31 protein-coding genes and 2 tRNA genes are annotated in these 41,103 nt (G+C 65.1%); 23 read left to right on the forward strand and 10 right to left on the reverse strand.

Annotated features, from left to right (window positions below; all coding sequences use genetic code 11):
* Positions 1 to 246 precede the first annotated feature (246 nt).
* Both AAK988_RS10475 and AAK988_RS10480 read right to left on the reverse strand, forming a co-directional pair.
* Positions 247 to 334, reverse strand: a tRNA-Ser gene (locus AAK988_RS10475).
* 133 nt (positions 335 to 467) lie between these two features.
* On the reverse strand, positions 468 to 1,946 hold the full coding sequence (locus AAK988_RS10480) for a LuxR C-terminal-related transcriptional regulator (RefSeq protein ID WP_369872650.1): 1,479 nt from the start codon (positions 1,944 to 1,946) through the stop codon (positions 468 to 470).
* A gap of 205 nt (positions 1,947 to 2,151) precedes the next feature.
* Between AAK988_RS10480 and AAK988_RS10485 the strand changes: the two genes are divergently transcribed.
* The 5 genes from AAK988_RS10485 (at position 2,152) to AAK988_RS10505 (ending at position 7,625) form a co-directional block, all read left to right on the forward strand.
* Complete coding sequence (locus AAK988_RS10485; RefSeq protein ID WP_369872651.1) at positions 2,152 to 3,882, forward strand: FAD-dependent oxidoreductase; 1,731 nt, start codon at positions 2,152 to 2,154, stop codon at positions 3,880 to 3,882.
* A gap of 105 nt (positions 3,883 to 3,987) precedes the next feature.
* Entirely contained in the window at positions 3,988 to 4,536 is a 549-nt protein-coding gene (tadA, locus tag AAK988_RS10490) for a tRNA adenosine(34) deaminase TadA (protein ID WP_217952539.1), read from the forward strand.
* Entirely contained in the window at positions 4,533 to 5,600 is a 1,068-nt protein-coding gene (locus tag AAK988_RS10495; protein ID WP_369872652.1) for a 4-(cytidine 5'-diphospho)-2-C-methyl-D-erythritol kinase, read from the forward strand. The genes tadA and AAK988_RS10495 overlap by 4 nt, the downstream gene beginning before the upstream one ends.
* Before the next feature lie 5 nt (positions 5,601 to 5,605).
* Positions 5,606 to 5,968 carry a guanylate cyclase gene (locus AAK988_RS10500; RefSeq protein WP_369872653.1) on the forward strand — a complete coding sequence of 121 codons (363 nt, stop codon included), beginning with the start codon at positions 5,606 to 5,608 and terminating at the stop codon, positions 5,966 to 5,968.
* Positions 5,969 to 6,143: 175 nt separating this feature from the next.
* A complete protein-coding gene (locus tag AAK988_RS10505) occupies positions 6,144 to 7,625 on the forward strand; it encodes a hypothetical protein (RefSeq protein ID WP_369872654.1) in 1,482 nt (493 codons plus the stop codon).
* Between the two features lie 185 nt (positions 7,626 to 7,810).
* Here the strand turns inward: AAK988_RS10505 and AAK988_RS10510 are convergent.
* Positions 7,811 to 7,901: transfer RNA gene (locus tag AAK988_RS10510), tRNA-Ser, on the reverse strand.
* Positions 7,902 to 8,115: 214 nt separating this feature from the next.
* Between AAK988_RS10510 and purB the strand changes: the two genes are divergently transcribed.
* A complete protein-coding gene (purB, locus tag AAK988_RS10515) occupies positions 8,116 to 9,465 on the forward strand; it encodes an adenylosuccinate lyase (protein ID WP_160325093.1) in 1,350 nt (449 codons plus the stop codon).
* 220 nt (positions 9,466 to 9,685) lie between these two features.
* Here the strand turns inward: purB and AAK988_RS10520 are convergent, their stop codons facing one another.
* From AAK988_RS10520 to AAK988_RS10530, 3 genes are all read right to left on the reverse strand, one after another.
* Complete coding sequence (locus AAK988_RS10520; protein ID WP_369872655.1) at positions 9,686 to 10,453, reverse strand: TlpA family protein disulfide reductase; 768 nt, start codon at positions 10,451 to 10,453, stop codon at positions 9,686 to 9,688.
* A gap of 25 nt (positions 10,454 to 10,478) precedes the next feature.
* A complete protein-coding gene (locus tag AAK988_RS10525; RefSeq protein WP_369872656.1) occupies positions 10,479 to 11,150 on the reverse strand; it encodes a cytochrome c biogenesis CcdA family protein in 672 nt (223 codons plus the stop codon).
* 161 nt (positions 11,151 to 11,311) lie between these two features.
* Positions 11,312 to 13,117 carry an amidohydrolase gene (locus AAK988_RS10530; RefSeq protein WP_369872657.1) on the reverse strand — a complete coding sequence of 602 codons (1,806 nt, stop codon included), beginning with the start codon at positions 13,115 to 13,117 and terminating at the stop codon, positions 11,312 to 11,314.
* A gap of 243 nt (positions 13,118 to 13,360) precedes the next feature.
* Between AAK988_RS10530 and AAK988_RS10535 the strand changes: the two genes are divergently transcribed.
* Positions 13,361 to 14,272, forward strand: coding sequence for a helix-turn-helix transcriptional regulator (locus AAK988_RS10535; RefSeq protein ID WP_369872658.1), 912 nt, complete (start codon positions 13,361 to 13,363; stop codon positions 14,270 to 14,272).
* 76 nt (positions 14,273 to 14,348) lie between these two features.
* On the opposite strand, the gene AAK988_RS10540 is transcribed toward AAK988_RS10535, so the two are convergent.
* Positions 14,349 to 15,317, reverse strand: a complete 969-nt coding sequence (locus tag AAK988_RS10540) for a helix-turn-helix transcriptional regulator (protein ID WP_369872660.1) — start codon at positions 15,315 to 15,317, stop codon at positions 14,349 to 14,351.
* Positions 15,318 to 15,648: 331 nt separating this feature from the next.
* Here AAK988_RS10540 and ptcA point away from each other — a divergent pair, with 331 nt between their 5' ends.
* The 3 genes from ptcA to AAK988_RS10555 all read left to right on the forward strand — a co-directional run bounded on the left by ptcA (position 15,649) and on the right by AAK988_RS10555 (position 19,639).
* A complete protein-coding gene (ptcA, locus tag AAK988_RS10545) occupies positions 15,649 to 16,719 on the forward strand; it encodes a putrescine carbamoyltransferase (protein ID WP_369872661.1) in 1,071 nt (356 codons plus the stop codon).
* Between the two features lie 63 nt (positions 16,720 to 16,782).
* Positions 16,783 to 18,300, forward strand: a complete 1,518-nt coding sequence (locus AAK988_RS10550; RefSeq protein WP_369872662.1) for an APC family permease — start codon at positions 16,783 to 16,785, stop codon at positions 18,298 to 18,300.
* A gap of 133 nt (positions 18,301 to 18,433) precedes the next feature.
* The gene (locus tag AAK988_RS10555; protein WP_369872663.1) at positions 18,434 to 19,639 is read left to right on the forward strand and encodes an agmatine deiminase family protein; all 1,206 of its coding nucleotides are present in this window, start codon (positions 18,434 to 18,436) and stop codon (positions 19,637 to 19,639) included.
* 225 nt (positions 19,640 to 19,864) lie between these two features.
* Here AAK988_RS10555 and AAK988_RS10560 read toward each other — a convergent pair whose 3' ends face one another.
* Positions 19,865 to 19,993 carry a hypothetical protein gene (locus tag AAK988_RS10560; RefSeq protein WP_269090245.1) on the reverse strand — a complete coding sequence of 43 codons (129 nt, stop codon included), beginning with the start codon at positions 19,991 to 19,993 and terminating at the stop codon, positions 19,865 to 19,867.
* Between the two features lie 111 nt (positions 19,994 to 20,104).
* Between AAK988_RS10560 and AAK988_RS10565 the strand changes: the two genes are divergently transcribed.
* A complete protein-coding gene (locus tag AAK988_RS10565) occupies positions 20,105 to 21,358 on the forward strand; it encodes a glycoside hydrolase family 3 N-terminal domain-containing protein (protein WP_369872664.1) in 1,254 nt (417 codons plus the stop codon).
* A gap of 119 nt (positions 21,359 to 21,477) precedes the next feature.
* On the opposite strand, the gene AAK988_RS10570 is transcribed toward AAK988_RS10565, so the two are convergent.
* Entirely contained in the window at positions 21,478 to 22,878 is a 1,401-nt protein-coding gene (locus tag AAK988_RS10570) for a Tat pathway signal protein (RefSeq protein ID WP_369872665.1), read from the reverse strand.
* A gap of 353 nt (positions 22,879 to 23,231) precedes the next feature.
* Between AAK988_RS10570 and AAK988_RS10575 the strand changes: the two genes are divergently transcribed.
* From AAK988_RS10575 to AAK988_RS10595, 5 genes are all read left to right on the forward strand, one after another.
* Positions 23,232 to 23,936 (forward strand): response regulator, encoded by a 705-nt coding sequence (locus tag AAK988_RS10575; RefSeq protein WP_016310340.1) that lies wholly within the window; start codon positions 23,232 to 23,234, stop codon positions 23,934 to 23,936.
* Positions 23,937 to 24,020: 84 nt separating this feature from the next.
* Positions 24,021 to 25,577: a sensor histidine kinase gene (locus AAK988_RS10580; RefSeq protein WP_151430371.1), complete on the forward strand. Its 1,557-nt coding sequence runs from the start codon at positions 24,021 to 24,023 to the stop codon at positions 25,575 to 25,577.
* Between the two features lie 787 nt (positions 25,578 to 26,364).
* Positions 26,365 to 27,246 (forward strand): phosphoribosylaminoimidazolesuccinocarboxamide synthase, encoded by an 882-nt coding sequence (locus tag AAK988_RS10585; protein ID WP_016310343.1) that lies wholly within the window; start codon positions 26,365 to 26,367, stop codon positions 27,244 to 27,246.
* Between the two features lie 63 nt (positions 27,247 to 27,309).
* A complete protein-coding gene (locus AAK988_RS10590; protein ID WP_151430373.1) occupies positions 27,310 to 28,056 on the forward strand; it encodes a hypothetical protein in 747 nt (248 codons plus the stop codon).
* Between the two features lie 111 nt (positions 28,057 to 28,167).
* Positions 28,168 to 31,986 (forward strand): phosphoribosylformylglycinamidine synthase, encoded by a 3,819-nt coding sequence (locus tag AAK988_RS10595; protein WP_369880734.1) that lies wholly within the window; start codon positions 28,168 to 28,170, stop codon positions 31,984 to 31,986.
* 450 nt (positions 31,987 to 32,436) lie between these two features.
* Here the strand turns inward: AAK988_RS10595 and murB are convergent, their stop codons facing one another.
* On the reverse strand, positions 32,437 to 33,360 hold the full coding sequence (murB, locus tag AAK988_RS10600) for a UDP-N-acetylmuramate dehydrogenase (RefSeq protein WP_369880735.1): 924 nt from the start codon (positions 33,358 to 33,360) through the stop codon (positions 32,437 to 32,439).
* A 123-nt stretch (positions 33,361 to 33,483) separates the two neighbouring features.
* Between murB and AAK988_RS10605 the strand changes: the two genes are divergently transcribed.
* The 7 genes from AAK988_RS10605 to AAK988_RS10635 all read left to right on the forward strand — a co-directional run bounded on the left by AAK988_RS10605 (position 33,484) and on the right by AAK988_RS10635 (position 40,967).
* Positions 33,484 to 33,615: a hypothetical protein gene (locus AAK988_RS10605; protein WP_022926665.1), complete on the forward strand. Its 132-nt coding sequence runs from the start codon at positions 33,484 to 33,486 to the stop codon at positions 33,613 to 33,615.
* Between the two features lie 4 nt (positions 33,616 to 33,619).
* On the forward strand, positions 33,620 to 35,143 hold the full coding sequence (locus AAK988_RS10610) for a TrkH family potassium uptake protein (protein WP_369880736.1): 1,524 nt from the start codon (positions 33,620 to 33,622) through the stop codon (positions 35,141 to 35,143).
* Positions 35,144 to 35,160: 17 nt separating this feature from the next.
* Positions 35,161 to 36,030 carry a hypothetical protein gene (locus AAK988_RS10615; protein ID WP_135970977.1) on the forward strand — a complete coding sequence of 290 codons (870 nt, stop codon included), beginning with the start codon at positions 35,161 to 35,163 and terminating at the stop codon, positions 36,028 to 36,030.
* Positions 36,030 to 37,085, forward strand: coding sequence for a ribosome small subunit-dependent GTPase A (gene rsgA / locus AAK988_RS10620; protein ID WP_369872666.1), 1,056 nt, complete (start codon positions 36,030 to 36,032; stop codon positions 37,083 to 37,085). The genes AAK988_RS10615 and rsgA overlap by 1 nt, the downstream gene beginning before the upstream one ends.
* A 97-nt stretch (positions 37,086 to 37,182) precedes the next feature.
* The gene (locus AAK988_RS10625) at positions 37,183 to 38,616 is read left to right on the forward strand and encodes a glycosyltransferase family 2 protein (RefSeq protein ID WP_016310350.1); all 1,434 of its coding nucleotides are present in this window, start codon (positions 37,183 to 37,185) and stop codon (positions 38,614 to 38,616) included.
* A gap of 3 nt (positions 38,617 to 38,619) precedes the next feature.
* Positions 38,620 to 39,444, forward strand: coding sequence for a sulfite exporter TauE/SafE family protein (locus AAK988_RS10630; protein WP_022926667.1), 825 nt, complete (start codon positions 38,620 to 38,622; stop codon positions 39,442 to 39,444).
* A 53-nt stretch (positions 39,445 to 39,497) separates the two neighbouring features.
* Complete coding sequence (locus tag AAK988_RS10635) at positions 39,498 to 40,967, forward strand: GAF domain-containing sensor histidine kinase (protein ID WP_369880738.1); 1,470 nt, start codon at positions 39,498 to 39,500, stop codon at positions 40,965 to 40,967.
* Positions 40,968 to 41,103 lie beyond the last annotated feature (136 nt).

The following is a 41,103-nucleotide window of genomic DNA, read 5'->3' on the forward strand; positions in this document are numbered from 1 at the left end:
CAACTTGCGGCGTCGATTTATCGAGCACGACCTCGCGGTTACTCATCGTGGGGAGCACACTTTTTGAGCCTTAACTCTCATTCTACGGCCGCTATTCGGCGAGGTCAATCGCCGGCGTATCATCGGGAAGCGAGCTTGTGCCAACTCGTGCGAAAACGGTGTACTCGGAGGAGGAAAAAGCAAACGGCTATGCTACAAGGTTCACATTTGGAAACTCTGCAATTTACCTCTGTGAACTGGCAAAACTGGCGGAGGCGGTAGGATTTGAACCCACGGTACCTTTCGGCACGACAGTTTTCAAGACTGCTTCCTTAAGCCACTCGGACACGCCTCCGCGTTCGGTGAAGCGCAATGCGATCTGCGCATTGCTGCAATGAAGCGAAAAAAGGATACCACATGCACCGCGGCGGCGTGCGCCAAATCTCGTAACGGGACCGCGAGGACGGTGCCGCTCGGCGGCTGCGAGTCTAGCGCTCCACCAGGTCGATGAGCTCTTGCTGGGAGTGCACGTCGAGCTTCACGTAGAGGTGCTTGATGTGGGAACGCACCGTATTGGGGGAGATGACGAGCTGTTCCTGGATGAAGCGCGTGTTGCGTCCCTTTGCCAGCATGAGGAAAATCTCCCGTTCCCGCTCCGTCAGGCCGGCCGCCTCGGAGAGCTGGTCACAGCGATCGGCGAGACTTGCGCCCGCCTCGCTGGAAGGCAGGGGCTGGATCGGCTCGACGTCTCGAATGGTCTCGGTGAAGCTAAACGACCTGAATCCCAGCCAGAGGAAGACGACAAGGATGAAGGTGCCGCCGGTGGCGATGGCTCCGGTGGCGTCCTGCCCCCAAACGGCCATGGAGGCGTGGGCCGCTGCCGCACCGACTTCGGTGCCAAGCGATGTCATGATGTCGGCGAAGGCGAAGGTGGGCACGAGCGCGAAGATGTTACGCGAGCCGATGGAAGACAGCGTAAGCCAGCGCAGGATGCTGAAGCAGACGCCCCCTGCGGCAAGAAGCGAGCTGGCCCACGGGCGCGCATCGGCGATGCCGAGGGGAATCAGTAGAAATCCTCCGATGACGAGGATGACCGAGAGCGAGAAAAGGTCGTCGGCCCGTCGCCCCCGTCGCGAGAAGACAAGCCAGAGAAGCGCACCGCCGGCGGCGACGATGGAGAGATCGACGGGCGCAGTTCCCGCGTACTCGCTGAGCACCGAGCCGTAGCTTCCCGCCATGGTGAACAGGAGAATGCAGATCATCAGGGGATGGAAGAGGGGGATGAACGCATCGGGGGCCTCCGGCTTCAGCTGGCTGGCCGGAGGGCCGCTTGTCACCATGGAAAGCGCCGGGCGAACCAGCCGCCACAAGATCGCCATGGTGCCGACTTTGAGCACAAGCGCGGCAATAAGACCTACGAGCGCGCTGGGCGTTGGGAGAAAAAATGACAGAAGTGCTCCTGCGAGCAGGCCGGTTGCGGCGACGATGCTTCGGAGCCGTGAGGTGGCGAGCGAGGCGAGGGCGAAAAGGGCCATGGCGGCGGGCCAGATGCACCCCATCGAATACAGGAACAGGCCGAGGGTCGCGAACGGCGCGCCCTGCGCTTGGGCGGCCAGCGGCACGATGAGCGTGGCACTGAACAGGCAGCCTGCCGAGACAAGCGCCATCTGCCCCAGATCGAGCAGGCGCGGCCGATAGAAGGCGGCCAGCGCGACGAGCGCAAACGCCACAACGGAGAAGGCCATGTTCAGGTCGCGCGCCAGGGGAAAGTAGGGAATGACGGAGGCGAAGATGCTGCCGTTCGTGAGCCAGCCGTGGAGAGACTGCGCGGCAAGGGCGCATCCCGCGAGGACGGCGTCGCGCCCACCTCCAGCGCCGGGCCTGGATCCATCAGGCGCGCTGTCTTTTCCCGACCAAGGGGCGGCCAGGGCGCTTTTCGGTCGATGTTCGGTATTTTCGCTGGTCATAGTGGCACTCCTGCCCATAGACAACCCCTCTCACCTTAGGTGGGTGAGGACGGCGCGCCCTCTCGAAAGCACCTGCCGCAGGTGAAGACGGCCCTCTGCTCGCTGCGTAGTATACCAGGCAGCGAACGCCTTCTCCGGAAGCGCTCGCGCGGCAGGAGGGGTGCCGCATCTCGGCACCGCATCGACGATTGAGGAGGGCCTCATAATGAGTCAGAACATGGAGAACGGCGTGAACGTTTCGCGGCGCGGATTCCTGGCGGGAGCCATGGGCTTGGGCGCGATGGCGATGGCGGGAATGTCCGGCTGTGCGCCCCAGCCGGCAAGCGCCCACGCGGCGGCCGAGGATGCGCCCGCCGACGCCCGCTCGTGGCTGGGCGAAGCTCCGGAGATCAGTGAGATCGCGGCCACGCAGGAGTGCGACGTGCTCATCGTGGGCGCCGGCTGCACTGGTCTGGCCGCCGCCGCGACGGCGACCCAGCTCGGCGTCGACTTCATCTTGTGCGAGAAAACCGACCACATCGCCGACAATCACTGGGACATCGGCGCCATCAACACCAGCTACACGCCCGAGGGGCATGAGGTGGACAAGGGGCGCCTGCTCAACGAGCTCAACCGCTACGCATCGTTCAAGAACGACGCTTCCGTCTCGAAGGTGTGGATCGACGAGTCGGCCGAGATGATCGATTGGCTGGCCGACCTCATGGCGCCGTGGGATGTCTCCTGCGAGGTGGACGAGGAAAACGGCGGCGATGGGCGTGCGGGCGGCACCATGTACTACATGCCCTATCAAAAGCACGGGTTCGTCTACAACAACCCAGAGTTCGAGGGCTGGCCCTTCATCTCGCAGAACCCCTGCTTCCAGCAGGTCATCGAGGAGGCGGGCAACGAGATTCGCTTCAACTTCGATTTGGTGAAGCTGGTGCGCGACGGGGAGGGGGCCGGCCGGGTGTCGGCGGCCATCTTCGAGACGCCCGACGGGTACGTTCAGGTGAACGCGCGCAAGGGCATTGTCCTGGCCACAGGCGGCTATGCCGGCAATCCTGCGATGGTGCGCGCCCTGAACCCCCTCGTGCCGAAGTGCGTGACGGCGGTGGACTTCAACCAGAACAACACCGGCGCGGGCATCAAGGCGGCCATGTGGGTGGGGGCCGCGAAGGATGTGGATCCCGCGGCGATGATCTTCGACCGCGGTGGAGTCGAGCCGGGAGTGGACGCGGGCTATGTGGACGACAGCGAGGACGCCATCTTCCCCGGCCAGCTGCAGCAGCTGGGCATCGGCTCGATGCCCTTCCTCAAGGTGGACCGCCGCGGCCTGCGCATCACGAACGAGTCGGCGAACTACGATGCCATCTGTCATGCGGCGGCTCAGCGCCCCGGTGGCGTGTGGTGCGAGGTGTTCGACGTGAACGCCCCCGAAGACGTTCAGATCTTCAAGACTCAGGGCTGCTCGAACAACGTGTGGCGCAACACCCTGAACGGCCACAGCATCGATGAAGCCTACGCCAAGGAAATCGAGATGGGGGTCATTCTGAAGGCCGACACCCTCGACGAGCTGGCCGACAAGCTCGGGTTTGCGGGCGAGGACAAGGAGAGGTTCCTGGCCTCCATCGATCGTTACAACTACCTGTACGACCAGGGGGTAGACGAGGACTTCGGCAAGGAGGCGTACCGTCTCTCGGCCATCCGCGAGGCCCCGTTCTACGGCGCCTGGTTCGGTGGAAGCCTGCTGACGACGCTCGATGGCCTGCGCATCAACAGCAACATGCAGGTGCTCGACGAGCAGTGCAACGTCATCGAGGGGCTCTACGCCGCCGGCACCTGCTCGGGCAGCTTCTACAGCGGCAACTACCCCGTCTACCTCGTCGGGAACTGCATGGGCCGCAACATCACCTTCGGGCGCCATGCGGTGCGCCATCTGGCGGGCGACATCGCCTAACCTCGCATCATCATCGCCTCCTCGGGTCTTCAGCCTGACGGAGATTTGGAAGAGCGCGGCCGACCCTCCCCGGCCGTGCTCTTCTCGTTCGCTATAATTCCCGCTATGAACGAACATCGCACACCTGAGGAGCAGCGCGCGCTCGACGAGCAGTACATGGCCCTGGCCTTGGAAGAGGCGCGGGCGGCCGCGGCCGCGGGCGAGGTGCCCATCGGCGCGGTAGTGGTGCACGAGCCCATGGACCGCGGCACGCGGCGTCCCTTGGCTGAGCCCCGCGTCATCGCTCGGGCCCACAACCGGCGCGAGACCGATCGCGACCCGGCGGGGCACGCGGAGTTTCTCGCCATGAAGGAGGCCTCCCGCGTACTCGATGCGTGGCGGCTTTCCGACTGCACGGTGTATGTGACCCTTGAGCCCTGCATCATGTGCGCGGGCCTCATGCACCAGGCGCGCGTGGCCCGCTGCGTGTATGGCGCGGCCGACCAAAAGGCCGGTGCTGTGGGCACGCTCTACGACATCCACGCCGATGAGCGCCTGAACCACCAGTTCGAGGCCGTGCGCGGCGTGCGCGAGGAAGAGTGCGCGGAACTGCTGCGCGATTTCTTCCGCGCCCGGCGCGGGAAGCGCGCGGCGACACGAAAGGAAACCGAATGACCGAGAACACCCAGCGTAATCGCGAGGCGGAAGTGAATCTCCTGGCGGCGGCTCGCGAGGCCCAGTGGTCGGCGGCCGCCTTTATGGGGCCGAATGCGGTGAAGGTGGTCTCGCCCGCGAAGGTGAACCTGCTACTGTCCATCGGCGCGCGCCGCCCGGACGGCTACCACGATGCGGACACCGTCATGCACGCCTTGGCCCTGCACGACACGGTGTACTTGCGCGTGCAGCCGGCTTCGGAAGACGAGGTGGCCCAGCTCGCCGAGCAGGCCGCCGCGGGGCGCGTCGACATTGCGCTCGGCGGTCCGGCTGGCAACTTGGCCGTGGCTATCGACCTGGCCGATCGCACGGGGGCAGGCATGTCGGTGCCCGCGGCGGACAACCTCGCGTTCAAGGCCGCCGATGCTCTGGCCCGGGCGCTCGGCCGCGAGGGGGCCGAGATCGTGCAGTTGCGCATCGAGAAGCACATTCCCGCCGAGGGCGGTTTGGGCGGCGGCTCGTCGAACGCGGCGGCCGTGCTCGTGGGACTGGCCTCGCAGTGGGGCGTGAGCCCCGACGATGCGCGCGTGGTCGCCACGGCCCAAGCGCTCGGCGCCGATGTGGCCTTCTTCCTGCAGGGCGGCTGCGCCCAGCTCGACGGCGCGGGTGAGGTTCTACAGCGCATCCTCGAGCCTTCCCGCAAGGCCGTCGTGCTCGTGAAACCGGCGGGCGGTGTCTCCACGGCTGCGGCCTATCGCGCCTTCGACGAGACACCCGTACCGGTCTCGGCCGCCCTGCTGCAGGCGGCTGCCGCCGCGGCAAGTGCCGATGGGGTGCCCCTGGCGAACAACCTGGCTTTCGCAGCCGAGTCGCTGCTTCCCGAGCTGGCCGGGGTGCGCGCGTGGCTCGCCGACCAGGTGGGTAGCGAAAACGTGCTGCTCTGCGGCAGCGGGTCGGCCACCTTTGCCGTGGCAGAGTCCTTCGCCGAGGCGAGCCGCATCGCCACGGCGGCCCTCAGCTGCGGCTGGTGGGCGCGCCCGACGAGCTTCAGCGGCTTGCGGGCCGCCGTGGTTCCCGGAAGGTAGCGGCCATGGGACTTCTCGCTCGCCTTTCCCGCGTGGTGCCCCTGGTGCTGGTGCTGGCCCTGGTGGCCGGCGTCATCTACCTGGTCGTCACCTACCGCCATTCTCCAGCCCGGGCCAAAGAGGTGCTCATTCGCCTGTTCACCTGGCTGTGCGGTGCCCTCAGCGTATGCTTCGCCCTGGCTTCGGTGTACGCCTTTTTCGACAACGCGCCGGCGGTGCTCGACCTCACGCTCAGCTTTCTCGCCGTCTCTCTGGTCGGGCTCGGCATCACCCGCCTCGCCAACCACCGCTTCCTGAAGCGCAACCCCGCCTACCGCAAGAAGCGCCTCGCCGCCACCACCCGCCGCCGCTGGCCCTGGGAGCGCTGAGCTCGCTTCGCAATTCTGCTGCAGGCTTCATCTACCTTGCCAATTCCCCAGGTCATTGCCACTTGCCGTCGATTGCGCGTTTGCGGTTCCGCACCAGAAGAACTATTATGATCCGACAGAGAGAAACGCTGGGGAGAGCCCTGCGCAGGCGGGGCCGGAAAAGAGAGGGAATGCGATGACGGCATCGAAGATGATGCGCGCCGCCATGGCGGCGTTTGCGGCCGTGCTGCTGTGTGCCTGCGTGGCTGCGATGACGGTCGAGGTGCAGCCGGCTTTCGCCGACGCGCCCGCGAAGGGCTGGCAGACGGTGAACGGCAAGAAGCTCTACTACAAGAACGGCACGCCGCTCATCGGCAAGCAGAAGATCGGCAAGAACTACTACTTCTTCAGCAAAAAGGGCGTCATGAAAACGGGCACGGTGAAGGACGGCGCCACTACCTACTACTTGAACTCCAAGGGCCGCATGGAGGCCTACAAGGTAAAGAGCACCTTCTACAAGCCGACGGGCAAGAAGATGAAGGATTACGAGGCCAAGGAATACCGCACGCTTCTGACGGCGCGGGACAAGGTGGCCGAGATTACCAAGAAAAGCGACAGCAAGGCCACCAAGCTGCTGAAATGCTTCAAGTGGGTGCAGAAGGGCTATTACCATCAGTACCGCAAGTTCCGCAACTACGAGGGCTGGGCAGCCGATTTCGCCAACGATCACTTCAAGAAGAAGTGGAAGGGCAACCGCAGCGGCTGCTGTATGTCCGACGGCGCGGCCTTCGCATATTTGGCGCTGGCCATCGGCTACGACAAGGTGTACGTGGGCGTCGACAAGGCTTCCGGTATCGGCGGTCACGGCTGCGCGAAGATCGGCAACAAGTACTATGACCCGCTGTTCGCCGAGGCGAAAAGCTTCTCGAAGTACTACGGCGGGAAGAACGCGGGCATCTTCAACCGCTCGGTGCAGCTGCTCGTGCCGTCGGCCTCCAACGGGTACGCCACCTCGAAGTACATCGGCGAGAAGCCCAAGAGCTCCGAGGCCGAGGTGAACGCCGCTGCCAGCAATGGTTTGGTGAAGGTGAGCGGCTCCTACGTCTACTACCAGAAGGGCAAGAAGCTGAAGGGCACCTGGAAGACCGTGAAGGGTGCCAAGTACTACTTCCAGAAGAACGCCAAGGCGGCCACGGGTCCGGCGACCGTGAAGGGCAAGCGCTACGTATTCTCGGCCAAGGGCAAGCTGCTCACGGGCAAGAAGACCCGCACGGTGAAGGTGTCCGGCGACATGTATCGGGTGACGAAGACGGGTCGTGCGAAGGCCGGCTGGACCTCCAACAAGCAGGGGCTGTACCTGGAGAACGGCCGCCGCGCCACGGGCCTGTCCTGCTACAAGGGCAAGCTGTACTGGTTTAGCGGCAAGGGCGTCTACGACGCCGAGAAGACCAGGGCTATTCAGGCGGCCGCCAAGAAGGAGGGGAACGCCGCCGAGCTGCTGAAGCTTATCGGCACGCCGACGAAGAAGAGCTCGGTGACGGGATGCAACCCGGTGTTTCTGCCCGACGGCACCGATGTGTGGGGCAAGGATGTGACCTACACCTTCAAGAACGCCAAGCTGGCACTGCTGAAGGGCGAGGACGGCGTAACCTATTTCCGCTCGGCCTACCTGGATTAGTTTCTCCCCGGGCCCCGCTCCTCGTTGCCGAGGGACGGGGCCCTTTTCGTCTTCCGGCCGAAGGGCTCTAAGGGGCGCACGAGGGAGGCGTCCGGCGGCAAGGATATCCCCGACCACTTATCGACCACTCGGGAAGAGCTCGTGAAAAGAAAACGCTCCCTGATCAGGGAGCGTTGGCATTCAAGTGGCGGAGGAGTAGGGATTCGAACCCTAGATGCCCTTGTGGGGCATACTCACTTAGCAGGCGAGCACCTTCGGCCTCTCGGTCACTCCTCCGCGTAAGTTCGTATCTTACCCGAGCGGCGCGTTTTCTGCAACGGCATATTCGCCACTTTCGCAAAGACTGCCCTTTGCGGCGGCCCTACGGCTGCGGAAAGGGGCGATTGGGCGGGAAAGCCCCGCTGGCGGCCGCAGTTTTTGGTACCCTACGCACAGAGCATTGAAGCGGGCCGCGCGGGCGGTCGCGCAGGCGCGAGGAAAGGAAACGCACGTGATTGGTCGCTACACCCGTCCGGAAATGGGCCGCATCTGGGAACTCGAGAACAAGTTCGCCATCTGGAAGGAAATCGAGGTTTTGGCCTGCGAGGCCCAGGCCGAGCTGGGCCAGGCGGGCATCACGCGGGAAGAGGCTCAGTGGATCCGCGATCACGCCGACTTCACCGTGGAGGAGATCGACGAGATCGAGAAGGTAACGAACCACGACGTCATCGCCTTCACCACGTGCATGGCCAACTACATCGACGCCGACATCCCCGAGGGCGGTGACAAGCCGAGCCGTTGGGTGCACTACGGCATGACCTCCTCCGACCTGGGCGACACGGCCTTGTCCTACCAGGTCACCCAGGCCTGCGACATCATCATCGAGGACATCAAGCGCTTGGGCGAGACCTGCAAGCGCCGCGCCTTCGAGTTCCAGAACACCCTCTGTGTGGGCCGCACCCACGGCATCCACGCCGAGCCCATGACCTTCGGCATGAAGTTCGGCAGCTGGGCCTGGGCCTTGAAGCGCGCCCTCACCCGCATGGAGGAGGCCCGCGCCGTGGCCGCCACCGGTGCCATCTCCGGTGCGGTGGGCACCTACTCCTCCATCGATCCTTATGTGGAGCAGTACGTGTGCGAGAAGCTGGGCCTTACCCCCGACCCGCTGTCCACCCAGGTGCTGGCCCGCGACCGCCACGCCCAGGTGATGGCCGCCCTGGCCGTGACCGCCTCTACGCTGGAATCCATCGCCATGCAGGTGCGCCTGCTGCAGCAGTCCGACGTCATCGAGGCCGAGGAGCCGTTCACCAAGGGCCAGAAGGGTTCTTCCGCCATGCCCCACAAGCGCAACCCCATCACGGCCGAGCGCGTGTGCGGCCTCGCCCGCGTGGTGAAGGCGAACGCCCAGGTGGCCTTCGATAACGTGGCCCTGTGGTTCGAGCGCGACATCTCCCATTCCGGTGCCGAGCGCGTGGTTTTGGCCGACAGCTTCACGGCGCTGGACTACATGTTCGCGAAGATGCAGTGGATGCTCGACGGCCTGCAGACCTACCCGGCCAAGATGGAGCACAACCTGTGGCGCACGAAGGGCCTCATCTTCTCCAGCAAGGTGCTGCTGGCCCTGGTGGATGCCGGCATCACCCGCGAGGATGCCTACGTCATCGTGCAGCGCAACGCCATGAAGGTGTGGGAGGACATTCAGAACGCTGTGGACGGCCCCACCTATCGCGAGCGCCTGGAGGCCGACGACGAGGCCGCCGCGCTGCTCACGGCCGAGAAGCTCGACGAGATCTTCGACCCCTGGGATTTCCTCACCCGCAAGGACGTCGTGTTCGATCGCCTGCAGGAGTTGGAGTTCTAGGAGCTCGCGCCGAGCGCCCCCTCTGCCCCCAACGCAAAACGCCGACCCCTCGCGGGTCGGCGTTTTTTGCAGAATGGGGGGATCAGCCTCCCTATGGGGCAAATTTGCTCAATAGCTGAGCAAAATCGGCTCAGTTCCGCCGAATTCACTCTGCCCACGTTCTCTTTCCCGCGGCCAGCATGAGCGAAAGAGGGTGGGACAACAGGGTGGCTCGAGCCCGCTACTGGGCGGTTGCGGTGGCGTCGGTCAGCATGCGAAGGCCCTCGGCCAGCACGGCGTCGTCCATAGCGCCCATATAGCCGCCGATGATGTTGCCCTCGGCATTGATGAGATAGGTCTGGGGGATGGAGCTCACGCCGAAAGCTGCGGCGGCGCTGTTGGCCTTGTCGAAGTAGCAGGGGAAATCGTAGCCGTTGTCGGTCAGGAAGGCGCGGGCGGCTTCCTCGGATTCACCGTCCATGCCGGTCATGTTCACGATGACGAAGGCCACCTCGTCTCCCGACTGCTTCCACGCCTCCTGAATGGCGGGCATCTCGCTCTTGCAGGGGCCGCACCAGCTGGCCCAGAAGTTCAGCAGTACGGGGCGCCCCTTGAAGTCGGAGAGCCGCACCGTGGCTCCCTCGGCATCGGTCATGGAGAAGTCCGGGGCCGGGGTCGTGACCCCGTTGGCCCCGTTTCCCTCGCCGGTGTCGGCGGCGCCCTCCGCGGGCCCCTCGGTGCTGTGGACGACATCGGTGCCGCCGATCTCTACGGCCTGATCGGCTTTCGGTGCCAGGACGTTGTAGGCGATGCCGGCGCCCACGAGCAGTACGGCGAAGGCCACGGCCGCGATGATGACGCCCCGGTGGGTCTTCCGGTCGCGGGCCTGGCCAGCGGGGGTGGCCGCCTCGGCGGCTTCGCGCTGGGCGGCGGCGTCGAGGGCTGCTCCGATCTGCACGCCGCGCTCCTCGGGAGTCATAGCCTCGTTCTCGTTCTCGTGATCGCTCATAGGGGAGCCTTTCTCTCGCTGGCGGTTAGCTCAACAGGCGCAGGAAGCCGCCCAGAAGCCCCGTGGCCATCAGCACGCCCACGGCGACGAGGAACCAGCCGCACACTTTGTTGATAATATCGTAGTGGCTCTTGATGGCAGAAAACGCGCCCTTCAGCTTGTCGATGAGCACGGCGGCGGCTACGAACGGAATGCCGAGGCCCGCGGAATAGCACAGCAGCAGCATGACGCCCTGGGCCACCGATGCCTGCTGGGAGGCCAGCATGAGCGCCGACCCGAGGAAGGCCCCCACGCACGGCGTCCAGCCGATGGAGAAGATGATGCCGAACAGCACCGACGAGAAGAATCCGAGTTGGCGCCCGGCCAGGGGGTTCTTGCCCCCGCGGAACAGGTTCACCTTGATGAACCCGAGGAAGTACAGGCCGAAGGCGATGACCACTAGGCCGCACACTACGTTCACGGCACTCTGGTACTCAGCGAAGAAGGCTCCCACCGTGGACGCCAGGGCCCCCAGGGCGATGAACACCGCGGTGAAGCCGAGCACGAAGCCCAGCGCGTTGCGCAGCACCACGGCGGTGCGCGCTTCCTCGCCGGCGGCGAAGTAGGTGACGTAGATGGGAATCATGGGCAAAAGGCACGGCGACACGAAGGTGATGATGCCCTCGAGGAACGTGATGAGATAGGTCACCGCATGCATCCTTTCCCGTTTCGCGCTGATGACGTCTGCCGGGCAGCTGCTCAGCCGCCTTGCCCGTGCTCGCTATTATTCCCGAAAATGGCGAAACGCGCGACGTCCTTCACAGAAAGTCGCGCGTTCGTTACAGGAGTTCACATGCAAGCGGAGGTGGGGGCGTTTCGCTACCCCTCGTAGACAATACGGCCGTCGGAGATGGTGTAGACCACCTTTGCCGAGGATATCTCCTTGGGGTCCACCTCCAAGATGTTCGCATCAAGCACGACAAGGTCGGCGAACTTGCCTACCTCTACTGTACCTACGGCATCCTCCATGAAGTTCTGATAGGCGACGTTCTTGGTATACGCTTCGAGCATCTGATAGGCCGTGAGCCCTTGCTCGGGCCAGCGGGTCATATCGGTGTTCTCTTCCTCGGGGAACGGCGAGTTGCGGGTAACGCCGACCTCGATCTCGTCCAGCACCACGAAAGGGGTCACCGGCGCGTCGGAGGCGCCGCTAATGGTGACGCCGGCTTCGTGCATCTCCTTTACCGGATACATGGCGAGCGCGCGCTCATCGCCGATATAGGCGCGCTCCAGGTCGCATAGCGCGTCGCCGTACATCCACAGGAACTGGAGCGCGCCCACAACTTCGAGATCGGCCATGCGTTGTATGTCCTCGTCGGTGATGGCGCATACGTGGGTCATTGTGTGGCGTGCGTCGCGCTCCCCATTGGCCGCCCGAGCCTCCTCGTAGGCGTCGAGCGTGCCGTGAACAGCGCCGTCGCCGATGGCGTGCACGTGGACCTGCACCCCTTCGGCATCGAAATCGCGTACAAGGCGCGTGAAATCCTCCTGGGACCAAACGGGCGTGCCACACCAATGCGCACCGAGCCCTGCCGATTCCAGGTAAGGCTGCAGCATGACGGCGGTACCGCTTTCGGTCACCCCGTCGTAGAAAATCTTCACGGTATTCGAGGTAATCATGTCCGTAGCAGAGGCATTGTAGCCCTTGATGGCGGAAAGGACTTCCTCATAGGTGCGCGAGGCGTTCATGGTAGGAACGACGCGCATGCGCAGGGTCAGATTGCCCCCATCTTCCAGCTTATGATACATGTCGATAACATCAAGGCCTCCCTCGGTGATATTCGTAAGGCCGGTCACGCCGTAGGAATTGGCCTCCTCCATGAACTGGTACATAGCTTCTTCCAGCTTATCGTTGGTCATGGTGTTGGGCATGATGGCGGCTATCATTTCCTTAGCGGCGTCGCTGACGCATCCGGAGGGCTCCCCTTTCTCATTGCGATAAAACAGGCCGCCATCTGGATCAGGGGTATCGGCTGTCACACCGGCAAGTTCGAGGGCTTTGGAATTGACCCAAGCCGAATGATAGGACACATCGGAAATGAGCATCGGCTTGTCGGGGCAGATGGCATCCAGGTCTTCCTTCAGGGGGCCGGGATTCGAGCCGTCGGGAAGCTGGTAAGCGTTGAGCATGAAGGGTGTTCCGGTGTAAGCTTCCTCGTCGGGATGGGCTTCTACGAAAGCGCGGATTGCCTCAAGGTACTCCTCGTTAGTGGTGAGTCCTGTCAGATCGATTTCGTAGAGGCTGGTGTACCAACTGCCGGGAGCGTGAATGTGGCCGTCCATGAATCCGGGGGAGACGAATTTGCCACCGAGGTCAATGGTCCGGGTGCTGTCTCCTACGAAAGCGTCGATACCCGAGCCGTCGCCCACGTAGACGATTTTGTTGCCCATGATGGCCACGGCTGAGGCAACATCGCCTTCCGACACCATGGTCTGCACGTGGCCGTTGTAGAGCACGATATCGGCGACGTTCTGCTCGGGGGAGATGGCTGCGCCGGTTGATCCGAGCGACTCCCTGGATGTGCATCCCCAAAGTCCGCCCGACAGCGCGGCTGCTGCAAGGGCGCTCGAGCCAATGACGAAATGGCGGCGGCTGAAAAGCTGATCAAGATGGGATGTGCTCATAAAACCCTCCTTAGTTCGGTCGCAGCGCTGTCTCCTATGGGTGCTGCGACGGTTCAACCTTAAAAATCGGGGGGCTTTTTGTTAAGGGAAGGGGAGAAGGCTTTCAGATTACAACGGGGATGATTTTTTATCATACCATCTTTGATCTGGTAAAACGGGAAACTCAAATGAGATGTCGTCAGGGGTTGACCGTCTTAGCTGCCAAACCGTCTATAATGTCTGATGCCCGACGAAGGAGGAGCCGTGTCCCTCGCTTTTCTCTACAATGTGGTGTGCTGCATTGCCTATGCGTTGGCTGCCGCCGCCTATGGGAACCTGTATCATGCTGAGCGGAAACGAGGCTACGCCCTCGTCGCCCTGATCTTTTCTGTGTACACCATAGATATCGTCTTGTTGTTCATGTACGAGTTTGTCCCGGAGTTCGCGCTGCTGTTCGAAAATGTGCATGGCGCCTATCCTATGCTCTATACCACGCTCAACATGGTCTTAATCCTTCTGTACCGGCTCGTCATCGGCAGTTTGTTTTCACGCGGTTTTTCTCCCATCGAAGGAGCCTTTTGGGCGATTTGCGTGATGGTCGCCTGGGCGAGTGGGGTTTCGCCGATCGAATCAGTTGCACTGTGGCGGGAGTTTCTCTTTACCGGGCTGTTGGCATTATGGGTGACAGGATATGGTGTCTACTGCCTGGTAACGGGATTTCGGCGCGTGAGCCGTTGGCGGTGGGCTTTCTCATTTTTGCTTGTAGTTGCATACGCCCTGGGGGAAGTGGCAACGCATTGGGGCCTTATGCAGGAGATCGACGGGGGATCGGCTTCCCCGCGGAAGATTTCCGTTGAAGTTCTAGGGCTCTGCTTCACGATAGCCGCCTATGCCTTCTTGGTGCATCACCGGCGTATGCGCAATGCGCAGCTGACAGACTCTCTTGTGCCCTGGGTGGCCCGTGAGTATGGGCTGACGAAGCGCGAGGAGGTGCTGTTGTCGCTGCTTGAGCAGGGTATATCGAACAAGGAGATCGCCAAGCGGGAGTATATTTCTGTCAGCACGGTGAAGACTCATGTGTCGAACGTCTATGCCAAGCTTGGCGTAAGTAGCCGAGATGAGCTCGCGCAAAAACTCAGGGGGGAGTTGGAGCGCCGCAAGAGGGTTGGTTTCTGAGAGGCTGCGGGGTGGGGCGGCTAAAGCCGCCCCCTACGGAGGGCTTCGGCGGGACAGTCGCCCCTACGGCTGTTTCTTATCCTTTCCAGAACAGTTGGGTGAGTTCTTGGCGGGTGGTGGTGCCGGTTTTCTTCAGGATGTTGTGTACGTGGGCCTTCACGGTGCCCAGGGCCAGCTGCAGCGAGCTGGCGATGTTCTGGTTGTCCTTGCCCTGGAGCACCTCTTCCAAGATGACGCGCTCGCGCGCGGTCAGGCGGTAGCGCTCGCAGAAGGCGGGAAGCAGCTCGTCCACGTATTCCTGGGTGTCGGGCGCGTCGGCGCTCGGCGGCTCCTTGAAGCGCAGGCGCAGGGTGTCGGCAGCGGCGCGCAGGGTGAAAAAGGACAGGGCCAGAAGCAGGATGTTCTCAGAGAAGTTCCGCTCGCTGATATACAGGGGCAGCAGATCGGCGTTCGCGAAGAAACTGGCGTCGAAGACGAGGATCATGGCGATATCCTCGACGAGGATGCATAGGCACAGGGCCGAGGTGACGAAGAACAGCGGCTCCTGGCGGCGCAAGCGGGCTTTCTCCACCTCATTGTGGGCGGTGCAGTAGCGATAGGCTCCGAAAGCCAGGCACCACAGCAGAAAAGCCTGGCGCAGCGTGTAGAAGAGCCACTGGCGAAACTCGTCTACAGGCAGGCACAGCACGACGATCTCGCTGGCTGCGATGAAGACCAGGGCCGGGGCGAGACGCCAGATGCGTCGACGCTCGTTCACGAAGTCGCACAGGATGAGCCACATGGGCTCGAGGGTGCCCAGTGCGAGCAGCATCTTCAGCTGCGGATGGTCGATGGTATAGAACTGGTTGATGGAATACTCAACGTTCTGGCCCAGGTACTCGTATTGGAAAATGAGCGCAAGGTCGAGGAAGTAGAACAGCAGCATGGCCGCAGCGAAGAGGAACGAGCGGCGGCGGGAAACAAAGTAGGCCGAAAGCGACACGGAGCCCGATGCCACGCAGACGAGCATCACGACGATAGTGTAGAGGTAGAACGCTGTTTCCAAGGCGGGCCTCCTCGATGCTGCGCGGACTTCGACGATGAGCCGTGAGGGTCTAGGGCAGATTAGACCGTGCCTTCCTCTGGAAGGTCGGCGAAAGACGCGGCGGCCTATTCATACCACAGACGCCAGGTCAATATGCCTAAACAACGGGATTATTTAGGATTAGAGCAGGTGCGGTTCCCCTTCAACGCAAAATAATCCCGGTTATTTCTTCCCAAAACCTTCGCTGCGCCCCATGCTGTGCGCCAAGAGGAGCGCCTCGCCGATCCCGGGGCGCTCGGGACGCGGTCCTGCAAGGGGCAGGCCGGTTCCAGAGAACCTTTAGGAGGTTTCCATGGTCAAGGATTACATCGACACCAACGACTTCACCAAAGAGGAGCTGCTCGGCATGGTGGATCTGGCCATCGCCATGAAGGGGCTCATCAAGGAGGGCGGCGAGTACCCGCTGCTGCTGAAGAACAAGACCCTCGGCATGATCTTCCAGCAGGTGTCCACCCGCACCCGCATCTCCTTCGAGACGGCCATGACCGACCTCGGCGGCCACGCGCAGTTCTTCGGCCCCGGCTCCATCCAGCTGGGCGGCCATGAGTCCATCGAGGACTCCGGGCGCGTCATGGGAAGCCTCGTCGACATCCTCATGGCCCGCGTCGATCGCCACAAGGACGTGGTCGACCTGGCGAAGTACTCCGCCGCTCCCGTCATCAACGGCATGAGCGAGTTCAACCACCCCACCCAGGAGCTCGGCGACCTCATGACCATGATCGAGAACCTGCCCGCCGGCAAGAAGATCGAGGACTGCAAGCTCGCCTTCATCGGCGACGCCACCCAGGTGTGCGTGTCGCTCATGTTCATCGCCTCGAAGATGGGCATGGACTTCGTGCAGTTCGGGCCGAAGGGCCATCAGATCAGCGACGGCGCCCTGCACGTGGGCACCGATGAGGAGCGCGCCGCCTTCGGCAAGCAGCTCATGGCCATCGGCGAGGAGAACTGCAAGATCTCCGGCGGCACCATCACCATCTCCGACGACATCTCCTGCATCGAGGACGCCGACTTCGTCTACACCGACGTGTGGTACGGCCTCTACGACGAGGAGGTCTCCGGCGAGAACTACATGGACGTGTTCTACCCGAAGTACCAGGTGACCTGGGACTTGATGAACGTTGCCGGTCCGAACAGCAAGTTCATGCACTGCCTGCCCGCCACCCGCGGCGAGGAAGTGGTGGACGAGGTGATGGACGATCCCGCGCGCAGCCTGTGCTGGGATGAGGCCGAGAACCGCAAGCACTCCATCCGCGCCATCCTGGCGACCCTCTGCCCCCAGAGCGAGCCCGACGAGCAGAAGGCCACGGCCTACCGCGCCACCATCGACGGGTGCATGGCAAAGCTGGGCAAGCACGGTCTGTAAGACGTACCGGGTTGGGGGAGCTGCGGCTCCCCCGCCTTTATCTTCCAAGTAAGGAGCCACACTATGAGTGGTAAGAAGAAGTTCTCCTTCATGTCCGTTATCCTCTCGGTGATCTGCGTGGTGTTCGTGTGCGAGGCCGCGGCGCCCGCCGCCGCCATCGGCAACCAGCAGTTCTTCTGGTGGATATTCCTCATCATCACCTTCCTTCTGCCCTACGGCATGGTGGTAGCCGAGCTCGGCACCACCTACGATTCGGAGGGCGGCATCTACGACTGGGTGCGCGATGCCTTGGGCGACAAGTGGGGTGCCCGCATCAGCTGGTACTACTGGATCAACTTCCCCCTGTGGATCGCCAGCCTGGCCACCCTGTTCCCGCCGATCCTCGGCATGGTGTTCGGGGCCGACATCGAGTCGAATCTGGTGCTCACGCTGGCCATCGAGATCGCCTTTGTGTGGATCGTCGTGTTCATGAGCTTCTCGAAGGTGTCCGACTCCGAGTGGATTCTGAACGGCGGCGCCATCCTGAAGGTGCTCGTGGCCGTATCGGTGGGCGTGCTCGGCATCTGGTTCGCCTGCACCAACGGGTTCGCCGGGTCTATGGCCCCCGAGACGTTCCTGCCCGACGTGACCAACACCGCCGCGCTCGGCTACCTGTCCATCATCATCTTCAACTTCATGGGCTTTGAAGTGGTCTGCACCTTCGCCAAGGATATGCAGAACCCGGCCCGCGACATCCCGAAGGCCATCATCCTGGGCGGCCTGGCCATCGGCGCCATCTACCTGTTCTGCGGCTTCGGCATCGGCGCCGCCATCCCGGCCGACCAGATCGACCCTGACTTCGGCATGATCGTGGCCGTGATGACCATCGTGGGCGAGGCGTCTCCCATCTTCATCATCATCGCCGTGGTGTTCCTCATCACCCTGTTCGCGAACATGGCCTCGTGGTCGTTCGGCGTGAACGCCGTGGCCCAGTACGCCGCGAAGAACCAGAACATGCCGAAGGTCTTCGCCCACGAGAACCCGAAGACCGGCATGCCCACCGGCGCCGCCGTCGTGAACGGCATCGTGGCCACGGCCGTGCTGCTCATCCAGCTCATCCCCAACGAGGCCATCTCTAACGGGTTGTTCTGGACCCTGTTCGCCACGTCGGTCGTGTTCCTGCTGCTCACCTACATCCCCATGTTCCCGGCGTTCATCAAGCTGCGCAAGGTGGATGCGAACCGCCCGCGCGTGTACCGCTTCCCCTTTACCGGCACGGCCATGAAGGTGGTGCTCGCCATCCCCGTCATCGAGCTGGTGCTGGCCTGCGTGGCCACCGTGGTGCCGCTGTCGGTCGAGGAAGTGGCCGACAAGATTCCCATGATCGCCATCTTCGTCATCTTCCTGGTGATGGGCGAGGTGGTGCGCGTGGTGAGCGCCCGCGGCCGCAAAGAGGAGTTCACGGGCCTCACCGAGGCCACGGCTGCCGAGCGCTTGGCCGCCGAGGCCGCTGGCGAGACCGACTCGCTGGAGCCTGCCGACCCCGCCCAGATCGAGGCCATCTTGGCCGCCGACGGCGGCAAACCCGAGAAGGTCCTGTAGCCTTAACCATCAGGGCCTCCGTGGAACCGAGGCGGGTCTGTGCCGGCCGCCTCTGACCAAGTGGTGCCGGGGCGCGCCAAGTCCTCCGACGCGTCCCTGCTCCGAAGCCATTTCACTCCGAAAGGATTTCCCCATGAAGACTATTTACGAGTCTGACTCTACCCCCGCCGCCGACGGTTTCTTCATGCCCGCCGAATTCGCCCCGCAGGATCGCGTGTGGATAGGCTGGCCGCACCGCACCGACACCTGGGCCCATGGCGCCAAGCCGGCCCAGAAGCAGTACGCTGCCATCGCTCGGGCCATCGCCGAGTTCACGCCGGTCGTCATGTGTGCCAACGAGGACGATTACGCCAACTGCAAGGCCGTTTTCGAGGACGATGAGAATGTGACCGTCATCGAGATGACCACCGACGACGCCTGGTTCCGCGACACCGGGGCCACCTACGTCATCAACGGTAAGGGCGACAAGCGTGCCTGTGACTGGCACTTCAATGCCTACGGCGGCTTCGTCGATGGTCTGTACTTCCCGTGGAAGGCCGACGACCAAATTGCCTGCAAGATGGCCGAGCTGTCGCACTGCCGCCGCTACCGTCCCGATGACATGATCCTCGAGGGCGGCTCCATCACCGTGGACGGCGAGGGCACCCTCGTGGTGACCGACCAGTGCCTGCTCTCTCCGGGCCGCACCGCCTCTGCCGTGTTGGCCGACGAGGCCGACGAGGACACCATCTGGCCCGTCTACGCCAAGAAGTTCCAGCCCTGGAGCGAGGAGTTGCGCGCTTATATGGACGAGCACCTGAAGGCCTATCTGGGCGTTGAGAAGGTCATCTGGGTGAAGGAGGGCATCGACCCCGAGGAGACCAACGGCCACATCGACGACGTGGCCACCTTCATCGCCCCCGGCGTCATGACCTGCATCTGGACCGATGATCCGGACTACCCCTTCTACCGCCAGTGTCATGAGGCCTATGAAACCCTGAGCAACGCTACCGACGCGAAGGGTCGCGCCATCAAGGTGTACAAGCTGCCCATGCCGGCGAAGCCGTTGTACATGGATCAGGCCTCCTGCGACTCCATCGACATCGACGAGAACGCCGAGCCGCGCGTGGCCGACGAGCCGCTGATCGCCTCCTACATGAACTATCTCGTGACCAACGGCGGCGTCATCGTGCCGCAGTACGGCGACGAGAACGACCAGCTTGCCGTGGACACGCTGCAGCAGATCTACGACGAGGTGTGGGGCGAGGGCGTCTATAAGTGTGTGGGCGTCCAGTCCGATCAGGTCGTCTACGGCGGCGGCAACATCCACTGCATCACCCAGCAGGAGCCCAAGGCGTAACGGAGCTCATAAGGCAGTTTTAAGCAGCGGGCCCCTCTTGTAAGAGGGGCCCGTGTTGACTTGAGGGATAAAACGCTAGGAAAAGCGCCCCGTCGGGTTCATACGCTGATGCTCTATGTAGAACACGCTCACCTCGTCCGCATCGTAATCGATGACGTAGTAAATGGTGAATGGGGTGTCGGGAATGGCGACTTATCGACAAGGGACCGCCGGACGGGCCGCTTATTAAACGGGATCGTACTCACGACCCATCTCCGGAAAGAGGGCGAGCATGTCCCGATAGGTGCGTATCTCCTGCTCGTAGATTTCGTTGCAGAAGTCCATGGCGGCGCCGAAGGCGGCCGAGTCCATCACTACGACGCAGGCGGACCCCTTGCTCCATTTTGTTGGTTGAAAAAGCGGTGCGCCTGACCTATGCTGATCGGGCGCACTTACTTTATCTGCCGCGCTATGAGAGGGGTTCCCATGGGCATCTCGACCGATTCCGTAACCCGTCGTCGATTTGTCTGGCTGGGGGCCGTGGGCGCGGCTGCGGCGGTGATTGGCGGCTGCGGGATTGCGCCGACAGTCTCCCCGTCTGCCGCTTCCGGCAGCCCGGCCGCTGCGGCTGCCGCCAGCGATGGTGGCGACGGGTCGCCGGACAGCGTTGCCGCCGTCGATGAGGCCGCAGCGGCGCGCCTGAGCGCCATGACCCTGGAACAGAAGGTGGCCCAGTTGTTCATTGTGGCCCCGGAGGCTCTGGTGGAGGATGTCTCCCAGGTGACCCAGGCTGGAGACGCCACCCACGCCGGCCTGACGGCGTGGCCGGTGGGCGGCATCGTGTACTTCGCCCAGAACCTTATCGACCCCGACCAGGCCACGGCCATGCTCGCGAACATGAAGGGCTTCTACAGCGAGGACGGCAGCGTGCCGCCGTTTCTGGGGGTGGACGAGGAGGGCGGTACCGTGGTGCGCGTGGCCGGCAACGAGGTCTTCGCTGCGCCGAATGTGGGGGATGCGAGCGCCCTGGGGGCGGCAGCCGATGAGGCGGCGGCCAAGGAGGCGGCCGAGCAGATTGCCGACTACTTGGCGCCCCTCGGGTTCAACCTCGACTTCGCCCCGGTGTGCGACGTGGTTGACCCGTTGCGCAGCGACACCATGGGTCTGCGGTCGTTCTCGTCGGACGCCAACGTGTGCGCCGCCATGGTGAAGGCCGAGGTGCAGGGCTTTCTCGGGGCGGGCATGCTGTGCTGCGCGAAACACTTCCCCGGCATCGGATCGGCACCCGGCGACTCCCATACCGGCGCCATTGCGGTGGAGAAGACCGCCGAGGAATTGGCCGCCGTGGACTTCGTGCCCTTCAAGGCCGCCATCGAGGCCGGGGTGCCGATGATCATGGTGGGTCACGTGGACTTGCCCAACATCGTGGAAGGGGCGGTGCCCGCGTCGCTGTCGAGTGCGGTGGCCCAGGGGATGCTGCGCGACACTTTGGGATTCACGGGCATTATCGTCACCGATTCGCTGGCCATGGGAGCGATTACCGACCGCTACAGCGCTGCCGAGGCCGCGGTGGCGGCGCTTGCGGCCGGCTGCGACATCCCGCTCATGCCCGAGAGCTTCCCCGAGGCCTACCAGGGCGTGCTGGACGCTGTGGCTGCCGGCGCCCTCACCGAGAAGCGCATCGACGAATCGGTCCTGCGCATCCTGAAGGCTAAGCAGCAGTATATAGGCGGGCTGTAGGACACATTATCCGTGGGACGAGGGCCGTGCCCTCGCTGCGGCAAGGCTGTGCCTTTGCCCTACGGGCGTTATCGCAGCATCGATGCCAGGGGTTGATCCTCTCGCTCGGACAGGCGGAATTACGAGGCCGGCTCCCAGATTCTCACGAGGCAGTGTTTCTGCGGCTCGCCATTGATGGGGGTGTAGTCCACGTTGCAGTAGGTGACCGCGCGCTGGCCGATATGGGTGGAAGCGAGGAAGTCGTTGTAGTCCCCCGATCCCTCTTCCAAGGGAAGCTTCGCATAGCGGCGCCCGGTCAGGTCCACGGCGCACACGGCGCTGCCACCGCGCACGAGCACCCAGTTCCCGCACCAACACGGGGCCGACAGCGGGTTGGCCACATAGTGGAACCACTGGTCGGCGCTGTAGGCCGGCGTGGCGATGTTGGCCAGGGTCACGGGCAGGTGCGGGTCGTCGGTGCCCGGGCCCTCGGCCCCCTCGGTGCCAGCGAGGCGCGGGCTCTCCAGGGGCTCTAAGGGCATGTAGGTGCCCAGGTTGGAGATGCCGTCGCCGTAATTGTAGATGCCGTCGAAGGCGAAGTTGAACCCGGTGCGGCCCCATCCCGCCTCCAGGGGCTTCATGGACGAGGGCAGCACGCAGGCGTCGGTCACGGCGCCCGTGGCCCCGTCGATGCGGGTGAGTTGGTAATAGGTGCCGCTCGTGCGGGCCCGGGGGGTGGCCACCAGGGCATCGCCGCAGGAGATGGGGGCGCAGGCCATGCGGCCCTCGGAGGCATAGACCACCTCGGCCGTACTCGAGCCGAAGGGAGCACGCTTGAGCAGGGAGTCTTCCACGCGGGCATTGCCGTCCAGCTGGGGTAGGCGCTGCCAGTAGCCGTAGCCGCCGGCCACGGCCAGGGAGGGCATCTCCCAATCGACGTCGCCCTCGTCGAGCAGCTGGGCCTCGCCGAGGGCCCCATCGCTGGCCGCAGCTCCATAGACGCGCCAGAGGCCGTCCATGATATCGGCTTCAGTCCAGATGGCGCCGTGGCCGTTGGCCCGCACGTCGTAGATCTCGAAGCCCTCGTCCTCGCCCACGGCGTGCTCGATTGCCGTGGTGCACTCTCCGCTGGTTAAATCCAGCAGACCCACCTGGGCCAGGGGTTTGGCGGTCTCGGTGGGCAGCAGGCAGGCGGCCACGTTGTCATCACTGCACCAGAGCAAGGTGCCGAAGGGCATCTTTACCGAGGTGGCCAGGGTGAGGGCGTCCTCGGCGTTCTCGATCTGCTCTAAGGAGCTGTCGAGCACGACGTTGGCCTCGGGCACGGTGAGGGTTTCCAGGCTCTTCTTGTCGTCAGTGTGGGCCGCCGCAAAGGCCGCGCCGCCGCCAAGGGCCGCCAGGGCCGCGGCCCCGGCGGCACCGTAGAGGAAGGTGCGGCGGGTGAGCAGGAGTTCGTGGCCGCCGGGCAGGGCGATGGCGCGGGGCTCGGTGCCATCCTCGGCCGTCCGGCGCACCGGGGCGCTCGGGGGCGTGCGGCGCACCTTCACCGTGGTGGGCCGAGAAGAGCCGGCGGAGGCCGCACGGGAAGAACCCGGACGCTTGCGGGCCGAGACGGGGGCGGGGGAATGAGAAGCGCTGCGGGTCCGCGGGGGACGGCCCGCATGGGAGCCGCCGTGAGAAGCGCCGGACCGGGGGCGCGAAGTTCTGTTCTGTGGCATGGGTGTATTGTGTCATTTCGCATACGCCTCGGCGACCGTTCAGGGGTAAACGCTACAATAAACGCAAACACGACCGCCCGGCTGATATATGTTCCGGCAGCGAGAAAATCGCAGGTCAGACACCGTGTCGGCTGGGGTGAACGAAAGCGCACGTCACGATCACGAGGAGAGCATCCATGAGCAACGAGACACGACGCATTCTGCTCGTCGAAGACGAGAAGGCCATTCGCGATGCGGTGACCGCCTATCTGGAGCGCGAGAACTACTGGGTAACCGCCGTGGGCGACGGCCAGGACGCGCTGGAAGAATTCCAGAAGCACCACTTCGATCTGGTCATTTTGGACCTCATGCTGCCCCGCGTGCCCGGCGAGCGCGTTTGCCGCGTCATCCGCGACACCTCCGATGTGCCCATCATCATGCTCACCGCCAAGGGCGAGGTGGAGGATCGCATCATCGGCCTGGAGCTCGGTGCCGACGACTACCTGGTGAAGCCCTTCAGCCCCCGCGAGCTGGTGGCCCGCGCCCGTGCTCTGCTGCGCCGCGTGCATGCCGATTCCGAGCCCCAGCGCGAGGTGCTGGAGTTCGGCGAGCTGACCATCGACGTGTCCGGTCACAAGGTGCTCGTTTCCGGCGAGGAGATCGATCTCACGGCCAGCGAGTTCAAGCTGCTCACCACGCTGTCCCGCTATCCGGGCCGCGTGTACTCCCGTATGGAGCTCGTGGAGAAGGTGCTCGGCTACGACTTCGAGGGCTACGAGCGCACTATCGACTCCCACGTGAAGAACCTCCGCGCCAAGATCGGCGACAATCCTCGCAGCCCGAAGTGGCTCCACACCGTTCACGGCGTGGGCTATCGCTTCGAGGATCCCACTAAGCAGTAAAGCCGTCCGTTCCGGCCGTGCGCCTCGCCTTCGGGTTGGCCCGCGGCCCCGTCGCGCGGGAGCGCCCGCGCTTGAAGGAGCCCCATGACTGAAGCGGAAGAAACGCCGCGCATTCTGGAAACTGTCGAAGAGGTCGCCCAGCCGGCGGCCTCTTCGCCGTCTCCGGCGCGCAAGACGAGGAAGCGCCGCCGCTTGCGGTGGTCCGACTTCTCCTACACCACCCGCGTGACCCTGGCCTTCGCCCTCATCGCCGCCATGACCGCGCTTGTGGCCATTGGGGTAGTGTCCTTCGTGTGGGAGCAGCACTTCCGTACTTACACGGCCGACAACATGCAGACCCTCTGCCAGACCACAGCCAACCGCATCGCCGCCATCTACAAGGAGACCGACGATCTGTGGAATCCCGAGACCACCAAGCCGGCGCTCCAGGCCATGGAGCTCACGAGCGGCGTGGGGGTGCGCGTCATCAACGACGAGGGTCGCACCGTCTTCGATTCCTCCATCGTTTACGACGAGGAGCAGGGCGGTCTCGCGAAGTCCATCGAGCCGACCAATGGCTCCCAGGTGGCTCAGGCCCCCATCATGGTGGACGGCAAGAAGGTGGGCACCGTGCGTCTGTGGGTGTACGGGTCGGAGGCCCTTATGCGCCAGCCCGACCAGGAGTTCCGCGATAATTCCTACCAGGCCATGTTCATTGCCGCAGCCGTGGCCATCGTGCTGGCCTCCTGCATCGGCTTCCTCTTTGCGCGCAATCTCGTGGCCCCCATCAACCGCATCATGGGGGCGGCTCGGGCTATCGGCGACGGCGACCTGTCGGCTCGTACAGATCTGCGGGGCGAGGACGAGGTGGCCCGTCTCGGCGAGACCTTCGACGCCATGGCCGAGTCGGTGGAGAAGGACCGCGACCTGGAGCGGCGCCTCACCACCGACGTGGCCCACGAGCTGCGCACGCCGCTCATGGCCATCCAGGCCACAGTGGAGGCCATGGTCGATGGCGTCTATGAGGCCGACGAGGAGCGCCTCGTCACGGTGAACTCCGAGATCCAGCGCTTGTCGCGCTTGGTGAACGCGCTCTTGAAGCTGTCTCGCCTGGAGAACCGCGCCGATCCCATGAAGGAGGAAGTGGTGAATGTGGGTGAGCTCATCGCCGGCATCATCGCCACCCACGAGATGTTCGTGTCCGATTCCGGCCTCACGCTCACCTATGACGCCCAGCCCGACGTCATGGTGGTGGGCGACGCCGACATGATCCGCCAGGCCACGGCCAACCTCATTTCCAACGCCGTGCGCTACACCCCCGAGGGCGGCCATATCACCGTCGCGGTGAAGAAGGGCGATATCATGGCATCCATTGCCGTGAAGGACACGGGTATCGGCCTGACCAAGGAAGAGGCCCGCATGGTGTTCTCCCGCTTCTGGAGGGCCGACGCCGGCCGCAACCGCGAGAGCGGCGGTTTGGGCGTGGGCCTGGCCGTGGTGAAGGAGATTGTCGATCGCCATGGCGGCTGGGTGCAGGTGGAAGGCGAGAAGGGCAGAGGTGCCTGCTTCACCATCCACATCCCGCTTTACGACGAGGGCGCCGAGAAGCACCGCGCCTTCGGCTCCGGCAAGAAGCGCACTCCCCATAAGAAGCAGCGCTAGGCCCGCAACGAGGAGGCGGCTCCGGCCATCCTATCCCTCCCATCCCTCCCATCCATCCCTCCCATCCATCCCTCCTATCCTATCCTATCCCATTCCGCCCCATCCCATCCTATTCGTCCCAACTGTCCCAACTGTCTCGTCCCAACTGCCCCGACTGTCCCGCAAGTGCCTGCATCCCTAGAATTTGCGGGGCAGCAAGGACGGCATCCAATGGTCCCCGCCACAGATGCCCGGCTCGGTACGCGGAGCGAGAGGTGCATGTCGCAGATGCCCGGCTCGGCACTGGTGACGAGAGGCGTATGTCGCAGATGCCCGGCTCGGCACCGGTGGCAAGAGGTGTATGTCGCAAGCGCCGGTTTGACACCTCGGCAGCACCAAACAGCCCCTTTGCGACATCGTCTTCGAAAAATCTGTCCGAGAAGGGCTCTTTGGTGCCTTTTTTCGCGTCGGGGTCGGCCTCTTTGGTATGGGATTTGAAGAAAACGCAGGTCAGAAAGTTTCACTGGTGAATTATTCTGCTGTCTGAAGCACCAAACTCCCCCTCTGAGACGGAAAAACAAAGGCGAATGTCGGAGAGGGCCTGTTTGGTGCTTCTGCCGGCGCTCGCGTCCCGCCGTCGGCGGGGAAGCCGTCGGCAATATGGCTTCATGGCGTTCCTTTGATTGGTGGGTTGGCGCAGGCGGGAGACTCAGTGGTCAAGGACGCCCTTGTTTGTGCCATAATGGCGGAAGCGGAAAAATGGCGCTTGGGCGGGGCCCGGCGTGAGAGTCAAGGAGAAAGGGCATCCATGGCGGGAATCGACATCACTCCCGACGCGCAGGGCAAGGTGCGCGATCTGTACGATTTGGGCGACAGGCTGCTGCTCGTGGCCACCGACCGCATCTCGGCCTTCGACTACATCTTGGAAGACGAGATCCCCCACAAGGGCCAGGTGCTCACCCAGCTGTCGAAGTTCTGGTTCAACCTGCTCGACGGCGTGGTGGAAAACCACCTCATCTCCACCGACGTGGCCGACCTGCCCGAGCAGTTCCAGCCCTACGCCGACTACCTGCGCGGCCGCTTCATGCTGGTGCGCAAGGCCGACATGTTCCCCGCCGAGTGCATCGTGCGCGGCTATCTGGCCGGCAGCGGCCTGAAGGAGTACAACCGCGAGGGCACCGTGTGCGGCATCGCCTTGCCCGAGGGCCTCGTGAATTCCTCGAAGCTGCCCGAGCCCATCTTCACCCCCTCCACCAAGGCCGAGATCGGCGACCATGACGAGAACATCTCCTTCGAGCGTTTGGTGGAAATCCTCGGCGAGGAAGATGCCACGGCCCTGCGCGATCTGGCTTTGAAGGTGTACACCACGGCCGCCGACCACGCAGCCGCCCGGGGCGTCATCATCGCCGACACCAAGTTCGAGTTCGGCCGCCTGGGCGACACCATCATCCTGGCCGACGAGGTGCTCACCCCCGACTCGTCCCGCTTCTGGCCGGGCGACACCTACGAGGAGGGCGCCGACCAGCCCAGCTTCGACAAGCAGTTCGTGCGCGACTGGCTGACCGCGAACTGGGACAAGACCGGCAACCCGCCGCGCCTGCCCCAGGACATCATCGACGCCACGTCCGCCAAGTACATCCAGGCTTTCGAGACCATCACCGGCCAGAAGTTCGACCCTGCGACGTTCTAGCGTCGCGCACCGCCCTTGTGCGGGCTCGGCCCGCCCAGCTCACCGAAGGAGAAACGAAGCAGCATGTCCCAGCGTAACCCCATGAACGAGCGCTACACCTCCGAGGAGCGCACCGGTGTGACCCGTAAATCGGCCGCATCGGCCAAGCCCAAGAGCAAGGCCGCCGCGTCGGTCACCGTGAAGTCGGCGAAGAAGACTCCCGAGCAGCGAAAGGCCGCCGAGAAGGCCGCCCGCAAGGAGGCCGCCGCCAAGCAGCGCGAGGTGGAGCGCAAGTACTACAAGCCCGACACGCCCCGCTACAAGCGCCTGCGCGCCATCTGGTGGGTGATGCTCATCGCGGCCATCGGCTGCACCACCTTGAGTTTCGTGGGCCAGGGCGCTCTGCCGCAGTGGCTCAGCGTGACTACGCTCATCGCGGCCTACGTGTTCATCATCGGCGCTTTCGTGCTCGATTTCTGGAAGATCAAGAAGGAGCGTGTGGCCTACCAGGAGCGCATGCTGGCCTTGGAGGAGAAGAACGCCAAGGCCGAGAAGCAGGCGCGCCGCGTGCAGCAGGCCAAGCAGGCGAAAGCGAAGGGCTCCGGCAAGAATCAGAACCGCCACGCGGCCCAGAAAGCGGGCGTGGCGGCCGGCGAAGAGGCGGCCGACGGCGGCGAGTCCGACGAGGCTCCCGTGAAGCCCCAGCGTCGAGGTCTGTTCGGCAGCGGCTTCCGCCTTTCCAACCGCGAGAAGATGCAGGCCGAGAAGAAGGCCGCCAAGGAAGCCAAGGCCGCCGCGAAGGGCGGCGCCGGCGCGTCCGACCAGCAGTAGCTTGCAAGGGGTGCCCACAGGCGCCCCTTTGCGCGTCCCGCCGGGCAGGGTGCGGGGCGCGCCTTGTCCGTCCCCGCTCGTTCACTGAAGAGAGAAGAGAGAGGCACATCCATGGTATCTCGCGTCTATGTTGAGAAGAAGCCCGGGTTCAACGGCGAGGCCCGCGCGCTGGCCGCCGAGCTGCGCGACATCGTGGGCATTCAGGGGCTCACGGCCGTGCGCCTGGTAAACCGCTACGACGTGGAGGGCATCGGCGAGGAGCTGTTCGCCGCCTGCGTGCCCACGGTGTTCTCCGAGCCGCAGTCCGACATTGCCACCTTCGAGCTGCCCGAAGCCAACGGGGCCGCGGTGTTCGCCGTGGAATTTCTGCCCGGCCAGTTCGACCAGCGCGCCGATTCCGCGAGTGAGTGCATCCAGCTCATCAGCCAGGGGGAGCGCCCGCTGGTGCGCTCGGCGGTGGTGTACTACCTGGAGGGCGATCTGGACGAGGCCGCCGTGGAAGCCGTGAAGCGCTATGTCATCAACCCGGTGGAGGCCCGCGAGGCCTCGCTGGATACCCGCGACACCCTGGCCATGGCCTTCGAGCGCCCGGCCGACGTGGAGGTCATCGACGGCTTCACCGAGTTTTCCGACGACGAGCTGGCCGCCTTCATCGCCGAGCGCGGTCTGGCCATGGACTTGGCCGACATCCAGTTCTGCCGCGCGTACTTCGCTAAGGAGGGGCGCGACCCGTCCATCACCGAGATCAAGATGATCGACACCTACTGGTCGGACCACTGCCGTCACACCACCTTCGGCACCGTGCTCGACGACGTGGCCATCGCGGATGCCAACGTGCAGGTCGCCTTCGACCGCTATCTGGAGCTGCGCCACGAGCTCGGCCGCGATGAGAAGCCCGTGTGCCTCATGGACATGGGCACCATCGGCGCGAAGTGGCTGAAGAAGCAGGGCATTCTCACCGGCCTCGACGAGTCCGAGGAGATCAACGCCTGCACCATCAAGTGCAAGGTGGATGTGGACGGCGTGGAAGAGGACTGGCTGTACCTGTTCAAGAACGAGACCCACAATCATCCCACCGAGATCGAGCCCTTCGGCGGTGCGGCCACCTGCGTGGGCGGGGCCATCCGCGACCCCTTGTCCGGCCGCTCCTACGTGTACCAGGCCATGCGCGTGACCGGTGCGGCTGATCCCACGGTGCCCGTGGCCGATACCATTCCCGGGAAGCTGCCCCAGCGCAAGCTCGTGACCACGGCGGCGGCCGGCTATTCCTCCTACGGCAATCAGATCGGCCTGGCCACCGGGCACGTGCACGAGCTGTACCATCCCGGCTACGCCGCCAAGCGCATGGAGATCGGCGCCGTGGTAGGTGCTACGCCGGCCGACCACGTGCGCCGCGAGACCCCGGCGCCCGGTGATGTGGTGGTGCTCTTGGGCGGTCGCACGGGCCGCGATGGCATCGGCGGTGCTACGGGCTCTTCCAAGGCCCATTCCGTGGAATCGCTGGAAAGTTGCGGGGCCGAGGTGCAGAAGGGCAACGCGCCGGTGGAGCGCAAGATCCAGCGCCTGTTCCGCCGCGGCGATGCCTGCCGCATGATCAAGCGCTGCAACGACTTCGGCGCCGGCGGCGTGTCGGTGGCCATTGGGGAGCTGGCCGACGGCCTGGACATCAACCTGGATGCCGTGCCCAAGAAGTATGACGGCCTCGATGGCACCGAGCTGGCTATTTCCGAGTCCCAGGAGCGCATGGCCGTGGCCCTGGCCCCCGAGGATGTGGACGCCTTCATCGCCCTTGCCCACGAGGAGAACCTGGAGGCCACGCCGGTGGCCGTGGTGACCGAGGAGCCGCGCGTGCGCATGCACTGGCGCGGCACCACCATCGTGGACGTGAGCCGCGACTTTCTGGCCAGCAACGGCGCCCCGAAGCACGCGGCGGTGAGCGTGCCCGCTCCGGCCGACGAGAGCTGTGCCGCCACCCCCTGCGACCGTGCCTTCGAAGCGGCGGCCAGCCTGACCGATCCGGTTGTGGAGGCTGCCGCTGCGGCCGATTCCCTGGAGGCGGGCTTGGCGGCGCTCATGGGCGACATCAACCACGCCTGCAACAAGGGCCTCGTGGAGCGCTTCGACTCCACCATCGGCGCCGCCACGGTGCTCATGCCCTTCGGCGGTTCCCGTCAGCTGACCCCAGCTCTGGCCATGGTGGCGAAGCTGCCGGTGCTGGGCGGGGCCACCACCACGGTGTCGGGCCTGTCCTGGGGCTTCAACCCCTACCTGTCGGCCTGGGACCCCTACGCGGGCGCCTACATGGCCGTGCTCGATTCGGTGGCGAAGCTCGTGGCCACCGGTTTCGAGCGGGCGAATATGTACCTCACCTTCCAGGAGTACTTCGAGAAGCTGCGTCAGGATCCGGAGCGCTGGGGCAAGCCCATGGCGGCCGTGCTCGGCGCCCTTATGGCCCAGGTCGATTTCGGCGTGGGCGCCATCGGCGGCAAGGACTCCATGTCCGGTTCCTTCGAGGATTTGGATGTGCCGCCGACGCTCGTGTCCTTCGCCACGGCCATCGGCAACATCGACCGGGTGACCTCGCCGGAGCTGAAGGCCGCCGGCGATAACCTGGTATGGATCTCCTGCCAGGACACCCTGGCCTCCAGCCTGTGCGCCACCTTTGATGCCATGGAGCACCTCATCGGCGCCGGCGTGGTGCGGGCCTGCGCGAGCAGCGGCGCGGCCGGTCTGGCCGAGACCCTCGTGAAGATGGCCGTGGGCAACGGTTTGGGCGTGGCGGTGGACGCGGCCGTGGGCACCGGCCAGCTCTTCGATCCGGCTTATGGCACCTTCGTGGTGGAGCTGACCGCCGGCGAGACGGCTCAGTCGGTGGTGACGCGCCTGGAGGACGCGGGCCTTGCCGCCAATGTGGACGTGGTGGCCCTGGGCGCGGTGACCGAGGCCTACGAGCTTTCCTGCGACGGCGCCGTGGCCGACCTGGCCCGGGTGCAGGAGGCCTGGGAAGGCGGCATCGAGGGCGTGTTCCCCTACCGCACCCCGGCCGACGAGGCAGCCGCTGCCGAGGAGGTGCCCGCCATCAGCTTCACGGCCAGCGCGCCGGCGGTGTTCCCCGGTCCGGCCGTGGCGCGCCCGCGCGTGGTCATCCCGGTGTTTCCCGGCAACAACTGCGAGTACGACTCCGCCGCCGCCTTCGAGCGCGCCGGCGCGGTGCCTACGGTATACGTGGTGAACAACCTGACGCCCGAGGCCGTGGCTGAGTCCACCGCCGAGCTGGCGCGCCTCATCGGCGAGTCGCAGATCGTCATGATCCCCGGCGGCTTTTCCGGTGGCGACGAGCCCGACGGCTCGGCGAAGTTCATCACGGCGTTCTTCCGCGCGCCTCAGGTAACCGAGGCCGTGCGCGATCTGCTGCAGCGCCGCGATGGGCTCATGCTCGGCATCTGCAACGGCTTCCAGGCCCTGGTGAAGCTGGGGCTCGTGCCCTTCGGCGACATCCGCCCCATGGACGAGGATTGTGCCACGCTCACCTTCAACGACATCGGGCGCCACCAGAGCATGCTCGTGCGCACCCGCGTGGCCAGCACGCTGTCGCCGTGGATGAGCCGCATGAACGTGGGAGACGTGCACACGGTGGCCATCAGCCACGGCGAGGGCCGCTTCGTGGCGCCCCAGCCGCTGCTGGATCAGATGATTGCCGGCGGCCAGGTGGCCACCCAGTACGTGGACGGGGCCGGCGTGCCCTCCATGGACCTGTCGGCTAACCCCAACGGGTCCGTGCTCGCTATCGAGGGCATCACGAGCCCCGACGGCCGCGTGCTCGGCAAGATGGGCCACACGGAGCGCTCGGGCGCGGGCCTGTACAAGAACGCCTTCGGCAACACCTATCAGCCGCTGTTCGAAGGCGGCGTGGACTATTTCCGCGGGTAGCGACGGCTAGAGCGCGGCCAGAACACGGCCAGAGCGACGGCTGGAACGAGCGTCATCAGCGCTATCAACCGAGAAGGGGCCACAAGGCCCCTTCTTCGTGTCCCGCCTCTTTTTCACGATCTGCCCGGGCGCATCGCACGTTTAAGGCAGAAATAAAAAGTACCTCTGAACAGGGAATATGCAAAGAGCTCCCTGTTCAGGGCCATGGCCCCAAATGCACGATGTGCACGGATCTCTGCTACAAATGCGCGATCTGCCCGGGCGCATCGTGCATTTGGGGCAGAAGGGCGGCAACTCTCGGTGCTGCTGAGTTGAGGCTCGCCCATGGGCGGGTCGGCGGGCTCGGACCTCTGCCCCTTCTGAAGCCGCCGTGCACGTGTGGGGACGGGTTCGGGCCTCTGCTCTCCCCTGAAGCTGCTGTGCTTTCCGTGGGCTCGTTCGGCTTGCTCCCTACTCCCACAGCCTCACTTCGGGCTCTAGCTGCACGCCGCTCGCCTCGCGCACGCGGCGCTGCACCTCGGCGATGAGGGCGAGCACGTCGGCGGCGGTGGCACTCCCGGTGTTCACGACGAAGCCGGCGTGCTTCTCGGACACCTGGGCGCCCCCGACGGCGAGGCCCTGGCAGCCGGCCTCTTGGATGAGGGCGCCGGCGAAGTAACCCTCGGGGCGCTTGAAGGTGCTGCCGGCCGAGGGCATCTCCAAGGGCTGGCGGCTCTCTCGGCGCTCGCGCAGGTCGTCCATGCGCGCGCGAATGGCGGCGCCGTCGTCAGCGTGCAGCTGCAAGGTGGCACCGAGCACCACCCAGCCCTCCTCCATCATGCGGCTTCTGCGGTAGCCCCATGCGGCTTCGACGGCAGGCACGTCGGCGACAGACCAGCCCCCATCCCCGTCGGGCACCAGGCAGCGCACCTGCACGGCGACGTCGGAGAACTGCCCCTCGTAGGCACCAGCGTTCATGATAGCGGCCCCTCCCACGGTGCCCGGAATGCCGCTGGCGAACTCGTAGCCGGCAAGGCTCGCCGCCAGCGCCGTCTCGGCCACCTCGGCATTCGTCGCTCCGGCCTGGGCCTGCACGAGGCCGCCCGGCAGCACTTCCACGGCGGCGAAGTTCTCGGCCAGCTTCAGCGTGACCCCGGCAAGACCCTCGTCGGGAGCCAGCACGTTGGACCCGAGCCCCAGCACGCGCCAAGGCGTAGCGGCAGCGCAGCAAGCCGCCACCACGGCGGCCACCTCGTCTTCGGAAGAGGGCAGCACGAGCCACTGGGCCGCGCCGCCGATGCGGAAGGTGGTGTGCTCGGCGAGGGGCTCGTCGGCGCGCACCTGCGCTTCTCCGACGATTTCGCGCAGTGCGGCGTCGAGGTCGGTGTAGTCCATGAGGCGTTCCTTCCATTCGTCGTGCCCGATGGGTAACTGTTGGTGACCCGTTTGGCCCATTGTACTAGAATACGCCCATGACTATTTCGCCCACATATCGTGCGGAAGCGGGGTGCTAGGCCCGTGGCCCGCAAGCATCCCGTCATCAAGCCCGCCTCGCCGGTGGCGGCCATCACGTTGGTGCTGCTGTCCATCATCAGCTTCATCATCGGGCTGTGGACGCTCATGGCGCTGACGCGAATCGTGCTGGGATAGCGCCATGTGGCAGCGATTCACCTTGTACGACCTGCGGGTCATCGGCCATTACCTGGGTACGCTCACCCTGTTCTTCGCCGTGCTCATGATAGCTCCCTTAGGCACCGCGCTTATCTTCCAGGAATGGGAGCCGGCCTCGCGCTACCTGGTGGCCATCGGCATCGCCATGGTGGGCGGCTGCTCCCTGCGCTTTCTCCGCATCGAGCCGGGGCGCCTCTCGCGGCGCCAGGCGCTGGCCGTCACCGGGTTCGCCTGGGTGGTGCTCGCGCTGTTCGCCTCCATCCCCCTGTACTTCTCGGGGCACTACGCCACCTACCTGGACGCCGTGTTCGACGGCGTGTCGGGGCTGACCACCACCGGCGCCTCGGTCATCGTCGATCTGGACCACCTCTCCTACGCCGACAACATGTTCCGCTTCGCCATCCACGCGCTCGGCGGCCTCGGCCTCATCGTGGTGGCGCTGTCCTTCGGGCTGTTCGGCCGCGGCGGGGGCGCGTCGCTGTTCTCCTCGGAGGGCCGCAGCGAGCACGTGGTGCCCAACGTGGTGCAGACCGCCCAGTTCATCGCCCGCATCACCCTGCTCATCGTCACCGTGGCCACCCTCATCATCACGGCGCTGTGCCTGGGCCTCGGCATGGAGCCGGCCCGCGCGTTCCTCAACGCCCTGTGGGTGTCCATCTCCGGCTTCATGACCGGCGGCTTCGCGCCCATGCAGCTGTCCATCATGTACTACCACTCCTTCCCCTTGGAGTGCATCCTCATGGTGCTCATGATCCTGGGCTCCATCAGCTTCGTGCTGTACGCCGAGGTGTGGAAGGGGCGCGCCGGGGCCTTCTTCAAGGATCTGGAGACGAAGACCATGGTGCTGTGGATTGCCGTCATGGCCTTCGTGTTCACGGCGACGCTGTCGTCCTGGGCGCTGTTCGACGACATGCTGACGCTGCTGCGCCGCGGCCTGTTCATGATCATCTCGGTGTTCACCACCACGGGCTTCCAGGTGGTCACCACCAACCAGATCACCACGGTGTTCTCCAACGGCGCCTTCCTCACCCTGGCCTTCGTCATGGCCGTGGGCGGCAGCTCCGGGTCTACCTCGGGCGGCATCAAGTTCTCACGCATGGGCATCATCTTCAAGTCCATCGTGGCGAACGTGAAGGAGGCCCTGGCCCCCGATTCGGCCCGCGTGGTGGTGTCCTACAGCCATCTGGGGCGGCGCACGCTCACGCCGAACATCGTGAAAGAGGCCATGACGGTGTTCATCCTCTACGTCATCACCTATGTCGTCGGTGCCCTTGTGGGCATCGCCCACGGCGGCGAGGCCATTCCCGCCATCTTTGAGTCGGTGGCCATGACCTCCAACGGCGGCATTACCACGTCTCTGGCCCAACCGGGCATGCCGGCCACGCTGGAGCTGTTCTACATCTTGCAGATGTGGGCGGGCCGTCTCGAGTTCGTCACGCTGCTGGCGCTCATCGTGGAAGTGGGCGCCTCGCTCGTGCCCCGGGTGAAGCCGAGGTTGAACCCATGAGGGGGCCGCAGCGCCCAATGGCCGCCCTCGCGGCCGCCCTCGCCCTGCTGGTGGCCGTGGGCGGCATCGGCGTGGCTTGGGCCGACGATCCCATCAACCAGCTCGAGGACGTGACCACGAATCAGGACGTGCCCACCGACGAGACCGGTGTGGTAGATCCTTCGGCCAAGGACGACGGCTCCGATCCGAGCGGGACGGCCCCCACCGACGGCGTCGGCCCGGAAAGCCAGGGCAGCGCCGGTGCCGCTGACGGGCCTGCGGGCGTCGCGCCCCCGAAGGGCGAGGGGGAAGATCCGGCCCAGAATGCCGATGGAGAGGCGTCTTCGGAAGGTACGCAAGGGGAGGAGGCGCCCATGCCGCCCCCGCTGCCCGACCCGGTCTTCGGAGGGGGCGTGAGCGAGAACAACCTGATGAACCCCCAGCAGAAGCCCGACAGCTCCTTCATTTACGACACCTCCATCGGGGCCCTGCAGGAGGCCGACTCCTACCTGAACAACCAGATCGTGCAGGTGACCGGCGAAGTGGTGGGGGATCGCATCAACGCCGAGTTCAATCCCGGTTTCTGCTGGATCGTGCTCCAGGGCAACGATAAGGGCCGCTCCGAGGTACCGGTGTTCATTGCCAAGGATGCCACCGACGGCATCGATACCTACGGCGCCTACGGGCGGCGGGGCACCATGCTGCAGATTCGCGGCATCTTCTACCTGTCCTGCCCCGAGCACCAGGGACTGACCGATCTGCACGCAGACACCGTGAGCGTGGTGGAGAAGGGCTCGGTCACCGAGCAGGTCTTCGATATCGGCGCCTTTTTGCCGGGGCTGGGCCTGGTGGTGCTGGGGACCATCATGATCCTCGTGTTCCACCGGATGAGAGAGGGGCAGCGCTAGTGGCCGAGGATTTGCGCAGCGAAGGCGGCGCCGAGGAGGGTGCCCTGCGTACCGGCGAGGTGGTGAAGCTCGATCGTGGCTACCCCCTCGTGCGCTTTCCCGACGGCGAGCGTTTGCGCTGCGAGCACGCCACGGCCCTCGTGAAGAGCCACGACCAGCGGGCCGTCATCGGGGACGTGGTCGCGGTGTCGGTGCCTGCGGCCCATGACAAGGGGGTCATCGAGGCCATCGCCCCCCGCACGCGGGAATTCGTGCGGAAGGACCCCACGGAGCGGGCCCTGCCCCAGGTGCTGGCCGCCAACTTCGAGCGGGTCATCGTGGCCCAGCCCGTGGGCGAGGTGAACCTGCGCCGGCTGGAGCGGGAGCTCGTGCTGGCCTTCGAGACTGGGGCCGCCGTCACCGTCGTGCTCACCAAGGGCGACCTGGCCGACGAGGCCGCAACGGCGGCGGTTCGCGAGGCCGTGGAGTCCCTGGCCGGGCCTGCGACCGAGGTGCTCGTGGTGTCCGAGGCCGACCCCGCCTCGGTGGAGGCCGTGCGGCGCCTGCTGGCTCCGGGCACCACCACGGTGCTCATCGGCCGGTCCGGCGTGGGGAAGTCGAGCCTGGTGAACATGCTCGTGGGCACCGAAGTACTGGAAGTGGGGGCCGTGCGCGAGGGCGACGGCAAGGGGCGCCACACCACGGTGAGCCGCGAGATCGTGGCCGTGCCCGGGGCCGGCCGCATCGTGGACATGCCCGGGGTGCGCGGTCTGGGCCTGTGGGATGCCGAGGCCGGCATCGAGGCGGCTTTCCCCGACGTGGAGTCCCTGGCTGAGGAGTGCCGCTTCCGCGACTGCACCCACCAGGGCGAACCCGGCTGCGCGGTGTGCGCGGCCGTGGCCGCCGGCGCGCTGCCCCGCACCCGCTACGATTCCTACCAGGCCCTGTGTCGGGAGGCTGCCGACGTGCGCGACCGTCGCGAGCAGGCCCGGCGCCTGAACAAGGACAAGGCGGCCTACTCGAAGCACTACCGCAAGAAGGGGGCCGGTCCCTCCCGCGGCGGTCGCCGTCGGTAAGATGTGCGTTGACGGACGGTTTTTTGCTCCAGGGCCGTAAGGGGTTACAATAGTGACGTTCGATGTAATCGAACCGAAGATATGCGAGAGGAATCCTATGAACCCCGTCGTCATCATCCCCACCTTCATCTACCCGCGCCGTCATCGCGGCGGCACCGACGTGGTGGCCACCTACGACCACCCCACGGCGCCCAACCAGCCCGGCGAGCTCGGCCGCTGCCTCGCATCCCTGGAGAAGGTGGAGGGCCTGGGGCTCGTCGTCATCCTCGTATCGGCCGATGTGTCCATCGAGGCCCAGGCCGCCGAGAAGGTCCAGGCCATCTGCAACGAGCACCCCGGCGTCACCACCCTGGTCATCGGAGCGGCGGAGATGGCCCTCATCGAGCAGCGCATGGCCCAACTCAACATCGAGCGCCTCTCCAAGGAGATCGGCCTGTCCGGCTACGGCGCCATCCGCAACCTCGGCCTGCTCGTGGCCAACGTGCTCGGCTTCGACGCCGTGGTCTTCCTTGACGACGACGAGGTGGTGGACGACCCTGAGTTCCTCACCAAGGCCATGTACGGCCTGGGGAAACTCACACGCCAGGGCGTGCCCATCGTGGCGAAGACCGGCTACTACCTCAACGACGAGGGCTCCTACCTCTCGAAGTGGGAGGACAAGTGGTACAACCGCTTCTGGCAGCAGGGGCGTTACTTCAACCAGTGGATCACCGCGGCCATGAAGGGCCCGCGCCTGTCCCGCTCCAACCACGTGTGCGGCGGCTGTCTGGCCGTGCACAAGGAGGCGTTCCGCCGCCTGGCTTTCGACCCCTGGATCACCCGCGGCGAGGATCTGGACTACATGCTGAACCTGCGCATGTACGGATCCGATATCTGGTTCGACAACCAGTGGGTGCTGCGCCATCTGCCGCCGGCCTCCAACAGCGAGGGCACTCGTTTCCGCCAGGATATCTTCCGCTGGCTCTACGAGTACCGCAAGCTGGAGTACAGCCGCGCCCTCATCGACCTGCAGCAGGTAAAGCCCGCCTCCCTGGAGCCCTACCCGGGGCCGTTCTTGGAATCGGGCCTGCGCAACCGCATCCGGCTCACGGCCTGGCTGCGCAGCTTCGCCTGCTCCGACAAGAAGGCCTATCGCCTGGCCGCCAAGGCTGCGACCGGAGCCGCCTCGGCCTACGCCGAGGCCCACTGCGCGAAGTACTTCGAGTTCCAGTACGTGTGGCCCGAGGCCATGGGCCGTATGGAATCCGATCAGATCCTGTCCAGCGCTCTCGTGCGCTCCAGCATGCTGCGGGTGGAAGCGGCCGCGGCCGATGCCGCCGAGCGGGCCGCCGTCCGTGCCGCTGCGAATGCTCCCGCCGGCGCGGCCCCTGCGGGCGCAGTTCCGGCCCCTGCGGCCGCCCCGGGCGCACCCGGGGCGCAGGCCGCGGCCGGAATGCCCGGTATCGGCGGTGTCCCCGCTGCTCCGGTCGTGCCCCGTCCCTCCATCGATGCGGGCATGACCACCCAGATTCGCCTCGATATGGAGGAATAGGCGGTGGAGGCAGTCGCAGTCATGGCCGCCGCCTCCCTGGCGGTGGGCTTCGTCGTGGGCGTGCTGTCGGGCCTGCTCGGTGTGGGCGGCGGCATGTTCCTCGTGCCCATCTTCAAGCTCGGCTACCTCATGGACTCCCTCATGTGCACGGCTACCTCGCTGTTCACGATCATTCCCACGTCCATCTCCGGGGCTGTGTCCCGCATCCGCAACCGCACCTGCGTGCCGAAGCTCGGCATTGCCGCCGGCCTCGGCGGGGCCGTCACCTCGCCTCTGGGCGTGTGGCTTGCCACCCAGTCGCCGGATTGGGCCATCATGGGCACGGCGGCCCTTGTCATCGCCTATTCGGCCACCACCATGTTCCGCAAGGCCCTGGCCGTGCCCAAGGGGCCCGCTTTCCAGAAGGGCGGCGCGGGGGAGGGGAGCTCGGCCGACGGCCCCATCGACGTGGGTCGCCGCCAGCTGCTGCTCTTCGCTGGCATCGGCCTGGTAGCGGGCTTGGCCTCGGGCTACGTGGGGGTGGGCGGCGGCTTCATCATGGTGCCCATGATGATCTCCCTGGCCCACCTGTCCATGCGCTACACCTCGGGTACCTCGCTCATCGCCGTCATGATCCTGGCCGTGCCCGGTGTGGTGACCCAGGCCGTGCTGGGTAACATCAACTGGATCGCCGGCATCGCCGTGGCCTGCGGCTCGGTGCCCGGCGCCATGCTCGGCGCCCGCCTCGTGCCGAAGGTGCCCGAGCGCCAGCTGCGCTTTTTGTTCGCCGGCTTCCTCCTCGTGGCCGCCGTCATGCTCGTCGTGAACCAATTCGCCGCCGTGGCCTAGGGCCCCTGCCTTTGTTATACTGGCGTCAATTTCGGTGACACTCAGGAGGAGCCATGGCGAAGCGGGAAGCGGAATCGGCATCGGCGTTCAGCCGCGGCATCGGCGTGTCGAAGTTCAATCTGGAGATGCTCGGGGCCACTATCGCCGCCATCGCCGCCATCACGCTGGTGTGGACCTTCTCCCAGCCCGATTTCCCCGTGCCGGTGCTCGTGGTATCCGGGGCCGTGTTCACCGTGTCGGTCGTGGTGGTCATTCGCCTCATGATGGACCCGGATTCAGTGCGCGCCCTGCAATCCGACGCCATGCTTCAGCTGGCCAGCTCCATGATCGATGCCATGGGGGAGGGGCTGACGGCCCGCGCCGCTCAGGAGGTCTGCGAGCTGCTGCTGCCCAACACCTCGGCCATTGCCGTGGCCCTCACCAACCGCGAGTCGGTGCTTGGCTATGCCGGCTACCAGGAGGCCCACAACCCGGCGGGCATCGCCATCCGCACGAGCGCCACCCACGAGGCCATCCGCCAAGGGGAGACGCTTGTCCTGCTCACTCTCGAGGAGATCGGCCTGCCCAAGCCGGCCGACGAGAGCCGTATCAAGGCCGCCATCGTGGAGCCGCTGTGGGTGGGCAACCGCGTGGAGGGCACGCTGAAGTTCTACTACCGCAACGGTAACAAGATCACCGAGACCCAGCGCTCCATCGCCCACGGCTTCGCCCAGCTGCTTGCCACTCAGATGGCCGCTGTGGAGATGGAGACCCAGCGCAAGCTGGCCACCGCCATGGAGCTGAAGATGCTTCAGACCCAGATCAACCCCCACTTCCTGTTCAACACCATCAACACCATCGCCTCGTTCATCCGCACCGACCCCATGAAGGCCCGCACCCTGCTGCGGGAGTTCGCCGTGTTCTACCGCCGTACCCTGGAAGATTCCACCGAGCGTATCTCCCTGGCTCGGGAGCTCGACCAGGTCCAGCGTTACTTCAATTTCGAGCTGGCTCGCTTCGGCGAGGCGCGCCTGGCCCTGGAGGTGCGGGCGAGCCCGGCACTCCAGTCCATGATGGTGCCCCCCTTCCTTGTGCAGCCGCTGGTGGAGAATGCCATCAAGCACGCCATGCCCTCCGAGGGGCGGCTCACCATCAGCATCCAGGCCGAGGCCGACGGCGATGACGTGGTCATCGTGGTGGGAGACGACGGCGTGGGCATGAGCGAGGAGACCTGCGCCAACATCACCCAGGTGGAATCATCCACGGGTCTGGGCATCGCCGTGAAGAACGTCCACGACCGCATGGTGGGCTTCTTCGGGCCCGATGCCCAGATGGTGTACACGAGCGAATTGGGGGCCGGCACTCAGGTGACCCTGCGTTGCCCGGGGTGCGCCAAGGCGCCCGCCGCCGCTGTGGCGGCCCTCGGCGAGACGGCGGCTCGCGAGGCCGATGAGGCGGCACCCGAGGCGGCCCAGGAGGCGGCCCGCAACGAGGCTACCGTAGCCGAGCTGGCCGAGCTCGTGGCCCAGGTGTCCGAGGGGTAATTCCAGGGTCTCCCAGGGGCGCAATGGTCCTCAAATCGGCTAGTGCAGATGCACAAAAACGGGTTAAGGCTCAAAAAGTGTGCTCTTAGCATTATTCACTGTCTGTACCGGGTTGGCATGTGGAACTCGTTCCAGT

It is taken from the genome of Adlercreutzia muris, assembly GCF_041223505.1.
Taxonomy (GTDB): domain Bacteria; phylum Actinomycetota; class Coriobacteriia; order Coriobacteriales; family Eggerthellaceae; genus Adlercreutzia; species Adlercreutzia muris.

Excerpts from the sequence above, each read along its gene's own strand:
- AAK988_RS10495 (WP_369872652.1), top strand. The coding sequence starts at position 4,533 with ATGACCGAGAACACCCAGCGTAATCGCGAGGCGGAAGTGAATCTCCTG.
- AAK988_RS10590 (WP_151430373.1), top strand. The coding sequence starts at position 27,310 with ATGTCCCAGCGTAACCCCATGAACGAGCGCTACACCTCCGAGGAGCGC.
- AAK988_RS10565 (WP_369872664.1), top strand. The coding sequence starts at position 20,105 with ATGGGCATCTCGACCGATTCCGTAACCCGTCGTCGATTTGTCTGGCTG.
- AAK988_RS10615 (WP_135970977.1), top strand. The coding sequence starts at position 35,161 with ATGGCCGCCCTCGCGGCCGCCCTCGCCCTGCTGGTGGCCGTGGGCGGC.
- AAK988_RS10530 (WP_369872657.1), bottom strand. The coding sequence starts at position 13,117 with ATGAGCACATCCCATCTTGATCAGCTTTTCAGCCGCCGCCATTTCGTC.
- AAK988_RS10505 (WP_369872654.1), top strand. The coding sequence starts at position 6,144 with ATGACGGCATCGAAGATGATGCGCGCCGCCATGGCGGCGTTTGCGGCC.
- AAK988_RS10595 (WP_369880734.1), top strand. The coding sequence starts at position 28,168 with ATGGTATCTCGCGTCTATGTTGAGAAGAAGCCCGGGTTCAACGGCGAG.
- AAK988_RS10555 (WP_369872663.1), top strand. The coding sequence starts at position 18,434 with ATGAAGACTATTTACGAGTCTGACTCTACCCCCGCCGCCGACGGTTTC.
- AAK988_RS10635 (WP_369880738.1), top strand. The coding sequence starts at position 39,498 with ATGGCGAAGCGGGAAGCGGAATCGGCATCGGCGTTCAGCCGCGGCATC.
- AAK988_RS10500 (WP_369872653.1), top strand. The coding sequence starts at position 5,606 with ATGGGACTTCTCGCTCGCCTTTCCCGCGTGGTGCCCCTGGTGCTGGTG.
- ptcA (WP_369872661.1), top strand. The coding sequence starts at position 15,649 with ATGGTCAAGGATTACATCGACACCAACGACTTCACCAAAGAGGAGCTG.
- AAK988_RS10580 (WP_151430371.1), top strand. The coding sequence starts at position 24,021 with ATGACTGAAGCGGAAGAAACGCCGCGCATTCTGGAAACTGTCGAAGAG.
- AAK988_RS10575 (WP_016310340.1), top strand. The coding sequence starts at position 23,232 with ATGAGCAACGAGACACGACGCATTCTGCTCGTCGAAGACGAGAAGGCC.
- AAK988_RS10585 (WP_016310343.1), top strand. The coding sequence starts at position 26,365 with ATGGCGGGAATCGACATCACTCCCGACGCGCAGGGCAAGGTGCGCGAT.
- AAK988_RS10525 (WP_369872656.1), bottom strand. The coding sequence starts at position 11,150 with ATGCATGCGGTGACCTATCTCATCACGTTCCTCGAGGGCATCATCACC.
- AAK988_RS10480 (WP_369872650.1), bottom strand. The coding sequence starts at position 1,946 with ATGACCAGCGAAAATACCGAACATCGACCGAAAAGCGCCCTGGCCGCC.
- AAK988_RS10520 (WP_369872655.1), bottom strand. The coding sequence starts at position 10,453 with ATGAGCGATCACGAGAACGAGAACGAGGCTATGACTCCCGAGGAGCGC.
- murB (WP_369880735.1), bottom strand. The coding sequence starts at position 33,360 with ATGGACTACACCGACCTCGACGCCGCACTGCGCGAAATCGTCGGAGAA.
- AAK988_RS10550 (WP_369872662.1), top strand. The coding sequence starts at position 16,783 with ATGAGTGGTAAGAAGAAGTTCTCCTTCATGTCCGTTATCCTCTCGGTG.
- AAK988_RS10610 (WP_369880736.1), top strand. The coding sequence starts at position 33,620 with ATGTGGCAGCGATTCACCTTGTACGACCTGCGGGTCATCGGCCATTAC.
- tadA (WP_217952539.1), top strand. The coding sequence starts at position 3,988 with ATGAACGAACATCGCACACCTGAGGAGCAGCGCGCGCTCGACGAGCAG.
- AAK988_RS10485 (WP_369872651.1), top strand. The coding sequence starts at position 2,152 with ATGAGTCAGAACATGGAGAACGGCGTGAACGTTTCGCGGCGCGGATTC.
- AAK988_RS10625 (WP_016310350.1), top strand. The coding sequence starts at position 37,183 with ATGAACCCCGTCGTCATCATCCCCACCTTCATCTACCCGCGCCGTCAT.